Here is a 56,983-nt window from a genome sequence, read left to right on the forward strand (position 1 = left end):
GCCACGCCCTCGGCCTGCCCGCCACCTCCCTCGCCTGGGGCCTCTGGGAGGACGACGGCATGGGCAGCCGACTCGGCACCGCCGACCTCGCCCGGATGGCACGCTCCGGCATCGCCCCGCTGAGCGTGGCGGAGGGGCTGGCCCTGTTCGACGCCGCGCTCACCTCGGACGAGCCCCTCCTCGTCCCCGCCCGGCTCGACCTCGGCGCGCTGCGGGCCGCGGGCGACCGGGAGCGGGTGCCGGCGCTGCTGCGCGGCCTGGTCGGGCCCCCGGCGGCGGCGCGGCCGATCGCCGCCGCCACGGCCGCACCGACCGCGGACGCCACTCCGCCGTGGGTGCGCAAGCTCGCCGAGGCCGCCGGGCCGGAGCGGGCCAGGATCGCGCTGGACCTGGTCGGCGCGGCGGTCGCCGAGGTGCTCGGGCATCCGGCGAACCGGCCGGTCCCGGCCGAGCGCGGCCTGCTGGACCTCGGCCTCGACTCGCTGACGGCGGTCGAACTGCGCAACCGCCTCAGCGCCGAGACCGGCCTGCGGCTGCCCACCACCCTGCTGTTCGACCACCCGACGGCCAGCGCCCTCGCCGCCCACCTGCACGGCGAACTGGCCGTCCGCCTCCCCGGCGGGGCGGGCGCGCTGCTCGGCCACCTCGACGACCTGGAGGCCGCCCTCGCCGCCGCCCCCGACGACGAGGAGACCCGCGAACGGCTGGCCGCCCGGCTGACCGCCGTCCTGGCCCGGCTCGCTCCCGAGGCGCCCACCCGCCTCGACCTCGCGGACGACGACGAGCTGTTCCAGCTGATCGAGGACGAGCTGGGCGGCGCGGAGTGACCGCGGACGGCCGGGCCGCCACGCCCCGCGCAGGGGTGGCGGCCCGGCCGTCGGGCGGGTCCTGGCGGACCGGTGCTACGCCGGGAGCCGGTCGACGTTGAGCTCGACCCAGGTGCGCAGGTGCGCCAGCGGCACGCAGGCGTCCTCCCCGAGGTCGGTGAGGCTGTACTCGACGCGGGGCGGGACTTCGGCGAAGATCTCCCGGTGGACGAGGCCGTGCTCCTCCAGCCGGCGCAGCGTCTGGGTGAGCACCTTCGGGCTCACTCCCTGCAGGCGGCCGCGCAGGGCGCCGAAGCGCTGCGGGCCCTCCTCCAGGGCGCCCAGGGCCAGCGCGCTCCACTTGTTGGCGAGCAGGTCGAGCAGGTCGCGGCAGGGGCAGGCCGCGGCGTAGACGGACTTGGGGTCGGTGGCGTCGGTGGCGGAGCTCGTCATGGCCCAATAGTACCCAACGGGTACCAGTAGCCCTTGCGGGTAACCACTACCTTTCCCATACGGTCGCCGACGTGCCCGGATCTCCCCGGGCCGTCGGCCCGGTTCCCCCGGGCCGGTCGCACCAGCGAGGACACGAGGAACCCGCCGTGAGCACGATCCCCACCACCATGCCCGCCGTCGCCTACCGCCGCAGCCTGCCGATCGACCACCCGGAGAGCCTGGTCGACGTCGAGCTCCCCGTCCCCCGGCCCGGGGCGCGCGACCTGCTGGTCCGGGTCGAGGCCGTCGCCCTCAACCCGGTGGACCACAAGATCCGGCAGAACGTCGACCCGGGCGGCGAGCCCAAGGTGCTGGGCTGGGACGCGGCCGGCACCGTGGTCGCCGTCGGCAGCGAGGTGGAGCTGTTCCGCGTCGGCGACGAGGTCTACTACGCCGGCGCCCTCGACCGGCCCGGCGCCAACTCCCGCTACCACGCGGTGGACGAGCGACTGGTCGGCCACAAGCCGTCCTCGCTCGCCTTCGCCGAGGCCGCCGCCCTTCCGCTGACCGCGCTGACCGCCTGGGAGGGCCTCTTCGAGCGGCTCGGCGTGCGCGGCGGCGCCCCGGAGCAGCCCGGGACCCTGCTGGTCACCGCCGCCGCGGGCGGCGTCGGCTCGATCACGATCCAGCTGGCGCGCGCCCTCACCGGCCTGACCGTCGTCGGCACCGCCTCCCGCCCGGAGAGCGTCTCCTTCGCCCGCCGGATGGGCGCCGACCACGTCATCGACCACCGCGAGCCGCTCGGCCCGCAGCTGGCGGAGGTCGCACCGGGCGGCCTGGACCACGTCTTCAGCACCACGGGCACCGTCGACAACCTGGCCGCCTACGCCGAGGCCCTCAAGCCCTTCGGCGGGATCGTCGCCATCGACGACTTCGACACCCTGCCGGTGGGCCTGCTGAAGCCGAAGAGCATCGCGTTCCACTGGGAGTTCATGTACACCCGCTCGATGTTCCGGACCGCTGACCGGATCGCCCAGCACCACATCCTCGACCGGGTCGCCCGCCTGGTGGACTCCGGCGTCCTCGCCACCACCGCCACCCGGAACCTGGGCCCGCTGACCGCCGCCTCCCTGCGCGAGGCCCACCGCCTCCAGGAGTCGGGCACCGCCATCGGCAAGACCACGCTCACCGGCTGCTGACCGCCGGCCCCGCGGCACCCCGGCCTTCCCCGTCCTCCGGCCGCCGGTCACACTGGCGCGGGCACAGCAGACCGACGACCGGACGGGGGCCGCATGGCACGGGGCAGGAAGAAGCGGAAGAGACCGCTCGCGGAGGGCGCCGGGCGCCCGCCGAAGGCCGCCCGGAGGCGTCGGGGTTCCCGGGCGGACGCCTCCTTCGCACCCCGCACGGTGCGCCGCGCCGCTCTCGCGGTCGCGGTGCCCGCCCCGCTGCTGCTGGTCGGGCTGATGGTGCTGGCCGCCGACCCGGACGTCTCGGCCGTGTGCACGGTCCTCGCCGTGCTGGTGCTGATCTGCGCGCTGGGCGGTCTCATGGTGGTGCGCACCAGCGGCTGGGTGCTCTGGCCCGGCGTGCTGCTGGGCGTGCTGCTGCTCGCCCTGCCCACCGCGACCACCCGGGCCGAGGTGCTCGCCCACCGCGCCGAGCGCACCGAGGTGGTGATCACCTCGGCGCACAGCGCCAGGGACCGCAGCGGCACGGTGCACTGGACGTGCGGGATCCGCCGCGCGGACGGGCGGCCCCTGCCGCACGCCTCCTTCGACGGTCTCGGCTGCGACGGGGCCTCCGACGTGGGCTCCACCACCGGCGTCCTGGTCGACCCGGGCGGCTGGGTGCCGCCCGCCTCGACCGACCTCGACCTGTCGTTCCTGTCGGCCGGCGTCTACGCGGTGGCCGCGCTCGCGCTGCTCTGGGCACTGCTGGTCACCGCGGCCGCCCGCCGCACCCTGCGCACCGCCGGCTCCCGAACGGCCGGGCACCCGCCGGCCCGCCGCCACGGGTGACCGGAGCGGAACCGCACCGCTCCCGCCCTCGTCCTCAGCACGGTGAGCGAGCAGACCCCCACCACCCCCGCCCTGACCTACTTCCGGGCCACGCCCGCGCTGTGGAGCGCCCGGGACATCCCGGGCTGGCGCGAGGACGGCCGGCTGCGCGGGTTCTACACCTGGTTCCTGCACCCGAACGTGGGCATCGACCTCGTCGAGGAGAAGCGCTCGCTGCTCCGGGACCGCGCCTACGCCCGGCGGCTGCGCACCAGCCTGGAGTACCTGCTGGAGCAGCAGCCCGCCACGCTCGGGACCTGGCACGCCATCACCGGCTACGACATCCACTTCTACGGCGAGGGCGAGCTGTACGGCTTCCTGCTCGACCTGCACGCCTTCTTCTTCGGCGACCGGCCCGGGCCCCCGGAGGACCCGGACCCGGACCGGCCGTCGCCCCCGCCACACTGGACGTACTGGGCGCGCTTCACCGGCTGACGCGCCCCGGGGACCCGCCAGGGGCCCCGGGGCGCGGAACGGACGGACCCTACGGCGCGATCGGGAGCCGGCGCTTGTGCTCGGTGGCGCGGTAGCGGTCGACGATGATCTCGAAGACCCGCCCGTCCACCGGCTTGCCCTCCAGGAAGTCGTCGATGTCGTCGTAGGTGACGCCGAGCGCGTCCTCGTCGGCCTTGCCCGGGTCGAGGGTCTCCAGGTCGGCGGTCGGGACCTTCCACACCAGCTCGGCGGGCGCGCCCAGCGCGTCCGCGACGGCGCGCACCCGGCGCTTGGTCAGGCCGGTGAGCGGGACGAGGTCGGCGGCGCCGTCGCCGAACTTGGTGAAGAACCCCGAGACCGCCTCGGCGGCGTGGTCGGTGCCGACGACCAGGCCGGACAGCGCGCCGGCCACCGCGTACTGGGCGATCATGCGCTGGCGGGCCTTGATGTTGCCGTGGACGAAGTCCTGGTGGTGGGCGTCCCGGAAGGTCACCCCGGCCGCCAGCGCCGCATCCAGCGCGGCGTCGCTCGCGGGCTTGACGTCCACGGTCAGCACCTCGTCGGCCCGGATGAAGGAGAGCGCGAGCTTGGCGTCGTGCTCGTCGCCCTGGACGCCGTAGGGCAGCCGCATCGCGTGGAACCGCGCCTCGTGCCCGGCGGCCCGCGCCCGCTCGACGGCGAGCTGGCAGAGCCGGCCGGCCGTCGTGGAGTCCACGCCGCCGCTGATGCCGAGCACCAGCGAACGCAGACCGGTGGTCACCAGTCGCTCGGTCAGGAAGGCCACGCGGCGCTCGATCTCCCGCTCGGCGTCGAAGGTCTCGGCGACCTCGAGTTCGCGGGCGATCTCCTCTTGCAGGGCTATGGACGCCGACTCGCTCACGGCTGCTCCTCGTTCCGGTTCGCTGGGTTGTGCCGGGCCCACCCTATCGGGGGCGCCTGCCGCGGATCGGCGCCGGACACCCGGCCGAATTCCCCGTCGGACGCCGCCGCCGGGCTCCGTGTCGGCACGGCGAATGCCGGAAATCCCCGGTCGCCGCATGCCGTACCATCGATCGCCAGATCGACGTCCGGAATTCCATTCGGAATCGGCACCGCCGATTTCACCGTCGGCGAGGTGAACGAAAGGCGTCCCGGATCCGAATTCCGCGGGGCCACACCACCCGCGCGCCCCGCGCGCCCCCGTCGGCGGCGGGGACGGCGCCCGGCCGTCCACCATCCGGACGTCTCGCCGTCTTCGCAGGTCAGAGCGGTGCAGCGGGCGTCGCGCCAGGGCCGGTGGCCGTACGGCGGCACCCCGGGTCCGGGCCACCACGCCCCGGCCTGTGCGCTGTCACGCGCCGCGGCTCGCTACGGAGCGGAAACCGCGCCCTGGAGTGAATATCCGTCCGGAATACGCGCCTTCACGCCGTTGTAACCTCGCCCTCACAATCCCAATACTTCCGATTGTCACAGCGACGCCGGGCAGCGCCCCGGATCCCGATCGGCCGCCGCCCGCCGGAAGCCGCCCCGTACCGCCGGCCTCCCGCTCCCGGGCCCCAGCGACCGCCGCGTTCCCCCGCATTCCTCCGTGGTGCCGCACGTCCGTCCCCCGAACACCGCCGCACCGCGACCGCTCCACGCACCCCACCCACCCCCGTCCGTGCACTCCCCTGCTCCGAGGAGGGTCCCGTTGGACAACCGGTACGAGGCCTACGCCTTCGCCGATCCGATCTTCTACGACTCGCCCCGTCGCTGGGGCGCCACCGAGGAGTTCGACGCCGTCACCCGGCCGCTGCCCGCCGGGTGGGAGCGCGGCGACCTGGAGATGTGGGCGATGCTGCGCCCGACCGACGTCCGGATCCCCCAGCAGGGCTGGAAGATCCACGTGTCCTCGACCCCCGAGGACGCCGAGCAGGTGCTGGAGGAGGTCCACCGCTTCTGCCTCGCCGAACGCGTCGCGTTCAAGTTCCTGCGCGGGCTGCCGATCCTCCAGGTGCAGAACTCCAAGTACGCACCGCGCGGATCCAGCGGCAAGTTCTGCACCCTCTACCCGCGGGACGACGCGGAACTCGAGCGATGTCTGCACGGCCTCGGTCCGCTGCTCGCCGGCCGCCGGGGCCCCTACATCCTCAGCGACCTGCGCTGGGAGGACGGCCCGCTCTACCTGCGGTACGGCGGGTTCGCCGAGCGCTACACCCGCAACGCGGCGGGCGACAAGGTGCTCGCCCTGGAGGACGGCGAGGGCCGGCTCGTCCCGGACGTCCGGGGCGCCGGGTTCGCGGTGCCGCCCTGGGCGCCGGTGCCCGCCTGCATCGCCGCGGCGGTGGCGGCGCGCGCCGCCCAGCAGGACGACGAACTGCCCTACACCGTCGAACGGGTGCTGCACTTCTCCAACGCGGGCGGCGTCTACCTGGCCCGCGCCGAGGGTCCGGACGCACCGCCCGTCGTCCTCAAGGAGGCCCGGCCGCACGCCGGGCTGGACCAGCGCGGGACCGACGCGGTGACCAGGCTGCAGGCCGAGCACGACACGCTCGCCCGGCTGGCCGGGGTGCCCGGCGTCCCCGTCCTGCACGACCTGCTGACCGTCTGGGAGCACCGCTTCCTGGTCCAGGAGTTCGTCGAGGGCGAATCGCTGAGCCAGTGGCTGACCGGCCACTACCCGCTGATCCACCCGGACGCCGACGAGGAGGCCGTCGCCCGCTACACCCGCGAGGCGCTCGCCATCGTGGCGCGGATCGAACGGACCCTGGACGGCATCCACTCCCGCGGGGTGGTCTTCGGCGACCTCCACCCGCGCAACGTGATTATCCGGCCGGACGGCGAGATCTGCTTCATCGACTTCGAACTCGCCAGCACCGTCGAGGACTTCGTCCGCCCGGCGCTGGGCGCGATGGGATTCACGGCCCCGCCCGGCTACACCGGCGCCCAGATCGACCACTACGGCCTGGCCGGCATCCGGCTCTGGCTCTTCCTCCCGCTGGCCCAGCTGCCGGCCCTGGACCCGGGCAAGGCCGCCGAGTTCGCCGACGACATCGAGGCCCGCTTCCCGGTGCCGGCCGGCTACGCCGACGGGATCCGCCACCTGCTCGGCGCGGCGCCCGGCGACGGGCGCAGCGACCGCCCCGAACTCGGGATCCGCCGCCGGGAGGCGGGTGCGCTGCTCGGGGCCACGGCCCCCGACTGGCCCGCCCTCCGGGACTCGCTGGCCGAGGGGATCCTCGCCACCGCGACCCCGGGGCGCGCGGACCGGCTCTTCCCCGGTGACGTCGCCCAGTTCACCCGCGGCGGTTTCGGCCTGGCCCACGGCGCGGCCGGCGTGCTGTACGCCCTGCACGCCACCGGCGCCCGGATCGAGCCCGACCACGTGCGCTGGCTGGTCGACGCGGCCCGCACCCGTCCACTGGGCCCGGGCCTGTACCACGGCGGGCACGGCGTCGCCCAGGTGCTCGACCTGCTCGGCGAGCACGAGGCGGCCCTGGACCTGCTGGAACGGCTCGGCACCTCGCCCAAGGAGGACGTGGGCGCCGGACTGGCCGAGGGCGGTGCCGGTATCGCCCTCGCCCTGCTGCACTTCGCCGGGGCCACCGGCGACGCCGGCCTCCTCGACGCCGCCCGGGCCTTCGGCACCGCCGCGGCCGACGAGGCGCAGCGGGGCGGCACGGACGGCGGCCGCCGCCGGACGGGCCTGCTGGCGGGCGCCTCCGGAGTGGCGCTCGCGCTGGTCCGGCTCCACGAGCGCACCGGTGACCAGGCCCTGCTCGACCGGGCCGAGGCCCTGCTGGAGCTGGACCTGGAACGCTGCGTGCGGGTCGCGGACGGCACGCTGCAGGTGCTCGACGGCCGCCGGGTGCTGCCGTACGTCGAGACGGGCAGCGCAGGCATCGGCCTCGCCCTGGAGGCCCTGCTGGCACACCGCCCGGACAGCCCCACCGCCGACTGGGCGCCGCTGATCCGCCGGGCCGCCGAACCCGAGTTCGTCATCCAGCCCGGGCTGTTCAACGGGCGGGCCGGACTACTGGGCTACCTGGCCCGGTGCCGCCCGGCCGATGCCGGGGAGGCCGCCCGCGCACGGCGCGCCGTCGAACGCCACCGCCGCCTCCTGAGGCTGCACCAGGTCACCTACCAGGGGTGGCTCGCCTTCCCCGGGGACCAGTTGCTGCGGCTGTCGACGGACCTGGCGACCGGCTCGGCCGGGGTGCTGCTGGCGCTGGGGACGGCCCTGGCGGACACCCCGTTCCTGCCCTTCACCGCCGCCGAGCCCGGCGCCCGGCCCTGCGCCGATCCGGCGACGGACCCGACCGGCGCCCCGGCGTCGGCCCCCTGAGCCGCCGTACCCGCCCCACCGTCCCGGCCGGGAAGCACGCCGGGACACCCATCGGGCGCCGCGAGCACCGCGCGCCCCCACCTGCCCCCGGCCACCAGGCCGGGTGATCCACCCGTCCGAAGAGAAGGAGAAAGTCATGGCGATCCTCGACCTCCAGACCATGGAGCTGCCCGAGACCGAGGCGGCCCCGATCGACGACACCCTCGCCTCCACCAGCTCGCTCAGCGTGCTGAACTGCGGCACCAGCACCGTCAGCACCCTCGTCTGTCTCTGATCTGAGACTCCCCCGGCCGGGGGCGGCACCCCCGCCTCCGGCCGGCCGGTCCGCAGCAGGCTCCCTGCTGCGGACCGGGCCGTCCGGTCCGCCTGGTCAGCGGGCCGGACGGTGACCGTTGTGCCGCGCGGCCCGCCGGGCCGCGCCACCCAGCCCGGAGCAGAGAGGGGTCCCCCGTGGCGGACCAGGTCCCGCCGCCCGCCGCAGGTGCCGCGGGCCCGGTGCGGCTGCGCCGTGAACTCACCCGTGAGCCCGGCCGCCTCGCCCTCGCCCTGCTGCTGGCGCTCGCCGCGACCGCCGCCACGATCGCGCTGCCGCTGATCCTGCGCGAGGTCATCACCGACTTCTCCGACCACCGCCCGCTCGCCGCCGACGCCACGTGGATGTGCCTGGCCGCCGCGGGCAGCGCCCTCGCCCAGGCCGGCTGCGGCTTCCTGCTCGCCCGGATCGGCGAGCGGATGGCCTACCGGCTGCGGATCCGTCTGATGGAGCACGCGCTGCGGCTGCCGCTGGCGGTCGTGCGCACCCAGGGGACGGGCGAGCTCGCCGCCAGGGTCACCTCGGACGCGCTGCTGCTGCGCCAGGTCGTCGACGTGGCCACCCAACTGCCGCTGGCCGCGCTGACCGTCGTCGCGACGCTGGCGGTGATGGCCTGGATCGACTGGCTCCTCACCCTGGTCACGGTGGTGGCGCTGGCCGCCCTCACCCTGGTCGTGGTCCTGGTGCTGCGCCGGATGCGGGCGAACGTGACCGGTCAGCAGGACGCCGTCGGGCACATATCCCAGCGCTTCACCGCCAACCTCCAGGCCCTGACCACCATCAAGGCCTACCGGGCGGAGCCGCTCGCCACCCGGGCGCTGGCGGCCGACGCCGAGCGGTTGCGGGCGGTCTCGCTGGACGGCGCCCGGCTGGGCGCGCTGATCCCGGCCGCGCTCACGCTCGGCAACCAGCTCGCGATGATCGCGGTGATCCTCACCGGCGGCGCCCGGCTGGCCGACGGCTCACTGGCCCCGGCCGCCTTCGCCGCGTTCCTGCTCTACCTGCTGCAGACCATCCCCTCGGTCAACACGCTGGCCAGCGGGATGGGTCGGCTGCAGTCCGGCCTGGCGGCCCGGGACCGCTGCAACGACCTGCTGCGGATGGCGCCCGAAGCCGATCCGGAGGACACCGGCCGCGGGGCGCCGACCCCGCTGCCGCACGCACCGTCCGTGACGTTCACGGGCGTCTCCTACACCCACACCGGGGCCGAGGACCCGGCGCTGCGCGGGGTCTCCTTCAGCACCGCCCGGACCGGGCTGACGGCCCTGGTCGGCCCCTCCGGAGCCGGCAAGAGCACCGCGCTCTGCCTGATCGACCGCTTCATCCGGCCGTCCTCCGGTGCGATCACCGTCCTCGGCCACGACACCCGGCACTGGCCGCTGGCGGCGCTGCGCGCCCGGATCGCCTACGTCGACCAGGCCTTCACCCTGCTGGAGGCCACCGTCCGGGAGAACCTCCAGCTCGGCCGGGCCCAGCCGCTCGGCGAGGCCGAACTCGCGGCCGCACTGGCCTCCGTCGGACTGACGGAGGACGTCGCCCGGCTCCCCCGGGGCCTGGACACCGTCCTGGGCCGGGAGACGGACCTCTCCGGCGGCCAGCGCCAGCGCATGGCGCTGGCCCGCGCGCTGCTCTCGGACGCCGACATCGTCCTGTTGGACGAACCGACCAGCCAGCTCGACGGTCTGAACGAACAGCGGCTGCGCGCGATCGTCGACGACCTCGCGGCGACCCGGGCCGTCATCGTGGTGGCGCACCGGCTGTCGACGGTCCAGCACGCCCACCACGTGATCATGATGAGCGAGGGCGGGGTGGTCGACGCGGGCGACCACCCCGCGCTGCTGGAGCGGTGCCCGCCCTACCGCGAACTGGTCGCCGCCCAGGCCCTCCCCGCGCACTGACGTGCCGTCCGCCGGCCCGCGGAGCGGGCGAGCGGGGGCACGGGGCGCGGCCGCGGGGCTCGGGAGGCCCTCTCGACGCGGGCGGGCCGAGGCGTCATCCTCGACCGGGTGTGCCCGCTGCGCGGCCCGCCGCCCGACCGCGTGCCCTCCCGACCCAAGGAGCCCCATGGACCGTCCGCGCCTCGTCCTGGACCCGACCGGCCGCGCCCGCGAGGCCGAGACCGCCGAGCTGTGCGCCCGCGGTCCCGCGACGCCGGTCGACATCCTCGGTGTCGAGGCCTGGGCGGTGGCGGACCCGCTCCTGCTGGAGGAGCTGCTGAGGGACCCCCGGGTCTCCAAGGACGGGCACCTGCACTGGCCGGCCTTCGACGACGTGGTGCCCAAGTGGCCGCTGGCGCTCTGGGTCGACGCACGGAACATGTTCACCGCGCACGGCGCGGACCACCGCCGGCTGCGCCGCCTGGTGGGCGGCGCGTTCACACCCCGGCAGACCAACGCGCTCGCCGGTCGGGTCGGCGCCCTGACGGACGCCCTGCTGGACGGGATCGCCGCGACGCCGCCGGGCGTCACCGTCGACCTGCGCGAGCGGCTCGCCCACCCGCTGCCGATCCGGGTCATCGGCCACCTCATGGGCCTTCCGGCCTACCTGGAGGAGCGGTTCCGGCAGCACGTCGACCGGGTCTTCGACACCACGCTGACGCCCCAGGAGTCGGCGGCCAACGCGGCCGCCTTCTACGCGATGCTCGACGACCTGATCTCCGCCAAGCGCGAACGGCCCGGCGACGACCTGACCTCCCGGCTGATCGCCGCCCGCGACACCGAGGGCGACGGTTCGGCCGCCGCCGCGCTGACCGAGCAGGAGCTGCGGGACACCCTGCTGCTGGTCGTCTCGGCCGGGTACGAGACCACGGTGAACCTGATCGACAACGGCATCGCGCTGCTGCTCTCCCACCCCGAGCAGCTCGCCCTGGTCCGGGCCGGCGAGGTGCCGTGGAGCGAGGTCGTCGAGGAGGCGCTGCGCCGGGACGCCCCGGTGGCGCACCTGCCGCTGCGCTACGCCGTCGAGGACATCCGGCTGTCGGCGGAGGTGACGATCCGCCGGGGCGAGGCCATCCTCGCCGCCTACGCGGCCGCCGGCCGGCACCCGTGCCGGTTCGGGGCGACCGGTGCGGAGTTCGACGTCACCCGGCCGGTGAAGGAGCACCTTGCCTTCGGCCACGGCCCGCACTTCTGTCTGGGCGCACCGCTGGCCCGGCTGGAGGCCGAGACGGCGCTGAGCCGGCTGTTCGATCGCTTCCCCGGTCTGACCCTCGCGCCGGGCGCCGAGCTGCTGCCGGTCGAGTCCCTGATCTCCAACGGCCACCGGTCGCTGCCGGTGCTGCTCTCCGGCCCGGGGGCGGCGGAGGCGTAGCGCCGCCGCGGACCGGTACGCGCCGCCCTGTGGCGGCCCGTCGCCCGGGCCCGAGGGCGCCGAAAAAATCGCACACTCACTTGTTGTCAGTGTGATCAGATGTGTGGACGCTGTGGCGTCGCACGCCACAGGGGAGGATCGGCCCACCCACGAACCGGGCCCCAGGTCACACGGGAGACGCACCATCAACACCGCCATACGCAGGGCCGCCCGCGGCACCCTGCCCGTCGCCGTCAGCGCCGCCGTCCTCGCCGCGGGCCTCGCCGCCTGCGGCACCGTCGAGCAGCTGACGGCCGCCCAGAAGGTCTCCAAGGCCTTCGGCAAGCTCGGCGACGCCCGGTCCGCCGGGGTCACCGTCTCCGTCGAGGCCACCCCCGAGCAGATCGTCGCCTTCGGCAAGGCCTCCGGGGAGGAGGTCGAGCGGAAGAGCGCGGAGGCCCTGTCCGGCCTGAACGTCACCGTGGCGATGGCCGCCGACAAGCCGCTCAAGGACCTCGACACCTTCAAGAACGCGCAAAGCTCCGGCGGCACGCAGGACCTGACGTTCGACAGGTCGCTGCGCGTCTCGTACGTGCTCGCGGACAAGAAGGGCACCGCCCTCCTGGAGTACCGCCAGGTCGACGCGAAGGGCTACCTGCGCGTCGACGCCAAGGGCCTGGTGAAGCTGGTCGGCGAGGACCCGGCCGAGGTGGACTCCGTCACCCGGGACCTGCCCGCCGACCTCGACGCGGTCAAGCAGGCACTGACCGGCAGCTGGGTCTCGGTCGACCTCCAGGAACTCGCCGACGCGTCCAAGAAGTCCGACAGGGCCAAGCCGAACGCCCCCACCGGCCGGCCCACGCTCGACCCGAACACCGCCCGGCAGCTGACCGACTCGCTGAAGGACGTGTTCTCCCGCACCGTCACCTTCGAGGACAAGGGCAAGAAGGACGGCACCGAGCACCTCCTGATGAGCGCCCCGGCCCGTCAGCTGGTCGACGAGGTGCTGAAGGCCGTCAAGCCGCTGTCCGCGAAGTTCCCCCAGCAGTTCGAGAAGCTCCCCGCGAAGGCCCCGGCCGGCGTCCCGGACCGCAAGGTCGGCGTCGACCTGTACCTGAAGGGCGGCGCGCTCTCCTCGGCCACCTTCGACCTGGCGCAGCTGGAGGAGAAGGCCGGGCCGGACGCCGCCTTCCCGGTGAAGCTCGCGTTCAGCGAGACCGCCCCCGCCGTTCAGGCTCCCGCCGGCGCCCTCAGGATCACCGGGACGGACATCGGCAACGCGGTGCTCGCCTTCGCGGGCGCCGCCGCCGAGAAGGACGGGCCCGGCACCGCGGGCACCGCCGGCACCCCGGGCAAGCCGCTCACCGACGCCCAGGTCAAGGAGCTCGTCGGCCTCGGCATGCCCGAGGAGCAGATCCGGATCTTCAACCAGCTCGGCATGGACTACGAGGAGATCAAGGACCTCGCCAAGAACGGCTGAGCAGCGCGCGTCGCGGGGCGCGGGGGACCGGACCGACCGGCCTCCCGCGCCCCGCGGCCGTTCCCAGGCACGGGCTCACCGGCTCACCGGCGCGGCGGCTTGCCCAGCACAACGGATCGCACACAGACTTCCCCCGGAACTTCCCCTTCCCCCCACCGGAGGACTGCGATGACCAACGCCAAGCGCGGATCGGAAGCCCTGCTCGAGGCCTGGCGCAACGCCGGACGCCCGATCAGCGACGAGTTCGTCGCCGGCCTCGCCGACATCACGTCCGAGCTCGTCCTGGAGCGGATCCACATCCGGGGCATCCCCCGCCCCGACGTCCTGCAGGCCTCGTTCCGGCTGAACGGCGACGGCTCGCAGGTCGGCGCCGTGGTCCAGCAGGTCGCGGACCTGGCCCGGCGCACCGAGCTCACCGACGACACCTCGCTCTTCTACTTCACCCGGGGTCTTCCGCCCGTCTTCGACCAGGTCCTCGAGGTGGCCGTCGGGACCGGCACCCGCGCCCGCTGAACCCCCGACCGGGCACCCCCGATGACGCTCACCGGCCGCCGGTCCGTCCTGCAGGTCCACCCCACCCGGCGCTGCAACCTCCGCTGCCTGCACTGCTACTCCTCCTCGGGCCCGGAGGTCGACGAGACCACCGAGCTCGCCGTCCTGCAGCGGGCGGTCGCCGACGCCGCGGCCCTCGGGTACGACGTGCTGGGGGTGTCCGGCGGCGAACCGACCCTCTACCGGCCGCTCACGGAGCTGCTGCGCACGGCCCGTGCGCACGGCATGCGCACCACCGTCACCAGCAACGGCATGCTGCTCACCGGCCGCCGGCTCTCCGAACTGGCGGGACTGGTCGACGTGCTGGCCATCTCGCTGGACGGCGTGCCGGACAGCCACGTGCGGATGCGCCGGGACCGGCGGGCCTTCACGGCGATGGAACGCCGCCTCCCGCTGGTCCGGGCCTCCGGGATCCCCTTCGGCTTCATCTTCACCCTGACCCAGTTCAACGTCCACGAGCTGGCCTGGGTGGCCGACTTCGCCGTCACCTCCGGCGCGTCGCTGCTCCAGATCCACCCGCTCGAAGCGGAGGGGAACGCGGTGGACGCCCTGCCGGACGCGGTGCCCGACGTGACGGAGATGCTCTTCTCGGTGCTGGAGGCCGCTCGCCTGCGGTCCTCGACGGACCTCGTCGTCCAGCTCGACCTGGTGGAACGCGGGAGTCTGGTGGCCCGGGCCGACCGCTTCCTCCCCTACGGCGACCCGGACGGCGACTCGGACGGCGACCCGGCGGGGCGGATCGGCTCCTGGCTCTCCCCGCTCGTGGTCGAGACGGACGGTGCGGTCGTGCCCCTGGTCCACGGGTTCGACCGCCGGTACGCGCTCGGTGACCTGCACCGGGCGCCGCTGTCCGACCTCGCCCGCACCTGGGACCCGGCGCCCTTCCGGGACCTCTGCCGGCGGGTGCACACCGAGCTGGCCGGCGAGGCCGGGCCGGCCTTCATGAACTGGTACGACGAGGTCACCCGCGCCTCGCGGGCGAGCCTCGTCGGCTGAGCCGCGTCGGGCGGCGGCCGGACGGCGGCCCCGTGTCCCCGGTGGAGTCACCGGGACACGGGGCCGTCCGCTTCCTCGGCATCAGACCCGGATGCTCTCGACGTCCGAGGTCGAGCTGGTGAAGCCGTTGGTCGTGATGATCCTCAGCTGGACCTGCTGGCCGGGCTGGAACTGGCGGCGGTCGATCCGGACCCTCGGGTCCTTGAGGCCCACCCCGATCGTCTGCCACGTGACACCGCCGTCCGTACTGACCTGGGCGGCGAAGGTCTGACCGGGCTCCGGTACCCGGCCGCCGAAGTCCAGGTCGAGCCCGAACGCCCCGTCGGCCGACCCGGCGTGGCGGGCGGCGAGCAGGGGCGGCGGCGGTCCGCCGGGCCGGAAGGTGTCCACCACCTGCCCGCCGACGACCAGCTCGATCGAGGCCGGGCTGGGCCCCACCGGGACGACCGCGTCGACCAGGCCGGTGCGGTCCTCGCCCGGGTCCGGGTCGGATCCCAGCTTGACCGTGACCGGGAAGTCGCGCACCGGGGCGCCGTCGCCCTGTCGGACCCGCAGCACCACCGGGACCTCGCCGTTCGGCGCGGCGCCCTCCGCGGCCTGGTCCGGCTGGGCGGCCGCCGCGGTCACCGGGTTGACGAAGCGGATGCCGCCCTCACGCCGGGTGAGGTCGACCGTGCCGACCACGCTGACCAGCTGTTCGCCGGCCGGTTCCGGGCCGCCCACCGCCTCGCGGTGCATCGCCCGCGCGGCCGGTGCCGGAGCCACCGCCGTCACGGACAGCTGCGGGAAGCGCTCGTCGGGGCGGCCGCCGTACGACCTGGTGACCCTGAGTTCCTCCCTGGCGGGTGGGGCGGCGGGCACCGGAGCCGGCGGGGCGGCGGGCCCCGGGGCCGGCGCGGCGGGGACGGGGGCCGGCTGGGGACCGCCCACCGCCAGGGCCTCCTCGGCCACCAGGCGCCGGCGGATGCCCTCGTAGGTGTAGCTGCTCATCCACTGGCGGTTGCAGTAGGTCATGACGTCGTGCCACACCACGCCGGCCATCGCGGCCATCGGCACGCCCAGCTTCGGGTCGCCCACGTCGAACCCGGCGAAGGTGGCCGGGCCGTCCGCGAGCTGTCCGTTCGGGAACGGGTATCCCAGCAGGTCGTCGGGGGACTCCCCGCAGAACCCGGGGTGGCGGCGGCCGAAGGTGTGGCCGAGCTCGTGCCCGCCGTACCAGTCGCTGTAGACGCCGTCGAAGTCCCAGCCCCAGTCCGCGGCTCCGCACGGTGACGAGGCGACGGTCGCCGGGTCCGGCGCCGCGGGCACGCCGGAGGAACACCCGCGCATGAAGAACCCTCCGTCGGCGACCTGGCCGATGTAGTGGGTGCGGCGGTCGCCGCCCGCGCTGATGTCGAGGGCGCGGATGGCGGCGAGCTGGGCGTTGGTGTCGTTGCACGCGAACGGCGCGGCGGCCGTCACGTCGATGACGGTGTGTGAACTGATCACCTCGGCCACCGGGTAGGCGCGCTTGAGCCAGCTGATCAACGCGGTGTAGTCGAGGTCACGGGGAGTGTGCGTGGTCGGCGGGTCCCCGTCCGCGTAGCGCAGGCCGAAGACCCGCACGCGCAGCGGCGGGGAGCTGTGGAACCACACCGTCGGACCGTTGGCAGGAACGCTGAGCGGGACGGGCGCGCCGGTCAGCGAGTCGCTCAGGGTGAGCGACCTCACGCTGAGTGCCCCTTCGGCCGTCAGGGCGGGCGGCAGCAGGAAGTTGAGGCTCAGGTCGGCGTCGGCACGGCGGGTGGGCAGGTCGAGGGGGGCGTTCGGGTCGAGGGTGAGGGTGTTGACCGAACGGACGGTGGATCCGGGATCGGTGGGGGACCTCAGCACCGTGAGGGTGCCGCTCACCCCGGTGACCGGGCCGATCGTGCCGCTCACGTAGGCGCGGACCACGGTCGTCTTGCCGGCGATCAGGGTGACGCTGTGCTGGAGGTCCTGCACCGCCTGGGTGACCTCCGTCGCGTCGAGGACTGCGGTTGTCGGAGTAGTCATGGCTGACCCCTTGGAGGTACGTTCCGGCCCTTTCAGGCTATGCCCGGCGAGGGCCGCTCGCGCGTCCTGCGGGGCGGCCGGAAAGGGCCCGGAGGCCATGCCCACCAAGGTCCGTACGGACACGCATGATCTGACCGGCAGGGCCCGCACCGGCCGTGGGCCGACGCGGCCGGACCGCCGCCGGCCGAGGTGGCGGGCGGCGGTCCGGGCGGGCGCCGACGGTCGGTCAGCGGTGCGTCCGGAACCGCTTCACCTTGTCGATGAAGCCCACCGAGACCTCCTCGTCCGGGGCGTCCGCCATCGTGACCGCGGTGGACATCGCGGCGGCGCCGAGGACCGGGTCGGCGGCGCGGTCCACGTGCACCGTGACGAGGTTGCGCCCGGCCGGCGGCGCGGGCTCGCGCGGGAAGCTCACCTCGGACTCCACCAGCAGCTCCGCCGGGAAGCGCGGGTCGTCCGTCGGCCCCGGCCGGCGCTCGACCACACCGAGCTTGCCGAAGTCCCGCACCATCGCGTTGATGGCGTCGAGGTAGGGGGTGGGCAGCCAGCGCAGCCAGGTCCGCCGCGTCCCGAACGCGGCCAGCCGCTCGCCCATCGGGCGGGAGGTGTCCACCACCACCTCGTAGTCCTCCTCGGCCAGCACGTGGTTGGGCACCCGGGCCGGCCAGAAGGTGGGCAGGTACGGGTCGTAGGGGCCGAGCCCGAGGGAGCTGCTGTACTCGTAGCCCGACCGGCAGCTCGCGGTGTCGGTCTGCCACGGCACGGCCATCCACCGGGTCAGGTCGCCGGGACCCTGGGCGTGCAGCGGTCCGTCGAGGGAGAGCGCGACGTCCGGGGTGAGCGCCTGGCCGTAGAAGGGCGGCGGCGGGGCGGCCGGGTCCCGGTGCCGGATCCGGAAGGGACTGCCGTACAGCGTGGTGTGCCGCATCGGCCAGGTCAGTTCGCACCCGGGGTGGAAGGCGTCGGCCAGGCAGAACGACAGCGCCGCCCGGTCGAGGGTCTCCGGCCGCTGGGCGAACGGGACCTCGTCCAGGGAGGACGGGGGCTCGGCCGCCGGGTCGTGGTCGTTCACGAAGTCCCCGCGGGCCCAGCGCTGCAACAGCCGGTACTGCAGCGGGGAGAGCGTCATGTGCTGGCGCACCGACGTCGGCGGCAGGTTCATCGCGTCGCCGTAGACCGCCGGCCAGGGCACCGGCGACACGCCGTCGCGGTCGTAGTCGCGCACCGCGAGCCACACCTGACGGCGCAGCTCCCGCTGCACGGGCGAGGGGTCCGCGAGCGCCGCGAGCCGGGCCGGGTCGAGGAGGTGCTCGCGGCCGCCGTGCCCGAACTGGACGGCCAGGCCCTTGTTGACCCACTGCAGGCCGGAGAGCCGGCGCAGCACCGGCAGGACGTCGCGGGTGAACGACACCTGCGGCGGTTCGGGGAGCAGCCCGGCCTCGAAGAAGGAGCCGCGCACCAGGTCGTACATGGTCCGCACCGACATGAGCTCGGGCGCGTAGTTGGGCGGTGCGGTCACCACCCAGCCCGGCTCGACCGGGATCCGCCGTCCGTCGATGCTGACCTCGGCGGTGACCGGGCCGTCGGAGGTGTCGTCGTACCAGCCGTCGTTGTTGGCGAAGGTGTCGGCAGGGGCGTCGGCGGCCGAGGCCGAGACGCCGTGCCCGCCGAGGAAGATCAGCCGGCCGCTGTCGTCGGTGCGCAGCTCGCCGAGGTAGACCCGCCGGTCCATGAAGGTGCCGGTGTCGAAGCGGTACTCGGGCGCACCGGAGCGGTTGCGGCCGCGCACCGAGCGGCTCCCGGGGTCGATGGTCAGCAGGCTGCGCTGGTCCGCCGGGATCTTGGCGTTGCGCAGGTTGCTGGCGTCGGCCTGCCCGGCCTCCGGGATGTCCAGGGCGATCTGGAACTGGTACCAGGCGGCCTTGGAGTTGGCGACGTGCACCGTCCAGCGCAGGTCGGCGTTGTCGGCGGTGAGTTCGGCGACCGGCTCGCCGGCCGCGTTGTAGCCGTAGACCCGGAACCGGACGCCCTGGCGCTTGAGGGCGCCGGTGACGTCCTTGTAGCTCCCGGGGGGAGCCACCGCCGGCTGGTCGACTTCGGGGGCGAGCACGAAGTCGTCCATCATGCTGTCGCCGACCCGGGCCACGCCGATCGCGGGGTGCACGGCGGCCCGGACGATCCGGGTGTCCCGGCCGGGCGGCGGGGTCAGCTGCGGGCGGGCCGGGCCCGGTTCGGCGGCGGGGACGCCGTTGACGTCGCGGCGCTGCTCGGCCGAGGCCCGGTAGACCGTCCGGCGCACCTCGGCGATGCTGCCGACGGGGCGGTGCTCGGCCAGCGAGTGCCACGGGTTGTAGGCGAGGTTCTCGCCGTAGGCTGCCTGGCCCCGGGCCGTGACGTCCTGCTGCTGGAGGGTCAGCCGGGCGACCTTCACGGGGGTGCTCGCGCTCTCCTCCCAGCGCACGGTGGCCGCGTCCAGCGGCATCGTGTCCGGGTCGGTGCGGAACTGGACGAGCAGGTCGAAGGCGGCCGTCCCGGCGGCGAGCCGGTGGGCGAGGTCGGTGCCCAGGTAGGCCGGGTCCTCGTCGGGCGGCGTCGCGGTCGGGTCGCCGGGTTCGCAACCGACCGGCACCAGCTTGTACTTGACGAAGCGGTCGGCCCCGAAGGCGTAGGGCAGCACGCCCCAGTAGGTGGTGGTCAGGACGCTCGGCTCGAAGACCGCCATCGCGTCGAGGATCTCCCGGGTGACCGGGTGCGCGTCCAGGTAGCGGTCGTAACTGCCGTCGACGACACCGGCCTTGGTGAACTCGCACATGTCCTGGGCGGTGTCCACGAAGAAGACGTCGAAGTTCTGCATCAGCAGGTCCTGGGTGCCCGCCTCGGTGTCCCCCTCCAGCAGCTTCGGCCCGGGCACCCCGAACAGCTTCACGCCGATGCCGAGGGTGGTCTTCAGGTCGGGGCTGCCGGGCACGGTGTCGCTGGAGAACCGCACCCAGGCGGTCAGTCCGCCGGGCTGCTCGTGCGCCGCCCGCAGGAAGCCGACGCGCAGCTCGGCGGGCAGGTCGTCGGCGACGGTGAGGACGCCGCGGGCGACGCCGTGCGGTTTGAGGAACACCGGGCGCTTCACCGGGTCCTGGCCGCGGGCCATCCTGGCGCCCTGCGTCATGTCCACGAACATCTGCTTCAACGCGGCGGCGGCGTCCGCCGTGCAGTCCGGCAGGGGCGGCCCCCCTGCCGACTCGTCGAAGGGTTCGGGCTTCCCGATCATGCTGTGCTCCCGTCGGTGCGGCGGCTGGTCCGGTGGCTGCTCCGGTGGTCCGGTGAACGCCGCTTCCGGCTGCCCGGCCCCGGTCCAGCCTGCACAGGACGTCCGCGAACTGCGCGGCGACGTACGCCCGAAACGAGCACTGCCCCGGGCTGCCGCGGGCCCGGTCACTCCAATCGGCCAGCACCGCTCGCCCCGCCCTGGGCGCCGGGGGCAGCGTCGTCAGTGGCCGGTCGTGCCCCGGAGCGCGGGGGCGGCCGGACTCCTCGAGGAAAGGGAAGAGGGATGGCCAAGGAAGGACTGCGCGTCACGGTCCAGGGCGACCTGCCGCACGACGTGCTGGAGCGGATCGGGAACGCGGTGCGGAAGGCGGTGCTCTACGAGGTCGCGGAGCTCGACCTGGTGCCGCCGCTGCGCGAGGTGCCCCTCGCCGGCGGCGCCCGGGACGCGGTCGACGCGGTGATCCACCGGCCGGGTCCCATCGGGATCCAGATGGCCCCGGAGCAGTAGTGGCCGACGCCGGGGGCGGCGGGGCCCGGACCGGGGCCACCTGCCCCAGCAGCACCTGCAGTCCGGGCCACCTGCTGCTGGGCATCGTCCGGCCGGACGGGACGGTCGCCGCGCTGCGCCAACCGATCACGGTGGACGCGGAGTTCGCCGAGCGGGCGGCCGCCCCCGGCCGGCGCCCGGCGGAGTCGCGGTTCCGCTTCGCCGGGCCGTGCGTCGGGGCGGCCTGCCGCCAGTGGGAGGACGAGCGGTGTTCGCTCGGCGACGCGCTGGCGCAGGCGGGGCGCGAGTCGGGCGCGGCCGACACCGACGCCCCGCTCCCGCCGTGCGCGATCCGCCCCACCTGCCGCTGGTGGCTCCAGGGCGGTCCGGCGGCCTGTCACGTCTGCACCCGGGTGGTGCACACCGCCGCGCCCCCGGAGGCGGGGCGGGGTGCCTGATCCGGGCAACCCCGCGCGCCGGCCCCGCCCTGACCCGTGACCCGTCAGGGCGTGAGCCCACCCGTCGGCACGTACGGGTCAGGGCCTGCCGGCCGGTGCCCGGTCCGCCACCGCTCCGCTCTCTCCCCGGGCCCCGGCCGGGCCCGGCGGCGTCGCACCGGCGGGGAGCGGAACGGGCCGGGGCTCGGCGGCCGGGGCCGCCAGGGCCGCGAGGCGGCGGAGGCTGGCACGCCGCTGGAGAGCGCTGAGCCCGGTGGCCGCCGCGCCCAGGGCCAGCCAGCCTGCCGGGCCGGCCGTCATCACCACGCCGGTCAGCAGCAGCGGGCCCAGTGACTTCTGCACCGACTGGGACATTCCCGCCACGCCCAGGTAGGAGGCCCGGGCGCGCGGCGGAGCCAGGCTGACCGCCAGCTCCCAGGACGCCACCGAGCGCAGCAGCTCCGCCAGGGTGACCAGCATCGCCGCGGCCAGCAGGGCGATCGAGGCCCACCAGGGCCCGCCGCCGGTGGCGGCCGCGGTGAGCAGGCAGGCCGCGAGCAGCGTCACCCCGTACCAGCCCACCGCCGCGGCCGCCCCGCGCGGGCCCTCGGCCCGGGTCGAGACGCGCAGCTGCAGGACGACCACCAGCACGGTGTTGACGATCAGGAACGCGGGGACGACGGCGTTCGGAGCGTCGGTGTGGTGCACCAGCCACAGCGGCAGGCCGACGTTGAGGACGGAGTCGTCCAGGTTCAGCGGCATGTCCAGCAGGACGAAGAGCAGGTAGCCGCGGTCGCGCCAGGGGCTGGGGGCGGCGGCCGGGTCTGCGGGGGCGTCCCCGCCGTCGTGCGCCGCCGCCAGACCGCGGCCGGCGGGCTCCCGGGTGCGCCGGACCAGGGCGGCCGCCAGCAGGAAGGACAGCGCGTTGGCGACGATCAGCACCCGGTAGGCGGTGGCGGTGCCGACGGCCAGGCCGATCGCGGCGATGCCGGCGCCCAGCGCGTACCCGGCGTTGGCCACGCTGCGGAACAGCGCCTGGTACGTCCCCCGCCGCTCGCCGGCCACCCGGGTGGCGAAGAGCATCTCCAGGGTCTTGGCGGCCCGTTCGGCCAGGCAGGTCAGCGCCACCACCGGCAGCAGCGCGGCGAAGTCGTGGACGACCAGCAGCAGGCCCATGGTGCCCAGGCGCAGCAGGTGGCAGGCGATCAGCAGGCCGCGCACCGGGAACCGTTCGGCGGCCCGACCGGCCAGCGGCGACCCGGCGATGCCCGCCACGGCGGCCACCCCGAGCAGCAGGCCGAGCCGCCCGGCGTCCAGGCCGACGACGAAGGTGAAGTAGAGCACCGAGGCGGCCGCCCAGACACCCGTCCCGGTGCGGTCCACGCACTGCGCCAGCAACATGGTGCGGGCGTCCGGCCCGCCCGGCGGCCGCCGCAGTTGTGCTGTCAGTCCGTTCCCGTGTCCGGGCATGGCAGGTCCCCCGAGGTGTGATCGGCATCAATCTCGACGTCAAGATACTTCACGTCGAGATGGTTGGGGACCCCCGGGAGGCCCGGAGTCCGGAGCCACGCGGGCCCGGTCGGGCTGCTCGCACATCCGCACCGGAGCCGCGACCCCCGCCGGCCACCGCGCCGAGCCCCGCGGAAGGCCCGCACGGAGCCGGCTGCGAAATATCGCCGCGGCGGACCGCCGCCTGCTACAGTCGATTTAGTTGCAGTAGTGGTTCCCATGAACTTGTGTGCGCCTGCTGATATTGCAGGCGCATTTTTTGTTCCCCGGTTCTACCCGGTGGGCGCTCCATGCGGCGACTCGAAACCCGCACGGTGCGGGTTTCGGATGTCCCCTTGAAGGAGATTCTTTAATGGCTAATGGCACCGTGAAGTGGTTCAACTCGGAGAAGGGCTTCGGCTTCATCGAGCAGGAGGGTGGCGGCCCGGACGTCTTCGCCCACTACTCGAACATCAACGCCAACGGCTTCCGTGAGCTGCTCGAGGGCCAGAAGGTCGAGTTCGACGTCACGCAGGGCCAGAAGGGCCCGCAGGCGGAGAACATTCGCCCGCTGTAGTAGTACCTCTGCCACGGCACCCGCCGGGCAGTGAAGGGCCCGCACCGCGCACACGCCGGTGCGGGCCCTTCTGCGTCCTCCGCAGGGGGCCGTGCCGGGCGCTGGTACCGTGCCGCATGACACCGGACGAACGCGTGACCGTCCTGCACAACGGCAGGCTGAAGGCCGCGGGCATCCGCCGCGGCGACGTCGTCGCCTACGACTGGGGCTTCCGCCACGACGGGACCGATCTGATCCAGCGCACCTTCGTGCTGCTCGACGACCACGTGCAGATCAACCAGCCCGTCGCGTTCCCCCCGCAGCAGCGCGGCTGGTGGTACTGCGACCTCGTGAGCCTGGAGTGGGACGGCCCCGACGGCGACCTGTTGAGGACCCAGGACCTGTGGATCGACGTCATCGTCGGGCCGCCGGACCACCCCTACCGCCTGCTCGACCTGGACGACTACGCCGACGCCCTCGCGGACGGACGCATCGCTCCCGGACAGGCCGCCGACGGGCTGAGGCGGATGCAACGCTTCCTCGACCGCCGCCTCAACCGCCGGCACGAGGTGACGCGGACCTGGCCGGACTTCCCGCCCGCCGAGGTCGAGGAGCTCCTCACGGCCGACCTGCCACGTGACTGGCACCTGTCGGCCCGGCCGGAGTGACCCCGGGGCGGCACCACCGACGCGCCTGGCCCTCGCCGGCGCACGCGCCTGCCGCGGCCCGGTGGCCCGGCGTCCGGCCCCGGCGCAAAAGTTTTTTCCGACGACGTTGAACCGTTCCCGCCGCGGACGCGTGTGGAGGGTACCCGGGCGGCAACCGCCCGGATCGCCAACTGTCGCACCCTCAGGGGGAGTTCGCCATGCCCAAGTCCGTCATGCCCAAGTCCGCCGCGCGCACCTCCGCCGCCCGCCGCCTGCTCGCCGTCTCCGGCCTCGCCGTGCTCGCGCTCGCCGCCACCGCCTGCGGGCCCGACTCGGGCGACGGGTACGGCGGGAGCGGCGCGTCGACCGCCGCCGCCCCGGCCGCCACGACTCCGGCCCCGGCGGGCGGCGACTCCTCCGCGGTCCGGCTCGTCGCCGCCAAGTCGGCCACGCTCGGACCGATCGTCACCGACTCCGCCGGCCGGACCCTGTACCGCTTCGACAAGGACACCGCCAAGCCCTCCGCGAGCACCTGCGTGGACGCCTGCGCCGCGAAGTGGCCGCCGGTGACCTCCTCGGACGCGGTGCAGGTCACCGGTGTCGAGTCCGGCCTGGTCGGCAGCGTGACCAGGCCGGACGGGACGAAGCAGGTCACCCTCAACGGCTGGCCGCTCTACCGCTTCGCCGGGGACACCGCGGCCGGGCAGACCAACGGACAGGGCGTCGGCGGCACCTGGTTCGCCAGCACGCCCGAGGGGAAGAAGGCGCCCGGCACCCCCGCCCAGGCGCCCGCGCAGGGCGCGACGACGACCCCGTCGACGGCTGCGTCCCAGGCCGGCGGCTACACCGGGGGCTACTGACCCACCCGCCGACCCCGCCCGCGGCGGCGGGGCGCCCCGGGCGGCTGGACGGCCGGGGTGGCCCCGCCTTGCCCGCGCGGCGGCCCGTCACCCAGACTGTCGCGGTGCACCAGGACCGCCATCGCCACCGGTTGGGGGGCGCCGCGTTCCCGGTCGGCGTCCTGCTCTGCCTCGCCCTCGGGCTGTCCCTGCTGGTGGTCCGCTTCCGGCCGGGCGGGCCCGGACCGGCGGACGGGTTCGTCGACATCACCGCGGTCACCGCCGCCGCACCCGCACCGCCGGCCACCGGCCCGGACGCCTCCACCGGCTCGTACGCGCAGGACTGCGGACGCAACCGGGAGGGGCACCGCAACGCCGACAACGTGGTGGTCTCCCCCGGCACGGTCGGCGGCGCCCACCACGTGCACGACTACGTCGGCAACCTCTCCACCGACGCGGACTCCACCGACGACAGCCTCGCCGCCGCCGCGACCACCTGCACCGACGGCGACCGCTCCTCGTACTACTGGCCGGTGCTCCGCCGCACCGACCGCGCCGGCACCGCGGTGCCCTCCGACGACCCGCACGGGAACACCGGCGAGATCCTCGCCCCCGAGACCGTCACCGTCGAGTACCTCGGCAACCCCTGGAGCAAGGTCGTCCCGATGCCGCGCTTCCTGCGGCTCCTGGAGGGCGACCCGACCGCCGCCACCGACGGCGGCGCCGAGGCCGGCGCCCGCTGGAGCTGCACGGGCTTCGCCGGCCGCGCCACCACCGACCGCTACCCGCTCTGCCCCGCCGGCAGCCTCCTCACCCGCACCCTGGACTTCCCCAGCTGCTGGGACGGGCGCGGCACGGACAGCCCGGGCCACCGCTCCCACGTACGCTTCCCGTCCGCCTCCGGCGTCTGCCCGCACGACACCTTCCCGATCCCGCATCTGCGCGTGACCGTCGGCTACCGCCCGCCGCCGCCCGGGGCCTTCGCCCTGGACGCCTTCCCCGAACAGCACCACAGCCCGCTCACCGACCACGCGGTGTTCATCGGCCTGATGACCGACCGGCAGGCGGCCGGGGTGGCGGCCTGCCTCAACGAGAACCGCACCTGTCGGGAATCCGGTTGAACCGGACGGCGCCCGCGTACGTGCTGGACGTGGACCCGACGACGGAGGAATGGCGGATGGCGAGGACACGACCAGGCGGGCGGCAGGACGCCGCCGACGAGGCACTGATCCGGACGCTCTACGAGCAGCACGGCGGCGCACTGCTCGCCTACGCCATCCGGCTCACCGGAGACCGTGCGGCGGCCGAGGACGCCGTCCAGGAGACCCTGATCCGGGCCTGGCGCAACCCGGAGGCCCTGACCGAGGCCCGCGGGTCGGTGCGGGGCTGGCTGCTGACCGTGGAGCGCAACCTGATCACCGACCGGTTCCGGGCCCGCGCCGCCCGGCCCGCCGAGGTCGCGGAGGTGTCCGAGGAGACGGCCACCGTGCCGGTCGAGCTCGACCACGCCGACGGCGTGGTGGAGACCCTGGTGATGTCGCAGGCGCTGGAGCGGCTCTCCCCCGAGCACCGCGAGGTGCTGCGGTCGATCTACTTCCAGCGGCTGTCGGTCACCGAGGCCGCGGCGCAGCTGGGGATACCGGCCGGAACGGTCAAGTCCCGCGCGCACTACGCGCTCCGGGCACTCAAACGCTCGTACACCGGCAGGACGGGGACGTGGCAGGAGGTGTCGGTGTGACCACGGACGAAGCGAACACGAACGGCATGGACCCGAACGGCGCGACCGGCGCGACCGGCGCGGGCCGGGACGGCAGCGGCGCGCACGGCACGGGCTCGAACGGCGCGCACGACCGGAGCGCGGAGCTCGTCGGCGCCTACGTCCTGGGCGTGCTCGATCCCGCCGAGACGGCGGCGCTCGAACGACACCTGGCCGACTGCCCGACCTGCCGTCAGGAGGTGACCGAGTTGCGGGAGCTGGAGACCGTCCTGGGCGAGGTGCCGCCCGAACTGCTCGTGGACGGCCCGCCCGAGGGCGGAGACCTGCTGCTGCAGCGCACCCTGCGGCAGGCCAGGACGGAACGCGGCTCGGTGCTGCTCCGGCGGCGGGCCCGGATCGGCGCGGTCGCGGCCGTCGCGGCCGCCGCGGCGCTGGTCCTGGGGATCGCGCTGGGCCGCAGCACCGACACCGCACCACCGGTGGCCGCCGGCCCGGCTCCGAACACCGCCACCGCCACCGCGCCACCCGCGGGGACCCGGACCGGCTCCGTGACGGATCCGGCCACCGGAGCCCGGATGACGCTGACGGTCACTCCGGCGATGGGCTGGGTCCGGGTGAACGCGGCGGTCACCGGCATCCCGGCCGGCCAGCGCTGCCACCTGGTGGTCAACGGCAGGAACGGGGCCACGGCGGACGCGGGCAGCTGGCTGGTCTCCGCCGTGGGGGCCAAGTCCGGCACCACACTGGACGGTTCGGCCATCGTCGCGCCGGAGGAGGTGACCTCGGTGTCGGTCGTGAACGAGTCCGGGCAGACCTTCGTGACCGTCCCGGTGTAGACCCCGCCGTCCCGCACACCGCCGTCGGCCCCGGAGCTCTCCGGGGGCCGGCGGCGGCCGGCGGCGGCCGGGGTCAGGGAAGCAGGACGGCCTTGCCCCGGTTGCGGCGGGCCTCCAGATCGGCGTGCGCCCGGGCGGCCTCGGCAAGCGGGTAGGTGCGCCGGATGGGCAGCGTCAGCCGTCCGGTCGAGGCCAGCTCCACCAGCTGCGGCAGCCCGTCCTCACCCTGCTCGGTGGTACCGGCGCTGAAGCGCACCCCGTGCCGGGCGGCCGCCATGTCGGCGATGGTGATCACCCTGCCCGCGTCGCCGGTCAGGGCGACGGAGTCGGCGAGCACTCCGGCGCCGGAGGCGTCGAACACGAAGTCCACGCCGCCCGGGGCCGCGGCGCGGACCCGCTCCACCCAGCCGTCGCCGTAGCGGACCGCGGTGGCGCCCAGGGCGGTGACCCGCTCGACGTCCCGCTCGGCGACGGTGCCGATGACGGTGATGCCGCGGGCGACGGCCAGCTGCACCGCGATGACACCGACGCTGCCGGCCGCACCGTGGACGAGCAGCGTCCGCCCCTCCGGCACGCCCAGCTGGCCCAGGACGCGGAAGGCGGTCCGGCCGACCGTGACCAGGGACGCGGCGACCTCCCACGACAGCGCGGCGGGCTTGGCCACCGGCCCCTCCAACAGGGCCTGCTCGGCGTAGCCCCCGCCCACGGCGACGCCCAGGACCTCGTCGCCCACCGCCGCGGCGGCTCCTTCCCCGACCGCCTCCACCACGCCGGCCGCGTCCAGGCCGGGGACCACCGGGAAGCGGGCCGGGGCGGCCTCGGCCATCAGGCCGGAGCGGATCTTCAGGTCGAGCGGGTTGACCGAGGCCGCCCGCACCCGGATCCGGACCTGGCCGGGGCCGGGCTCGGGGGCGTCCACCTCGGTGAGGCGGAGCACCTCGGGCGGGCCGTACGCGGAGAAGGTGATCGCAGTGGACATCGGGAGCTCCCGGGTCGCAGGGGTCTTGGGGGGAGGTGGGGGTGCGGGGGTACCAGGCGGTTCGGACCCACTGTGCGGCCACCACGGCGGCCGCGCAGGTGACGGCGCCGCGGAGGGCCGTGCCGGGGCGGCGCCGCAGGTGGCCGCACCGGTCAGGCGTCGAGAGTGGGGTAGTCGGTGTAGCCGCGGTGGTCGCCGCCGTAGAAGGTGGCCGCGTCCGGGGTGTTGAACGGGCCGCCGGCGGCGAGCCGGGCCGGCAGGTCGGGGTTGGCCAGGAACAGCGCGCCGAAGGCGATCATGTCCGCGGTGCCGTCCTCGACCAGTGCCAGCGCGTCCGGGCCGGTCGGGTCCGGGTGGGTGAACGGATTGAGGACGAAGGCGCCGGGGAACCGCTCGCGCAGCTCCCGGGTCAGTTCCCGGTCCGGCCCCTCCAGTACGTGCAGGTAGGCCGGGCCGATCGGTCCGAGCGCCGCCACCAGGGCCCGGTAGGTGGCCCGGTGGTCGTCCTCGGCGATGTCGTTGTACGGGTTCGCCGGGGAGATCCGCAGGCCCACCCGCTCGGGGCCGACGGCGTCGGCGACCGCACGGACCACCTCCACCGCGAAGCGGATCCGGCCCGCGGTGTCGCCGCCCCAGCCGTCGGTGCGCCGGTTGGCGTTCGGGGCGAGGAACTGGTGGATCAGGTAGCCGTTGGCGCCGTGGATCTCCACGCCGTCGAACCCGGCCTCGACGGCGTTGCGGGCCGCGGCGGCGAAGTCGGCGATCGTCCGCCGGATCCCGGCCTCGTCCAGTTCCTCCGGCGTCACGAAGTCCTTCGGGCCCTCGTGGGTGAACACCTGCCCCTCGGCGGCCACGGCCGACGGCCCCACCGGGACCAGGCCGTCGGGCAGCAGGCTCGGGTGGCCGATCCGCCCGGTGTGCATCAGCTGCGCGAAGATCACGCCGCCCTCGCGGTGCACGGCGTCGGTCACCGTCCGCCACGCCCGCACCTGGCCGGGCGTGTGGAGGCCGGGGGTGTTCGGGTAGCCCTGCCCGACCGCCGAGGGCTGGATGCCCTCCGTGACGATCAGGCCTGCGCCGGCGCGCTGCGCGTAGTACTGCGCCATCAGCTCGGTCGGCTCCCCGCCGGGGCCGAACGCGCGACTGCGGGTCATCGGCGCCATCGCGACCCGGCTGGTCAGGCTCCTGCCGCCCAGGACGATCGGATCGAAAGCAGTGGTCATGGTCTCTTCCCTCGCAACCAGTGGTGGGCGGTGTCCCCGTCCCATCCGGCGTCACAGTTACCTGCTCGAACAGGTAAACGCGGGGGAGGCATTCCCGACCCGCGATGTGACCTGCGCCACGTGCTTTGAACAGCCGAAATCGCCGCGCGTAGGTCTGCGGCCCCGCGCTGGCGGCCTCGCGCGATAGCGTTGCCTGACCGATCAGGAAGTGAGGACGAGATGACGCAGTCCACCCCGGAGCCCGGGCCGGTTCCGGCGGGAGCCCGGACGGAACCGAGCGTCCCGGTACCGGCCACGGCCGGCGGCGGGCCCATCAGCCACGCGATCTTCCGCCTCGCCCGCCTCCACCGCATGTTCGCCGGGCAGCTCCTGCGCCGCATCGGCCTGCACCCGGGCCAGGAGCTGGTGATGATGCACCTGTGGGAGCTCGGCGCCCAGCGCCAGACCGACCTGGTGCGGCTCCTGGACTCCGACGCCGCCACCATGACCCGCACCGTCCAGCGCCTGGAACAGGCCGGATTCGTCCGCCGACGCCCCTCGCCCACCGATCGGCGCGCCTCCCTCATCGAGCCCACGGCGGCCAGCCAGGCCCTGCGCCACGAGGTCGAACAGGCCTGGAGCCGGCTGGAGGAGCTCGTGGCGGCCGGCCTGACCACCGACGAACGCACCGAGGCCCGGCTCACCCTGGAACGCCTGGAGCAGAACCTCCTCCAGGCCGCCGCCGAGACCCCGGACCCGGAGGCGGACACGGAGCGGTAGCCCACCGGGACGGCGGGCCCCGTCCGACGCTCCGGGTGCCCGGGGGCGGCTCGGTCAGGCGTGGGCCGCGGCGCACTCCGGGTGGCCCCAGCTGCCGCCGACCTTGGTGATCTTGTCGCCCTTGGCGTACGGACGGGCGCACGGGCAGGTGCCGGGGTAGCGGGCGGCCAGGGTCCGGGAGCCTCCGGAGGAGGACGCCCGCTTCGCGGCCGGGGCTCCGGCCGGGCGGCTCGAGCGCGGTGCGGAGGCCCGGACCGGGTCCGGTTCGGGCAGGTCGGCGGCCGTGCCGCCGGCGGCCTCCTGGGTGCGGGCGGCGTCGCTGGCGGCCTTGTCGGCGATGGCGTTCAGCGGGTCGCCGTCCACCTGGTGGGCGGGCACGTACACGAAGGTGACGTCCCGCCCCGCCAGCAGCTCGTCGATCTGCTGGATCAGCTCGCGGTTGGCCACCGGCTTGCCCGCGGCGGTCTTCCAGCCGTTGCGCTTCCAGCCCACCAGCCACTTGGTGACCGCGTCGCGGGTGTACGTGCTGTCCAGCCGGACCTCCAGCGGCAGCGCGGGATCCGTCGCCGAGAGCAGCTGGAGGAGGGCGGTCAGCTCGCCCACGTTGTTGGTGCTGTGCCCGAGCGGGCCGGCCTGCCAGCGCTGCGGGACCCCGGCGCCGTCGGCCACCACGTAGGCCCAGGCCGCCGGCCCGGGGTTCCCCTTGGCCGCTCCGTCACACGCCGCGATGAGTCGTTCGATCATGCCCCCGATCATGCCAGGGCGCGGGCGGCTCCTTCACCGGTCGCTCCGATCACAGCCTTCTCGGCTCCGGTCGGCCCCGCTCGGCTCCGGTCAGCCCCGGAGCAGCGGCAGCAGCAGGGCTGCGGACCAGCTGAAGCCGGTGGCGTTGCGCCCCTCCCCGGTCAGCGGGTCGTAGTTCTCCCGCACCGGGCCGTCGCCGCCGAGCCCACCGGCCGCCGCCAGCAGCCGCTCCACGGCCCGGCGGGCGTCCTCGTCCCAGCCGTACCGGCGCAGGCCCTCGACGGCGAAGTAGGTCTGGTCGATCCAGGCGAGCCCGCGCCAGTAGCCGGCCGGGTCGAAGGCCGCGGAACTGCGGGCGACCGTCGGGAACGGCAGTGCGGTCCCGAACTCCGCCGGGTCGAGCAGGTGGCCGCGGACGGCGCGGGCCTGGGCGGGCGAGGCGGTGCCGGACCAGAGCGGGATCGCGCCCTCGATGCCGCGGCCCCGGGTGGTGAGCCGGGCGCCGGTGGTCAGGTCGGTGTCGTGGAACCAGCCGGTGGCCTGGTCGAACATGGTGTCGCGGACGGCGCGGTCGATCCGCCCGGCCCGTTCGCACAGCCGCTCGGCGGCGGGCCGGTCCCCCAGCTCGGCGGCGATCAGGGCCAGGTTGCGGTGGTCCGCGGCCAGGTAGGCGTTGAGGTCGACGGAGCGCTGTGCGAGGGACCAGCCCCGCAGGGCGCCGTCGCCGCCGCGGTTGGCGACGACCGTCGCGCCGAGGGCCGCGTCGAAGCGGGGCGCGTTGTCCATGCCGGACTCCCAGGCCGCGGCCTGGCGACAGTCCTCCGGTCCGGCATTGGCCTCGTCCACGGTGGCGCCGTACTCGCACAGGCCTTCGCCGAGGTGGTCGCGGGTGCGGTACCACCAGTCCTGGTAGGCGGTCAGCCGGGGCAGCATCTCGCGCAGGAAGGCCCGGTCCCCGCTCTGCCGGTAGACCCCCCAGACCGCCCAGGAGGCCAGCGGGGGCTTGGAGTTGCGCTCGTTCCAGTTGCCGCCCCCGGTGCTCGGGTCGTTGTAGAAGACGCAGTCCGGGATCATCCCGGCGTCCTGCGGGCGAGTGGTCGAGTCGGCCCGGATCTGGTGGTCGAACATCGCCCGGATCTGGTTCGCGGCGAGGTCGGGCGCGAAGAGGGCGGTGCCGACGGCCTGCTTCCAGGTGTCCCAGGCCCAGACCCCGTTGAACCACTTGTACGAGATCGAGGGGGTGACGGCGTCGTGCCGGATCCGCCCGGCCGGGCTGCGCCAGTTGGTGACCAGGGTCTGCACGCACTTGACGGCCGTGCGGCGGCGCGCGGCCGGAACCCCGGCGGTCGCCCGGGCCAGGTACCCGGCCCAGCGGGCGGCGCCGGCCGCCGCGACCCGCTCCGGCGCCCACAGGGCGGCGTCCGCCTCGGCGGCGGCCCGGTCGTACTCGGCCGCGGTGAAGGTGTAGCTCTCCGCCCAGTCGAGGATCCGGGCCTCCCCGGGTGCCAGCCGGACGGCGTCGACCCGCTCGGTCCGGTGGCCGTCGCCGCCGACGGTGACCCGGACGGGCTCCGCGTGCCGGACCGAGAAGCGCTCGGTGCCGTCGGTCAGGTAGTCCCACGTCCTGCGGACCCGCGCGAACCGGACCTCCACGCCGCGATCGGCGGCCACCAGGCGCGGAGCGTCGCGCTGCGGCGCGTCGGTCGGGCGCAGCAGGGTGCCGGTCCAGGCGACCTGGAGGGTCCGTACGCCGCTGCCGCCGTTGGCCAGCCGGGCCCGGACCAGGGCGGTGCGGTTCCCGGCGAAGCGCAGCTCCAGGGTGAGGGCCAGGCCGGCGCCCAGCGCGTAGGACTGGCGCAGCAGGCCGGGGAGGGAGGTGAGCCGGGGCGCACCGGCGGCGGCGAGGTCCAGCTCCCGGCCCCGTTCGGTCAGCCGGATGCGGCTGAGGCCGTCGCTGAGCCACCAGGGGTACTCCTGGGCGAGGTGGAGCGGCCCGGTGAAGCCGCCGAGCCGGTCCTGCGGGCGCGGCAGGGCGTACGCGTGCCAGGCGCCGAGGTCGGCGAAGACGGTGATCGGGTTGTTGCCGCCGGCGTCCCCGGGGTAGGCCTGCGCGGGCGTGCCGTGCAGGTCGAGGACGTCGGGGTAGCGCTCGAGCGCTCGGGCGGCGGTGTCCTCGGGACCGGGCCCGGCGGGGGCCTCGTCGGCGGCGGCTTCCGAGGGACCGGGGGGACCGGCCAGGGCGAGGGCGGTCCCGCCGGCGGCGGTGGCGGCGGTGGCGAGGAAGTGCCGGCGGGTCAACGGGCTCACGTGGGCTCCTCGGCGGGTCGGGGGCGGCGACGGGAGGTGCGGGGACAGCTTGCCTTCCGAGGAGCGGATGCCCAAGACCGCGTGGGGGCCGCCGACCTGACCGGCGCGGCGAGCGGAGCCCGCGACGGCGCCTCGCCGCCGGGGCCTGCCGGGTCACGCCGTTGCGCCGGCGCCGGCGTCGGCGAGCGGCGACGTCGGCGGACGGCGGACGGCGGACGGCGGACGGCGGACGGCGGACGGCGGACGGCGGACGGGCCGCTGCTACGGGACCAGCACGATCTTGCCTGCGACGGTGCCGGACTCGGCCAGCCGCATGGCTTCCGCGGCCCGGGCCAGCGGGAGTTCGGCGGCGACCCGGGCGGTGACCTCGCCTCGCGCGAGGGCCGCGAAGACCTCGGTGAGGTCGGCGCTCAACCGGGCGCGGAAGCGGTCGCGGCCGAGCGCGCGGCCCGCCCAGACGTTGTAGAAGTAGGCGCTGCGGCGGTTGGGCAGCGCGTTCCAGAGCCACACCCGGCCCAGCAGCCGGAGCACGGGCCACTGCTTGGAGCCCTGGTCGTCGCGGGTGGACGCGCTGCCGTAGGAGACGAGCGTGCCGCCGGGGGCGAGCAGCCGCCAGGAGTCGACGATGCCTTCGCCGCCGACGTGGTCGAAGACGGCGTCGACCCCGCCGGGGGCGAGTTCCCGCACCCGCGCCGGGACGTCCTCGGTGCGGTAGTCGACGGGCAGCACGCCCTGGGCGCGCAGGCTCTGGTGGTGGCGCCGGGAGGCGGTGCCGATCACCGTCGCCCCGGCGGCGAGGGCGAGCTGGACGAGGACGGTGCCGACACCGCCGTTGGCGCCGTGCACCAGCACGGTGTCACCGGCGCGGACCCGGGCCTTGCGGTGCAGCATCTGCCAGGCGGTGATGCCGTTGACGACCACCGTCTCGGCCTCCGCGGCGCCGATCTCCCCGGGCACGGCCACCAGGTCCGCCGCGTCGATGGCCATGTGGCTGGCCCAGCCGCCGACCTTCACCAGCGCGGCGACCCGGGTGCCGACGAGCCGGGCGTCGACGCCGGGGCCGACGGTGAGCACGGTGCCGACCAGGTCGTAGCCGGGCACGAAGGGGAAGGGCGGCTGGTCGTAGTAGCGGCCGCGGCGCATCTGCTGTTCGGCGAAGGAGACCCCGGTGGCCTCCACCCGGACCACGGCCTGGCCGGCCCCGGCGGTCGGGACGGCTCCGTGGCGCAGCTGCAGGCCTTCCGGCTCCACCACGCCCGGGAGCACGACCTCGACCAGCTGCTCGGCGGCGGGCTGGCCGGCGGCGGTGTCCGCGAGGGTCGGGCCGGCGTTCGGGTTCGCGTTCAGGTTCGCGTTCAGGTCGGCGTTCAGGTCGGCGTTCATGTCGGTCTCCACTCGTCGGTCGCGTTATGCGCTCTCTCGTTCGTTAGAAGTTATAACCCCTCGGGAAGGCGAGCGTCAACAACTCCAGTGATAGCCTCTAACCGAACGAGCCGACACAGCCACACCGACGAAAGGCGGCCGGCCATGGCGGAGACAGCGGCGAGCAAGGGCGACGCGGCCACCCCCCGCGAGCGCTACCGCTCCCAGGTCCGCACCGAGATCAAGGAGCGCGCCTGGGAGCAGATCGCGACCGCCGGGGCCTCCGCGCTCTCGCTGAACGCGATCGCCCGGCAGATGGGCATGAGCGGCCCCGCGCTGTACCGCTACTTCGCCGGTCGAGACGACCTGATCACCGAGCTCATCCGGGACGGCTACCGCAGCCTGGCCGACGCCTTCCGGGCCGCGGCCGAGGGCGGCGCCGACCTCGCCGGGCTGGCCGACACCCTGCGCCACTGGGCCCTGGCCGACCCGCAGCGCTACTTCCTGCTCTACGGCACGCCCGTCCCCGGCTACCACGCGCCGCCGGACACCACCGCGATCACCGGCGAGATCATGGCCGTGATCCTGGACGCCTGCGCCGCCCTCCCGGCCGCGACCCCGGATCCGGAGGACGGCCCCGGCGCCGGATTCGACGCCGACCTCGCGACCAACCGGGCCTGGGCCGGCGACCACCCCGCCCCGCCCCGGGCCCTGCGCCGCGCGCTCGGCTTCTGGACCCGGCTGCACGGCGCCCTCTCCCTCGAGCTCGCCGGGCACTTCACCGGCATGCGCTTCGACCCCGCACTGCTCTACGCCGCCGAACTGGACTCCCTGCGGTCCCGCTGAGCCGCGCTCACTTCGACCGGCAACCGCCGGGCACGCGTGCGCACGGGTGCACGCGGCCGGGCCTACGATGGCCGGATGAGCAACGGCGAGGTTCCGGCAGCTGCACACCACTCGCACCAGCGCGGGGGCGAGCGCCTGGAGGTGGCCGCGTCCGTGCTGACGATGCTGGCCGACCGCACCCGGCTGGCACTGCTGGAGCGGCTCGGCCGGGGCGAGGCGGACGTCACCACCCTGACCGAGGCGACCGGCGCGGCCCGGCCGTCCGTCAGCCAGCACCTGGCCAAACTGCGCCTGGCCGGTTTGGTGACCACCCGCAAGGACGGGCGGCGGGTGGTCTACTCGCTGCGCCACGGCCACCTGCGCCGGCTCGTCGACGAGGCGCTCAACGTGGCCGACCACCAGATCGGCCACCTGCCGCCGCACGACTGACCACCACGGTCGGCGGGGCGCGGTCACCGCCAGAGGGGCGCGGACACCGGCCCGGGCGCGGCGGGCGGCCATCCATGCAACAGGTGCACAGGTACGCACGCATTAACTATGATGATGCGGCACTCCCACCGACGAACCGGACGGGGCCGCCATGCTGTCCGTACTGCGCAACCGTGCGTACCGCCGCCTGTTCACCGCCCAGGTCGTCGCCCTGGTCGGCACCGGACTGGCCACCGTCGCGCTGTCGCTGCTGGCCTACGACCTCGCCGGGGCCGACGCCTCCGCCGTACTCGGCACCGCACTGGCGATCAAGATGGTCGCCTACGTCACGGTCGCCCCGGTCGCCGGCGCGCTCGCCGGCCGGATACCCCGGCGGGCCCTCCTGGCCGGGATGGACCTCACCCGGGCGGGCGTCGCGCTCGCCCTGCCGTTCGTCGACAGCGTGTGGCAGGTCTACCTGCTGATCCTCCTGCTGCAGGCCGCCTCCGCCGCGTTCACCCCGACCTTCCAGGCCACCATCCCGGACGTGCTGCCCGCCGAGCGGGACTTCACCCGGGCGCTGTCCATGTCCCGTCTCGCCTACGACCTGGAATCACTGTTCAGCCCGGCGCTCGCCGCGCTGCTGCTCACCGCCGTCAGCTACGACTGGCTCTTCCTCGGCACGACGGCCGGCTTCCTCGCCTCCGCCGCGCTGGTCGTCTCCACCGTGCTGCCCAGGCCCGCGCCAGTCGAGCGGTCCGACGGCGGGCGCCCCGGCGACGGCCGCGCCAGGGCCCGGGCCGGCGGCCGGCTGTTCCGGGCCACCCCGCGGCTACGGGCCCTGCTCGCCCTCGACCTCGCGGTCGCCGCCGCGGGGGCGATCGTCTTCGTCGACACCGTCGTGGTGGTGCGCGACCACTTCCACCGCCCGGCTGGCGCCGTCTCGCTCGCCCTCGGCGCGTACGGCGCGGGCTCGATGCTCACCGCACTGCTGCTGCCCCGCCTGCTGGCCGGGGTCGGCGACCGGGCGGTGATGCTGCCCGCCGCGTTCGCCCTGCCCGCCGTCCTGGGCGCCGTCGGCGCGGTCACCGCCACCGGGCCCGGCGCCTGGTCGTGGGCGGCCCTGCTGGCGGCCTGGGCGCTGGTCGGCGCCGGCAGCTCGGCGATCCTCACCCCCGGCGGCCGGCTCATCCGGCGCTCCGCGACCGACGCCGACCTGCCCGCCGCCTTCGCCGCCCAGTTCTCGCTCTCGCACGGCTGCTGGCTGCTCACCTACCCACTGGCCGGCTGGCTGGCGGCGGGCGCCGGCCTGCCCGCCACCGCCGTCACGCTCGGGCTGCTCGCGCTGGCCGGGGCGGTGGGCGCCGCCGCCCTGTGGCCGGCCCACGACCCGGACGCGCTCGACCACCTGCACACCGATCTGCCCGCCGGGCACCCCCACCTCGCCGACGCCCACCCCGCCCGCACCGGCGGCTGGCAGCACGGCCACCACTACGTCATCGACCAGGACCACCGCAGCTGGCCCCGCCCCGGCCGCACCCACGCCTCGCTCGGCTGAGCCGCGCCGGACCCGGGCGCTCCGCCCCGTCCGTCCGGACACCCCGCGCCCGGGGGTCAGGTAGGCCCGGGGGTCAGGCGCGGCCGGTGCGCCAGGTGTCGATGCCGACCAGGATCGCCTCCAGGCCCTGGGCGTACCCCTCGTCGAAGTCGCCGAACATCACCGGGCCCGCCGCGGCGGCGAGCGGGTGGGCGGCGAGGCGTTCGGCGCGGGCCTCCAGGTCGTACCCGGCCTCGCCGACGAAGGGGTTGGGGCCCATCGCCTGCTGCTCGACGGTGTAGCCGATCGTGTAGCTGTAGCCGGTGTACCAGGCGCGGGCGGCCGCGGTCAGGGTGAAGCCGGCGTCGACGAGCAGGCGCAGCCCGGCGTCCAGCCCGGCGGCGTACGAGGTGTCCGTGAACCGGGCGCCGCTGTAGACCCGGGCGCCGTCGCGGTAACGGAGCAGCTGCGCGCGCAGCCCGTGCATGGCGGCGCGGTAGGCCTTGCGCCAGTCCCCGACGGGCGGCTCCCCGGCGGAGTCCATCCGCCGCATCATCTCGGTCGCCATCTCGTCGAGCAGCGCCTGCTTGTCCTTGAAGTGCCAGTACAGCGCGGGCGCCTTGACGTCCAGTTCGGCGGCGATGGCGCGCAGGGTGAGCCCGTCCAGGCCCACCTCGTCGAGGAGTCTCAGAGCGGTGTCGGCGACCAGTTTCCGGTCGAGCCTGGGGGATTTCTGCGGGGTCACGGTTGACAGTTTAACGCCGTTAAGTGGATGCTTCCGTCACCAACCCACTTAACAACGTTAAGGAGTGGCCATGGCCTCCTCGGAGACGGCTGTGCACACGGACGTCCTGATCGTCGGCGCCGGCCCCACCGGCCTCGCCCTCGCCGTCGACCTCGCCCGGCGCGGCGTGGACGCCCTGCTCGTCGAGCGCGGCACCGCGCTCTTCCCCGGCTCCCGCGGCAAGGGGCTCCAGCCGCGCACGCTGGAGGTGCTGGACGACCTCGGCGTCCTGGCGGAGGTCCGCGCGGCGTCCGGGCACTACCCGCCGAACCAGTTCTGGCAGGACGGCGAGCGCCAGGGCTCGCGCCGGATGTACGACCCGACCGAGCCCTCGGAGGCCGCGCCGTACACCGAGACGCTGATGCTGCCGCAGTCGCGCACCCAGCGGATCCTGCACGACCGGCTCCGCGAACTGGGCGGCGGCGTGGAGTTCGGGCACGAGCTGGTCGGCCTGACCCAGGACGCGGACGGCGTCACCGCCGAGTTCGCGGCCGTCGGCCCCGTCCGGGCGCGCTACGCCGTCGCCGCCGACGGCGGGCGCTCGACCGTCCGGCGGCTGCTCGGCATCGGGATGACCGGCGAGACCGTCGACCCGGATCCGCTCCTCGTCGCCGACGTGCTGCTCACCGGGCTGGACCGCGAGCACTGGCACGTCTTCCCCGCCGACGAGGACTCCGGCGAGGGCCTGCTGGCCGCCTGCCCGCTGCCCGACGCGGAGCCGCTGTTCCAGCTCGTCGCGCAGTTCCGGGCGGGCACCGCCGTCGATCCGTCCCTGGAGGGCCTGCGCCGGGTGGTCGCCACCCGCACGCACCTGACCCCCGACCAGGTCCTGGAGGTCCGGTGGGCCTCGGAGTTCCGGCCGCGGGCCGCGCTGGCGGACCGCTTCCGCGCGGGCCGGGTGTTCCTGGCCGGCGACGCCGCCCACGTGCACTCCCCGGCCGGCGCCCAGGGCCTCAACACCAGCATCCAGGACGCCTACAACCTGGGCTGGAAGCTGGGCGCGGTCCTCGCGGGCGACGCCCCGCCGGCCCTGCTCGACAGCTACCAGGAGGAGCGCCGCGCCAACGCCGCCGACATGCTGGAGCTGTCGACGAAGGTGCACCGCGGCGAGGTCCGCCGGGGCCTGGCGACCCAGCAACTCGGCCTCGGCTACCGGGAGTCGACGCTCAGCACGGAGACCCGGCGTGACCTTCCCGAGGGCGCCCTGCGGGCCGGCGACCGCGCTCCGGACGGGATCCGCGGCGGCACCAGGCTCTTCGACGCCTTCCGCGGGCCGCACTGGACCCTGCTGGTCGTCGGCACCGGGGCCGCGGCTCCGGAGGCCGCCTGCCCCGTCGTCCGCATCCCGGCCTACGAGGCCTACGGCAGCGGACTCTTCCTCGTCCGCCCGGACGGCTACCTCGGCTGGGCCGGAGCGACGGCGGACGGTCTCGCGGCGTACGCGGCCCGGGTCGGGGCACCCGTCGGCTGACGGCGGCCCTCCGGAGGAGCGCCCGGGTCGGCACCCGCCCCGGGCTCCTGGTGCCCGTCCTGGCGGTCATCGCACTCGCCCCGTGGAGCTGGAAGGCGCCGCTGATCGCCTTCGCCTGCGCGGTGATCACCTGCGGCGTCCAGGAGGCCGCCTCCGCGGCGGCGCCGGCCGGCGGCCGGGCCGTCCCGCCCGTGCCGGCCTCCGCCTGACGCGTCCGGGCTCCACGCCCCGCGACGGCTCCCACCGGGCCCCGTCGTGGGGCACGCGCGTGTCGAGCCCCGCTGTCAGGCCAGGTGGAGGCGGACGCCGGAGTCCGTGAACGCCTTCCCCTGCGCCGCCGGCAGCCCGTCGTCCGTCACCAGGTCGTGGACCTCGGAGAGCGGGCAGATCGAGGCGAAGGTGACCCGGCCGACCTTGGTGCTGTCGGCCACGATCACCGAACGCGCGCTGCTGCGCAGGAACGCGCGGTCGGTCTGGGCCTCCATCTCGTCGTGCGTGGTGCAGCCCTCCTGCGGGGTCAGGCCGTCCACGCCGATGAAGGCGATGTCCAGGTGGTACTGCGCGAGCATCCGGTCCGCCGCCGGGCCGACCAGCTCGTAGCTCGCCGACCGCGCCAGCCCGCCGATGACCACCAGGCGGGTCTCCGGGCGGACGATCAGTTCGGCGGCGATGTTGACGGCGTTGGTGACGACCGTCAGACCGCCCCGCTCGGCCAGCACCCGGGCCAGCTCCGTGGTGGTCGTCCCGCCGCTGAGGCCCACCACCGCGCCCTCGGGGACGAGTTCGGCGGCCGCCCGGGCGATCCGCCGCTTCTCCTCCTGCTGCTTCTCGCTGCGGTGGCGCAGCGGCAGTTCGAGGTTGACGGCCCCGGTCACCGCGCCGCCGCGGGTGCGGTGCAGCAGCCCCTGCTCGTGCAGCTCCTGGAGGTCGCGGCGGACCGTCGCGCCGGAGACCCCGAGCAGCTCGGAGAGCGCGTGCACGTCCGCGCTCCCCACCTCACCGATGTGGGACAGGATCCGGGCCGCGCGATCAGCTTTGAGCATGACCGGAGTGTAGCTCTCGGGCCCGACAGGGCACTCCACCAGAGCGGATTCCCGCGTCAGCCCGGAGCGGGACCCGGGGCGGGGCTGCGCAGAACTGACTCAAATGGCATGCACCGATCAATATTGAGCAGCGCCACCGCCACCCCGAATGGCGACGCACCCTCCTCCTTCTCTGCTCAAACTTGCACTGATTCCGCCCGCCGCTCAGCGGCTGAGCAAGAACGCGCAACGGGCAACGGGCCGCCCTCCGTCATGGTCGAGCCGTGTCCACACTGCAACACTTCGGTAACGCGGGTGGCCCGTCGGGCCGCCAGAGATGCACACTCTCCTTCACCCGATGCTCAATCATGACTCGACCCAGCCCCGAGTAATCATCTTCGTGCACGCTTCCCGCTTGCACGACCTCGCCGGGCCTGGAACAACCCGGGACGGCCTCACGCGCAAAGGCGGAATCCATGAAGCGGCGTCTTCTCACCCTGTCGGCGGCCACGGCGAGCGCGGCACTCGCGCTGTCCGCGTGCGGGAGCGGCTCCGACGGCTCCACCTCCGCCGACGGCGTCACCACGATCAGGTTCGTCGCCGCCGACTACGGCTCCAACGGCCAGAACCCCGGCCAGGAGTACTGGCAGGGCGTCATCTCCGCCTTCCAGCAGCAGAACCCGAAGATCCGGGTCGACCTCCAGGTGATCAACTGGAACGACATCGACACCCAGGTCAAGACCATGGTGCAGAACGGCAACCAGCCCGACGTCCTGCAGACCGGCGGGTACGCCGACTTCGCCAAGAACGGACAGCTCTACCCCGCCACGGACGTCCTCTCCCCCGACACCGCCCAGGACTTCATCCCCGCGATGGCCAAGGCCGGCACCCAGGAGGGCACCCAGTACGGCATCCCCTTCGTCTCCAGCGCCCGGATGTTCCTGATCAACAACGCCCTCTTCCGCAAGGCCGGCCTCGACCCGGCCAAACCGCCCACCACCTGGGACGAGGTCACCACCGCCGCCACCGCGCTCAAGGCCGCGGGCGTCGAGGTCCCGCTCGGCCTGCCGCTGGGCCGGGAGGAGGCCCAGGGCGAGTCCTTCATCTGGATGCTGGAGAACAAGGGCGGCTACCAGGACGCCGGCGGCGCCTACACCATCAACTCCCCCGCCAACGTGGAGACCTTCGGCCGGCTGAAGAGCTGGGTCGACGCGGGCCTGACCGAGCAGAGCCCCGCCTCCGTCAACCGCACCGACCTCACCAAGGACTTCGCCTCCAGCAAGGTCGGGATGATGAACGGCTTCCCCGGCCAGCTCGCGGACGTCAAGGCGATGGACGTCAGCTGGGCGGCGATGCCCAGCAAGGACGGCGCCACCAAGTCCACCCTCGGCGTCGGCGACTGGGTGATGGCCTTCAAGAAGCGCGGCCACAAGGACCAGGTCAAGGCCTTCCTCGACTTCGCCTACCGCCAGGAGAACACGGTGCGGTTCGCCAAGGAGTACAACCTGCTGCCGGTCACCCGTTCCGCGCTCACCGCCATGCAGGCCGATCCGGACGGCAAGCCGCTCCAGCCCTTCCTGCAGATCCTGCCGACCGCCACCTTCTACCCGCTGAGCGACCCGACGTGGCCCGGCGTCTCCGCCCAGGTCAAGGTCCAGATCGGCAGCGCCCTCAAGGACCCGAAGAAGGCCCTGGACGCGCTCCAGCAGGCCGCCGAACAAGCCGGGCAGTAGCCGGGCGACGAGCCGAGGGAACCGACACCGTGTCCTCACCCGCCGTCGACGGCACCCGCACCGCCGGCCCCGACCGACCCGACCGCACCGGTCGGCCGGCCCCGCCGGCCCGGCGCCGCCGCGCACTGCCGCGCCTCGGGCCGCTGCCCTGGATCGGCCCCGCCGTCCTGCTGATCCTCGTCGTGGTCGTCTGGCCGGTCGTCGAGATGGTGCGCACCTCGCTGCGCCGCATCGACACCTCCGGCACCGACCACGGCCCGGCCGGACTGGTCAAGTACCGCAAGCTGTTCGCCGATCCGCGACTTCCCGACGTCCTGCTCTGGACGGCCGTCTGGACGGTCGTCGTGGTCGGCCTGACCATGCTGCTCTCGCTCGGCCTGGCCCAGCTGTTCAACCAGCGCTTCCCGGGCCGGCGGATCACCCGCTGGGCGCTGATCGCGCCCTGGGCCGCCTCGGTGCTGATGACCGCGATCGGCTTCCGCTGGATGCTCGACCAGGTCGCCGGCGTGCTCAACCGCCTGCTGCTCGACCTCGGACTGATCGACCACGCCCGCGCCTGGACCGGCGACGCCGCCCAGGCCAAGCCCTGGCTGGTCCTCGTCGCGGTCTTCGTCTCGCTGCCGTTCACCACCTACACCCTGCTGGCCGGCCTGCAGACCGTCCCGAACGAGGTGTACGAGGCGGCCCGGGTCGACGGCGCCTCGCCCTGGCAGACGTACCGCAAGGTCACCCTGCCGCTGCTGCGCCCGGCCTTCCTCGTCGCCCTCGTGGTCAACCTGATCAACGTGTTCAACTCCTTCCCGGTGATCTGGGGCATGACCCAGGGCGGCCCCAACACCGACACCGCGACCACCACGGTGTTCATGTACATGCTGCGCGGCTACGACGTGGCCGAGTCGGCGGCGATGTCCGTCGTCAACTTCGCCGCCGTCGTCGTGCTGGTCCTGCTCTTCCTCAGGACCAGCGGCTGGAACCAGGAGGAGAACCGATGACCGCCCGCCCCCGGACCCCCGCCCGCCCGGCACCGGGCGGGCGCCGACCGCGCGCCCGGACCGTCCTGCTCACCGCCACCGCCTGGGCGCTGGCGGCCCTCTTCCTGCTGCCCTACGTCGACATGGCGGTCACCGCCGGACGACCGGCCGACCAGCTGCGCGACAACGGCTACCTGCCCACCCGCTTCGACTTCTCCTCCTTCACCAGCGTGTGGACGGACACCACCCTCGGCGCCAACCTGCGCACCACCCTGCTGGTCGCCGGCGGCTCCACCCTGCTCGTCCTGCTGGTCGCGCTGCCCGCCGCCTACCACACCGCCCGGGTCCGCTTCCGCGGCCGCCGGGCCTTCCTGCTGCTGGTGCTGGTCACCCAGATGTTCCAGCCCGCCGCGCTCCAGGTCGGCCTCTACCGCGAGTTCCACGCGCTCGGGATGCTGGACACCGTCTGGGTGCTGGTCCTCGCCAACGCCGCGTTCAACCTGGCCTTCGCGATCTGGATCCTCGGCGCCTACATCGGCTCCATCCCGGTCGAGCTGGAGGAGGCCGCGATGATCGACGGCACCGGCCGGATCGGCGCCCTCTTCCGGGTCACCCTCCCGCTCGCACTGCCGGGCGTCGTCACCGCCGTCATCTTCACCTTCATCGCCGCCTGGAACGAGTTCGTGATGGGCCTGACCCTCACCAACACCCCCGAACGGCAGCCGCTCACCGTCGGGATCAACAACATGATCGGCGCCTACAGCGTGCAGTGGAACCAGGTGTTCGCGGCCTCGCTGGTGGCGATCGTGCCGGTGGTGGTCCTCTTCGCCGTCATCGAGCGCCACGTGGTCTCCGGGCTCACGGCCGGCTCCGTCAAGTAGCCGCCCGACGTCGGGCGAGGGGGCGTACCCGTCCACCCCCGCCCGCAAGCCGGACTGCGCCGTCCGGATGACACCGGTGCCACGCGGGCGCATGGTGGAGAAGAGGGGCGGCACCCGTGCGGGGCACCGGTCCCGGTGCCCGCGCCCGCCGCCCGGCCCGACGACCCGACACACACCTGAAGAGTCGGCCCGCCACCACGGCAGTGGCGGACGCCCCTGAGGTCCGGCGAAGGGGAACGCCGATGACGAACCGACGAGCGAACAAGCACGCCCTGGTGGACGGCGGCCCGCCCGCCGACGAGTACGCCGACGTGGTGGTGGTGGGCTCCGGCTTCGGCGGCTCGGTGGCCGCCTACCGGCTGGCCGAGGCCGGCCGGTCCGTCGTGGTCCTGGAACGGGGCAAGCCGTACCCGCCCAACGGCTTCGCCCGCTCGCCCGCCGCGATGGCCCGCAACTTCTGGGACCCGAGCGAGGGCATGCAGGGCCTCTTCGACGTCTGGTCCTTCCGCGGGCTCGAAGGGGTGGTCTCCAGCGGCCTGGGCGGCGGCTCGCTGATCTACGCCAACGTCCTGCTGCGCAAGGACGAGAAGTGGTTCGTCCACGAGTCCCCGCTGCCCGGCGGCGGCTACGAGAACTGGCCGATCAGCCGGGCCGACCTCGACCCGCACTACGACCGGGTCGAACGGATGCTCGGCGCGACACGGTACCCGTACCCCGACACACCGAAGACGGTCGCGCTGCGGGAGGCCGCCGACCGGCTCGGCCTGCCGGTGGAACGGCCGCCGCTCGCCGTCACCTTCGCGCCCCGCCCCGGCGGTCCGCCCGTCCCCGGGGCCCCCGTACCGGAGCCGGAGTACGGCAACCTGCACGGCTTACCCCGCAGCACCTGCCGGCTCTGCGGCGAGTGCGACCTCGGCTGCAACTTCGGCGCCAAGAACACCCTGGACCACACCTACCTGTCGGCCGCCCGGCACCACGGCGCCGACCTCCGCACCCGCTGCGAGGTCCGCGGCTTCGCCCCGCTCCCCGGCGGAGGCCACGAAGTCCGCTACGTGGTGCACGACCCCGCCCGCGAGGGGCACCGCACCGACACCGACCGGCTGCCGGTGCGACGGATCGCCTGCGAGCGCCTGGTGCTCGCGGCCGGCACCTTCGGCTCCAGCTACCTGCTGCTGCGCAACCGCGCCACCCTGCCCGGCATCAGCCCCGCCCTGGGCACCCGGTTCAGCGGCAACGGCGACCTGCTCGGGCTGGTCCTCAAGGCCACCGGCGGCGCGGCCGGGCAGGGCGCCCGCCGGCTGGACGCCAGCACCGGGCCCGTCATCACGACCGCGGTCCGGGTCGGCGACGAACTCGACGGGGACGGCTCCCCGGGCCGCGGCCACTACGTCGAGGACGCCGGCTACCCGGAGTTCGTCGGCTGGCTCGCCGAGGAGGCCCAGCTGCCGGGCGAGGTGCTGCGGACGCTCGGATTCGGTCTGGAACGCCTGCGCTCCCGGTTCGGGCACAGCCGGCAGAGCCACCTCAGCCGGCAGCTCTCGCTGCTGCTCGGCTCGGGCGCGTTCTCCGGCTCCGCGCTGCCGCTGCTCGGCATGGGCCGCGACGTCCCCGACGGCCGGATGAGCCTGGAAGGCGGCTACCTGGAGGTCGACTGGACGGTGCAGACCTCGCTCCGCTACTTCGAGGGCGTCCGGTCCACGATGCGGGAGCTCGCCGAGGCGCTCGGCGGCGAGTTCGCCGACAACCCGCTCTGGTGGACCCACCGGGTGATCACCGTGCACCCGCTGGGCGGCGCCCCGATGGGCCGCCACCCGGGCGAGGGCGTCTGCGACGCCCATGGCGAGGTGTTCGGCGTCCCCGGGATGTACGTCCTCGACGGCTCGGCGCTGCCGGGGCCGGTGGGCGCGAACCCCTCGCTGACGATCGCCGCGTTCGCCGACCGCGCCTGCGACCACCTCCTCGCCGAACGCGCCGCGCCCCGTGCCGCGGCCACCGCCCCGGCCCCGGCCCCGGCCCCGACTGCCGCCGCTGTCCCTGCTGCTGCCGCCGCACCGGCCCCGAACCCGGCGCCGCCCCCGACCCCGGTGCCGTCGGTCGACGGCGGCCGCGGGCCGACCAGCCTGTCCTTCACCGAGGAGATGAAGGGCCACGTCGCGCTCGGCGTCACCGACCCCGGCCAGGGCCGGGCCCTCGGCCGGGCGCAGCACCGGCAGCTGATGTTCCACCTCACCATCACGGCGCACGACGTGGACCGCTTCGTCGCCGACCCGGCCCACCCCGGCACCGCCGTCGGCTACGTCGACTGCGACACCCTCGGCGGCCGGCTGCCCGTCGAACGCGGCTGGTTCAACCTCTTCACCCGCACCGCCGACCCCCGCCGGCGGCTGATGCTCTACCGGCTGCACCTGCGCGACCCCGGCGGCAACCCGCTGACCCTGGTCGGCCACAAGGACGTCCACGACGACCGCGGCCTCGACCTCTGGCACGACACCTCCACGCTCTACTACCGGGTGCTCGCCGGCCACGTGCCCCCCGGCGGCGACGAGGACGTACGGGTGCTCGGTGCGGGCGTCGTCAGCATCCCGGTCCGCGCCTTCGTCCACCAGCTGACCACCTTCCGCACCGAGGGCCCGCACCCCGCACTCGCGCTGGAGCGGTTCGGCCGGCTGTTCCTCGGCCAGCTGTGGGCCGTCTACGGCCCGCGCCTGGCCCGGGCCAGGGAGCCGGCATGAGGACCCACGAACTGCGCGCGCACGCCGAGGAGATCGGCTTCACCCCGCAGGAGCAGACCCGCTGGCTGGCACCGCGCCAGCTCGCCCGCACGGCCGTCAAGGTCGTCCTGGCCACCGTCTTCGCCGACTACGCGGACAAACGGGAGATCCAGGGCGCGCTGTCCGCCAGGATGCTGCGCGCCCCGCTGCACCGGCCCGACGCGCAGGAACTCTGGTTCGACTTCGTCGCCGACCTCGGCGACGGCTTCGACGCCACCGGCTCCGTCGCCTGGGCCCTGGCCGCGCCATCGCTCACCCTCCCCGGCCCCGCAGCGACCGAGCTGCCCCGGGGCGCCCTGCTCGTCCTCGGCGGCGACGAGGTCTACCCGACCGCCTCGGCCCGGGACTACGAGGACAAGACGAAGGGCCCCTACCGGGCCGCCCTCCCCACCGCCGACGACGAACCCCTCATGGTCGCCCTGCCCGGCAACCACGACTGGTACGACGGCCTCACCGCGTTCCTGCGCGTCTTCGCCCAGCAGCGCCCCATCGGCGGCTGGCGGACCCGGCAGACCCGCAGCTACTTCGTGGTGCAGCTGCCCCAGCGCTGGTGGCTGGTCGGCCTGGACAGCCAGCTCGGCGAGTACTTCGACGACCCCCAGCTGCGCTACTTCGAGACCCACCTGTCGGCCAACCTCCAACCCGGGGACGGCGTCATCGTCTGCTCCGCCGAGCCCACCTGGGTGAAGAGCGCCGACAAGGACGTCGACGCCTTCAACGCCCTGCACTGGTTCGACCGCAACTACGTCCGCACCCGGCTCGACCCGCAGACCGGCGAACGCACCCCGACCGACGCCGCCATCCGCCTGTGGCTGACCGGCGACCGGCACCACTACGCCCGCTACGCCGAACGGCTCCCCGACGAACCGGCCGGCACCGGCGACCTGCCCGCCGACCCGCGGCGCCGCCAGCTGGTGACCTGCGGCCTGGGCGGTGCCTACCTCGCGGCGACCCACCGGCTGCCGGCCACTCTGCCGCTGCCGCCCGCCGGCTCCCGCCTGCGGGAGAAGGACGACCCGCCGCCGGTCTTCGACCGCGCCCGCACCACCCACCCCGACGCCGCCGACTCCCGCCGGATCTCCCGGGGCCTCGCCCGCCCCTGGTCCCGGACCTGGCTGCCGCGCCGCAACCCCGGGTTCGCCGAACTCACCGCGGGCGTGCACGCCGTGCTGTTCCTGCTGACGAGCTTCCTGTTCGCGCTGGCGGAGGGCGTGCTCCGGCCCGTGGACGCCGTGCGCACGGCCGACGCCGGGGAACTCGGCGGCTTCGTCGGCGGCCTGTGCGGCGCGGTCGCGGTCCTGTTCGCCTTCCGCTGGGCCTACCGGCTGGTCCGGCCGCACGTCCGCGCCACGCCCTCCACCGGACTGGTCGCCGTCCTGGTGCAGGTCGCCGTCGCGCTCGTGGTCCTCGCCCTGTGCGTCGCCGTACCGTTCCCCGCCGAGTGGTCCGGCTGGGCCGTGCTGGTCTCCTGCCTGGTGCTGGCCGGCCTGGTGGGCGGCGCCCTCGGCTCCGAGGTCTTCGCCCTCTGGGTGCTGTCGGCCCGCCACGGCGCCGCCGCCGAATGGCAGATGTCCGGTCAGTCCGTCGAGGAGTACAAGGGGTTCCTGCGCCTGCACCTCGCACCGGACGGCGACCTCACCCTCTACCCGCTGACACTCGACCGCATCTGCCGCGACTGGCGGCTGCAGGACGACCCGTCGCTCGGCAGGCGGCCGGTGCCCGCCCGGCCGCCGACCGTACGGCTGATCGAGGAACCGGTCGTGGTCGCGCGCACCGCCGGGAAGGCCGGGACACCATGACCACCTCCACCGGGGCCACCCGTTCCGCGGCGACCGGGCCGCACACGCCCAGCAGGCCGACCACCCGCCGCGACCACGTCACCGAGGTGCGGCCGCTGACCGCGCTCGACGGCCGGCCGCTCAGCCTGGTCCGCGTCCACGGCCGCCACCCGCCCACCCGGGGGCCCGTCCTGGTCGCCCACGGCGCCGGGGTGCGCGCCGAGCTGTTCCGCCCGCCGCTGCCGCGCACCTTCGTCGACGCCCTGATCGACGAGGGCTGGGACGTCTGGCTGTTCAACTGGCGCGCCTCCATCGACCTCCCCCCGACACCCTGGACGCTCGACCAGGCGGCCGCCCACGACCACCCCGCAGCCGTCGCCCACGTGCTCGCGGCCACCGGCGCGGACCGGCTCAAGGCCGTCGTGCACTGCCAGGGCTCGACCTCGTTCATGATGGCGCTGGCCGCCGGGCTGCTGCCCGAGGTCGACACCGTGGTCAGCAACGCCGTCTCGCTGCACCCCGTCGTCCCCGGCCTCTCCACCTTCAAGATCGCCCGCCTGGCACCGCTCATCGCCCACGCCCTGCCGGCCATCTCCCCCCGCTGGGGCGACCGGCCGGACGGCGCGCTGTCCCGCCTGCTGGTCACCTTCGTACGCGCCACCCACCCGGAGTGCCGCAACACCGTCTGCCGGATGGTCAGCTTCACCTACGGCACCGGCTGGCCCGCCCTGTGGTCCCACGCCAACCTCGACGAGGCCACCCACGACTGGATCCGCGGCGAGTTCGCCGACGTCCCGATGACCTTCTTCGCCCAGATGAACCGGTGCATCCGGGCCGGCCACCTGGTGTCCGTCGACCGCACCACCGGCCTGCCGCGCTCCTCCGTCGACCGCCCGCCCAGGACCGACGCCCGGATCGTGCTGCTCGCCGGCGAACAGAACCGCTGCTTCCTCCCCGAGAGCCAGCAGCGCACCTTCGACTTCCTGCAACGCCACCGGCACGGCCGGGACAGCCTGCACCTGCTCCCCGGCTACGGCCACCTCGACGTCTTCCTCGGCCGCCGCGCGGCCACCGACACCTACCCGCTCATCCTCAAGGAGCTGGCGACATGAAGCCGGTCCTGCCCCTCGCCCGGCTGGGGCTGTCGCTCGTGCCCTCGCCCTACCCGCGCCGGCAGCGGCGGCTCGCCGGGCGCAACGCACTCGTCGACGGCATCCCCTTCGAGATGCCCGTCAACTCGGCGGACACCCCCTGCATGATGGCCGCGTTCACCGTCGACCGCGCGGCCGCCGCCCGGCTGCTCCCCGGCGGCGAACTGCACCCGGTGGCCCTCCCCGGCCGGCGCGGGCTGCTCGTCGTCACCGTGGTCGACTACGTGCGCACCGACATCGGCCGCTACATCGAGTACTCCATCGCACTCGCCTGCACCCACGGCAGCCGGCCCGCACCGCCGCTGCTCCCCGGGCTCCTGCAGGGCGTCTTCGGCACCGGGCAGTACGTCCTGGACCTGCCGGTCAGCAGCGAGATCTCGGTCAAGGGCGGCAAGGGCATCTGGGGGATGCCCAAGCACCAGGCCAACCTCGACTTCAAGGTCACCGACGCCACCGTGTCCAGCGAGTACCAGGTCGACGGGCGGCTGGGCACCTTCCTCTCGATCGACCGCCCGCCGGCCACCGGCCTGCCCTTGCGCGTCAAGGCCGCCAACTACTGCGCCTTCCGCGGCATGCTGATGAAGTCGTTCGTCTACTTCGAGGGCGAGGCCGACCTCGCGTTCGGCCGGCGCGCCCGGGCCCGCCTCCTGATCGGCGACGCCCCGCAGGTCGCCGCGCTGCACACCCTCGGCATCGCCCCCGACCCGCTGTTCACCTGCTACCTGCCGACCACCCGCGGCGTACTCGACGACCACGTCGAGTGCTGGTTCCTCACCAGCGAGGCCGCCGGCCGCAGCTACGGCGAGCCGCTGGGCAGCGTCGTCGGCCTCGGCCTCTCCCAGCAGTGGCTGGACCCGCCGGGCATCGACGTCGGCGCACGGCCCTGAGGGCGGAGGCACCGTCGTGAGCCTGCTGCCGAGCCGGGTCGCCGGGGATCCGCTGCGGCTGGTGCTGGTGCTGATCGGCGTGGTCACCGTGCTCACCGGGCTCTGCCAACTCGTCGCTCCCGGGCCCCTGCTGGACGTGCTATCGGCGGAGTCGACGCCGACCACCCGGCACCTGTTCGGCACGGTCGGGATGTTCATGGTCGTCATCGGCGGGCTGGTCGTGCAGGGGCTGCTGTCCCCCTCGCCGCCGTCCTACCTGCCGCTGTGGGTGGGCCTGCAGAAGTTCGCCGCCTCCGTGCTGGTGGGCGTCGCCGTCGCCCGCGACCTCTTCGGCCCGCTGGCCCTGCTCGTCGCCGCCTTCGACTTCGCCACGGCCGTGCTCTGCGCGGTGATGTGGCGAAGGCTGGCCCGTCGGCGCGCCGCACCGGCCGAGCCAGGACGGCGACCGGCCGCGAGCGGGGACCGGACATGAGACGCGCCCTGGTCCTGGCCGGCGGCGGGATGCGGGTCGCCTGGCAGACCGGTGTCGTCCGGGCCCTGCACGAGTACGGCCTGGGCTTCGACCACGTCGACGGCACCTCCGGCGGCATCATGACCACCGGCATGCTGCTGTCCGGTCAGGACCCGGCCGAGATGGCCCGGCGGTGGTCCGCCCTCGACGTCCACGACTTCAACGCCGCACTGCCGCTCGCCGACTACCTCCACGGCCCCTGGTCGCTGCCCGCTTTCGGCAGCGCCGACGGGGTGCGGCACAAGGTCCTCCCCGCGCTCGGCATCGACGTCGACGCCGTGCGCGCCGCACCCCTGGAGGGCACCTTCAACCTCGTCGACTTCACCACCAAGGCCTGCGTCGCGGTGCCGCACACGGAGATCGACCTGGACCTGATGACGGCGGGCATGTCGCTGCCGCTGTTCATGCCGCCGCTGCGCCGCGACGGGCACGTCTGGACCGACGCGGTGTGGGCCAAGGACGCCAATCTCGGCGAGGCGCTGCGCCGCGGGGCCGACGAGGTCTGGCTGGTCTGGTGCATCGGCAACTCCCGGTACTGGGGCGACGGCCCGCTGGAACAGTACGTCCACATGATCGAGATGAGCGCGAACGGTGGCCTGTTCGCCGAACTGGCCGCCGCGGAACGTCCGTTCGCCCTGCACGTGGTCAAGCCTGCACACCCGCTGCCGCTCGACCCGGAGTTCTTCACCGGCCGGATCACCGCCGACACCCTGATCGACACGGGCTACCGCGACGCCTGGGACTACCTCGACACCGCCAGGCCCACGGGCGTCGCCAAGGACCCGACCTGCACGGTGATGCGGGACGCACCCCGCGGCGTGCGGGTCCGCGAACGGCTGCGCGGCACCGTCGGCGGCGCCGACCTCGCGCTCGACCTGGTCGTCGAACTCCCGCTCCCCGCCGACGGCGAGCCCTCGCCCGGCGCCCGGCTGGTCGGCCACGTCGACCACCCGCCCTGGGGCGGCCGGCTCCCGCTCGCCGGCGGCCGCGTCGTGGCCGACCCCACCGGGCTCGACTACCTCGCGCGGGCCCGGCCCGCCGGCGACTGGGTCGACGTGCGGGTGCACCGCGACCTCACCGGCGACCGCGCCCTCGACCTCTTCTCCGAGGCCCGCACGGTCACCTTCCGGGCGGCGGACGGCAGCACCGGCGAGCTCCACCTCGGCCTCGCCGACGCGGCCCGCGCCCTGGCCTCCGTCGAGCCGTTCGGCGCCCACGGCCTCCTCGGCCACGCCGACGCCCTCACCGAACTCGCCCGCCCCGGCCTGCGCCGCACCCTGACACCCCCACCGGCCTGACCCCCGGCGGCCGCCGCCAGGGTGACTCAGAGCGCGCTCAGCCAGTCGTCCGGGCGAGTGAAAGCCGGCAGCCCTAGCACGCCCTTGCGCTCCGCGAGATCGGCCAGGTCGGACTTCAGCCGATCACGGTCGTCGGCCGTCACCGCGCGCCGCCGCAGCTCATCCGGCCCGGCGATCCCGGCGGCCAGCAACACTGCCACGACCTCGGGTTGATCGAGATCTCGGTGAACGGCGCCGAGCCGGGCGATCGCCGCGAGGTGGGACACCACGAGCGGAGAAGCATCGAGGTGCACGGCCATGGCATCCCGACCAGAACCATCGGCCACCCGCGCCGAGAACTCCGCGAACCGCGTCGCGCCGACGGCACGGAGCTTGTCGCGGTAGGGGAAGAACGGCGCGAGGTCGAGCATGCCGACCGGCGGTTCGAGTGCGAGTGCCCGCCTGCTCTCCGCGGCCCGGACAGGGTCGCGGAGCAACGTGGCGAAGGACGGATCGGACCAGAGCGACCGTTTCTCGGCCTGAGTGGCGACCGCGAGCATCAGATGGCGCTCCAGTTCACCCATCGGCCCGGGAAGGCGGTCGAACTCCCGGGCCATCGCAGCCACGCACGCGTACTCGTAGGCGAGTTCCGGTGAGGGCGACGCCACCGGCTCCGGCATCCGCACCAGGCTCGCACAGGTGCCGGCCGGACACCTCCCCTCGCGTAGCAGAGCGATCACCAGTCGCATGTTCGCGCTGCTCCGCTTCGTGTCGTCCAGGTACGCCCGTAGCCGATGGTTGTCCTTGCGCCCGGCCAGCTCGTCGCAGGCGGTCTCCAACACATCTGCCCGAGCGAGGGCCGCCCCCAGGACATCACCCTCACGTCTCCGCAGAGCGGCGAGTCTGGCCGGACCTGCCACCTGCTCGGTGAGGTAGCCGTTCACCCGCATGGCGATCTCGCCGTAGAGCGACCGGACGTAGACCGTCTCCCAACCCTGTTTGACCTTCCCGTCGGCCTCCGCCAGGACCCTCACCTGCTCCAGCAACCGCACGAAGCGGAACCGGTTCGCCGTGGTGGGGGGCGCCTCGTCGAACAGCGCGGTCACGTACTCGATTCGGGCCGGCCCGTACTCGGGCTCCAGGTCCACGGCTCGCTTCAGGAGCTTGGTTCGCAGCTCCGGCTCCGGCAGGAGAACGGGCTGGGTGGCGATCACGTGCAGCGCGACGGTCTTGCCGTGCACGGCACCGCACAGGCCGCGCCGGAGGCGAGGGTGGGACTTGCTCAGGCAGACCAGGACATAGGCGGCGGCACCGGTGAGCAGTTGAGCGCGGGCTCGGTCCTTCTCCTGGGTCAACCGAGGTTCGGATCGCTTGGCCGCGATCGGGGGCAGGCCCAGTTCGGGCCGGCTGACGACGGTGCTGAACGCCTGCAGGCTGTTGCGGGTGAGGGTGACCGTGACCCGGTCGTCATCGACCAGGGTGATCCGTGCCCGCCAGGTGAGGCCCGGCCTGATCGCATACATGATCTTGGCTGCGGCCGCCGCGACGTTGCCCGCCGGAATCGCGCTGAGGTCCTCGCTCATGAGCTTGCTGAGCTCCGTGGCACGCGAGACCCCGAAATCGTCGATCGGCACCGTACCGAGGTGCTGCAGGCTGGCGAGCACATAGTCGGTCGCGGCGGCGTCGGCCTCACCCTTGCCGCTCTGGGCCTGGACCTGCAGACGGAGGTTCTGTCCGAGCGCCGTCGACGTGGCGCTGAGACCGAGGAGCGCCAGTCCGAGGTCCGCGACGACCAAACGGTCGGTCTCACCCCAGGAAAGGAAGCAGCTCAGCAGCCCGGCCCAGAGGAGCAACAGCACCGTGGCCGTCGCAGGCGGCATGATGCGAGTGACCCACCACCCGGACCGGTGCAGCCCCGGACGGAAGCCGGACGCGAGCAGGATCAGCAGAACTCCGGGCAGCACCACGGCAAGCGGGAACGCGAAGGTGGCCCACGTGGCATCGTCGAACGGGATGAACATCGGATAGACCGGCAAGAAGACGGCCACCGCCAGCAGGGCGGTCGCACCCACGGCGGTCCAGACCCAGATAGCGCTGTCTCCCCAGGACTCCGCCCGGCGCTCCACCATCAGCCGGGTGAGCAGTCCGGTGACGACGACCAGCACGACCAGTACGATCCCCGCCGCGATCACCACCTGACCTAACGGCTTGATCCAACCGGCATAGAAGTCATCCCACTTCACGGTCTTCAGAGCAGTCATGGCGGGCTGCAGAACGATCGCCGGCGCGGCCAAGAGTGTCATCTCACCACCCTCAAACTCCCTGTTCCCGCCCCTACTTCAACCCTACGCCACCCACGTACTCCGTGCACGATCCAGCGGCATGGGACTCCATGCCCATGCCGGTCCCCGCGCAGGCATCGGGCGCTGTGGGGATGTTCACCGTAGATATCTCACGGTGTTCGCCGCCGGGACCTCAGTTGCGTCCCCGCCCCTGGCTCCTGACCGGAACCGTCCGGGGCCGGTTGCGGCCAGCTGACGGGCCTTCCGCTGCTCCTGCGCAGCGACGAAGCTAGTGATCGCCGCCGGGAAGCAACGACCCGGGCAGCAGGGCGGGGAAGCGTCATCGTGGGACGCGGCCACCGCCCGAACGCGGGCCCCGCCCCGGCCGGCAACCCCTGACCGTTCGGAACGGGCCGCTCGACGGCCCTGCTCCGCCCTGTCGTCGGGGACCGGCACGCTCCATCACCCTCCCTGCCCCGCTCTGACAGGAGTTCATCAGCCATGCCTCGTTTCGCCACCGCCCTGGCCCGCACCGCCGGCCCGCTCGCCCTCGCCGTCGCCTGCCTCGCCAGCGTCGCCCCGCAGTCCGCGCAGGCCGCCTCGGTGAGCACCTGGGACAAGGTCGCCCAGTGCGAGAGCGGCGGCAACTGGGCGATCAACACCGGAAACTCCTACTACGGCGGCCTGCAGTTCTCGCTGAGCACCTGGAAGGGGTACGGCGGCGGCCAGTACGCGGCCTACCCTCACCAGGCCACCAAGCAGCAGCAGATCCTGATCGCCGAGAAGGTCCTCGCCGTGCAGGGCCAGGGCGCCTGGCCGGTCTGCGGGCCGAGGGCCGGCCTCGGGGCCGACCGGGCGAACCCGTACCCGGACGGCTCCGGGCCGGTCACCCCGCCGCAGCCGGAGAGCAAGACGCTGACCTGGTACCTCTCGGACAGCGCCTCCTCCACCACCGCCACCCGCGCGTCCTTCGCCTTCGGCAGCACCCCGCTCGTCCCGCTGGCCGGTGACTTCGACGGGAACGGCACCGACACCCAGGCCGCCTACGACCCGACCACCTCGACGTTCTACCTCGCCAACTCCGGCAGCGCCGCCGAGGCCACGCTGACCTTCGGCAACCCCGGCAACCGGCCGGTCCTCGGCCGCTGGGACGGCACCACCTCCCAGATCGGCGTCTACATGCCCGACAGCGGAAAGTTCTACCTCCGCAACAGCGACGGCAGCGTCAACTCCTTCGCCTTCGGCAACGGCGGCGACTGGCGGCCGGTCTCCGGCGACTGGGACGGCAACGGAACCGTCACCGTCGGCCTCTACGACCCCGCCACCAGCACCTTCTACCTGCGCAACAGCAACACCGCGGGCCCCGCCGACCAGACCATCACCTTCGGCAACCCCAACAGCGTGCCGCTGGCCGGGGACTGGGACCACAACGGTCACACCAACATCGGCGTCTACATGCCGGCCAACCACACCTTCTACCTCCGCCACGACGACGGCACCGTCACCGCCACCTCCTACGGCGACACCGGCGACACCCCGATCGTCGGCGACTGGAACGGCGACGGCTACACCACCCAGGGCATCGTCCAGGCCCGCTGACGCCCGACCGGCGCTCCGGGCCCGACCCCGCGCCCACCGCTGCGCACCCGCCGCCCGAAGCCGGCGGCGACCCTCCGGTCCCACCCTTCCCACCCCGCCACGGCCGCCGGCCGTCCCACCAAGGAGCACCCTTGTCCCGCAACGCCAGCAAGCTCACCCGGCTCGCCCTCGCGACCGCCCTCACCGCCGGCACCGTGCTCGGCTCCGCGGCCCTCGCGACGAGCGCCCACGCCGTGGGCTCGTCCTCGGTCGGCGGCGACATAACGCGCTCCGAGATCCTCGCCCGGGCCCAGTCCTGGATCGACGAACAGGTCCCGTACAGCCAGTACACGTCCAAGACGGACAGCAACGGCACCTACCGGCAGGACTGTTCGGGCCTGGTGTCGATGGCCTGGCACATCAACACCGCCGGGACCAACGACGGCTTCACCACCCAGACCCTGCCCGGCTACGCCACCAAGCTGGGCAGCCTGGACGACCTGCGCCCCGGCGACGCGATCGACAACATCTCGACGCACACCGTGCTGTTCACCGGCTGGGCCGACAGCGGGCACACCCGGGCGAACATCATCGAGGAGGCGAAGCCCGGAACGGTCGCACGGGCCACCACCTATACGCGTGGCTACCTGGTCTCGGGCGGCTACCTGCCGTTCCGCTACAAGCACGCCGTCGAGGACGGCCCGACGGCCCCGCCGGCGCCCGTCCAGAAGACCATGACCTGGTACCTGTC

Annotated in this window: 49 protein-coding genes (1 of these 49 cut by a window edge); 36 read left to right on the top strand and 13 right to left on the bottom strand. The window is 74.3% G+C overall.

The window, feature by feature from the left end; genetic code table 11:
• Positions 1–827, top strand: an 827-nt coding sequence (locus tag ACIRS1_RS36890) for a beta-ketoacyl reductase (protein WP_402846883.1), incomplete at its 5' end; no start/stop codon positions are given.
• Between the two features lie 75 nt (positions 828–902).
• Here the strand turns inward: ACIRS1_RS36890 and ACIRS1_RS36895 are convergent.
• The gene (locus ACIRS1_RS36895) at positions 903–1,259 is read right to left on the bottom strand and encodes a helix-turn-helix domain-containing protein (protein WP_360223096.1); all 357 of its coding nucleotides are present in this window, start codon (positions 1,257–1,259) and stop codon (positions 903–905) included.
• A gap of 167 nt (positions 1,260–1,426) precedes the next feature.
• On the opposite strand from ACIRS1_RS36895, the gene ACIRS1_RS36900 reads away from it, so the two are divergent.
• The 3 genes from ACIRS1_RS36900 to ACIRS1_RS36910 all read left to right on the top strand — a co-directional run bounded on the left by ACIRS1_RS36900 (position 1,427) and on the right by ACIRS1_RS36910 (position 3,733).
• Positions 1,427–2,437 (top strand): zinc-binding alcohol dehydrogenase family protein, encoded by a 1,011-nt coding sequence (locus ACIRS1_RS36900; protein WP_402846967.1) that lies wholly within the window; start codon positions 1,427–1,429, stop codon positions 2,435–2,437.
• Between the two features lie 210 nt (positions 2,438–2,647).
• The gene (locus ACIRS1_RS36905) at positions 2,648–3,259 is read left to right on the top strand and encodes a hypothetical protein (protein WP_402846885.1); all 612 of its coding nucleotides are present in this window, start codon (positions 2,648–2,650) and stop codon (positions 3,257–3,259) included.
• Positions 3,260–3,301: 42 nt separating this feature from the next.
• A complete protein-coding gene (locus ACIRS1_RS36910; RefSeq protein ID WP_402846887.1) occupies positions 3,302–3,733 on the top strand; it encodes a hypothetical protein in 432 nt (143 codons plus the stop codon).
• A gap of 49 nt (positions 3,734–3,782) precedes the next feature.
• On the opposite strand, the gene nadE is transcribed toward ACIRS1_RS36910, so the two are convergent.
• Positions 3,783–4,613, bottom strand: coding sequence for an ammonia-dependent NAD(+) synthetase (gene nadE / locus ACIRS1_RS36915; protein ID WP_402846889.1), 831 nt, complete (start codon positions 4,611–4,613; stop codon positions 3,783–3,785).
• A 789-nt stretch (positions 4,614–5,402) separates the two neighbouring features.
• On the opposite strand from nadE, the gene lanKC reads away from it, so the two are divergent.
• The 7 genes from lanKC (at position 5,403) to ACIRS1_RS36950 (ending at position 14,665) form a co-directional block, all read left to right on the top strand.
• Positions 5,403–8,036, top strand: coding sequence for a class III lanthionine synthetase LanKC (lanKC, locus tag ACIRS1_RS36920; protein ID WP_402846891.1), 2,634 nt, complete (start codon positions 5,403–5,405; stop codon positions 8,034–8,036).
• 136 nt (positions 8,037–8,172) lie between these two features.
• Complete coding sequence (locus ACIRS1_RS36925) at positions 8,173–8,310, top strand: SapB/AmfS family lanthipeptide (RefSeq protein ID WP_350639260.1); 138 nt, start codon at positions 8,173–8,175, stop codon at positions 8,308–8,310.
• A 176-nt stretch (positions 8,311–8,486) separates the two neighbouring features.
• Positions 8,487–10,247, top strand: a complete 1,761-nt coding sequence (locus ACIRS1_RS36930; RefSeq protein ID WP_387907602.1) for an ABC transporter ATP-binding protein — start codon at positions 8,487–8,489, stop codon at positions 10,245–10,247.
• Positions 10,248–10,413: 166 nt separating this feature from the next.
• Positions 10,414–11,658, top strand: a complete 1,245-nt coding sequence (locus tag ACIRS1_RS36935; RefSeq protein WP_402846894.1) for a cytochrome P450 — start codon at positions 10,414–10,416, stop codon at positions 11,656–11,658.
• Between the two features lie 103 nt (positions 11,659–11,761).
• The gene (locus tag ACIRS1_RS36940) at positions 11,762–13,117 is read left to right on the top strand and encodes a hypothetical protein (RefSeq protein ID WP_402846896.1); all 1,356 of its coding nucleotides are present in this window, start codon (positions 11,762–11,764) and stop codon (positions 13,115–13,117) included.
• 168 nt (positions 13,118–13,285) lie between these two features.
• Positions 13,286–13,630: a hypothetical protein gene (locus ACIRS1_RS36945; protein WP_360222429.1), complete on the top strand. Its 345-nt coding sequence runs from the start codon at positions 13,286–13,288 to the stop codon at positions 13,628–13,630.
• Between the two features lie 21 nt (positions 13,631–13,651).
• Positions 13,652–14,665, top strand: a complete 1,014-nt coding sequence (locus ACIRS1_RS36950) for a radical SAM protein (RefSeq protein ID WP_402846898.1) — start codon at positions 13,652–13,654, stop codon at positions 14,663–14,665.
• Positions 14,666–14,746: 81 nt separating this feature from the next.
• Here ACIRS1_RS36950 and ACIRS1_RS36955 read toward each other — a convergent pair whose 3' ends face one another.
• Positions 14,747–16,699, bottom strand: a complete 1,953-nt coding sequence (locus tag ACIRS1_RS36955) for a hypothetical protein (protein WP_402846900.1) — start codon at positions 16,697–16,699, stop codon at positions 14,747–14,749.
• Between the two features lie 226 nt (positions 16,700–16,925).
• Complete coding sequence (locus tag ACIRS1_RS36960) at positions 16,926–19,964, bottom strand: LodA/GoxA family CTQ-dependent oxidase (RefSeq protein WP_402846902.1); 3,039 nt, start codon at positions 19,962–19,964, stop codon at positions 16,926–16,928.
• A gap of 282 nt (positions 19,965–20,246) precedes the next feature.
• Between ACIRS1_RS36960 and ACIRS1_RS36965 the strand changes: the two genes are divergently transcribed.
• Both ACIRS1_RS36965 and ACIRS1_RS36970 read left to right on the top strand, forming a co-directional pair.
• Positions 20,247–20,471, top strand: a complete 225-nt coding sequence (locus ACIRS1_RS36965) for a hypothetical protein (protein WP_360222417.1) — start codon at positions 20,247–20,249, stop codon at positions 20,469–20,471.
• On the top strand, positions 20,471–20,908 hold the full coding sequence (locus ACIRS1_RS36970; RefSeq protein ID WP_402846904.1) for a hypothetical protein: 438 nt from the start codon (positions 20,471–20,473) through the stop codon (positions 20,906–20,908). Before ACIRS1_RS36965 ends, ACIRS1_RS36970 begins: the two co-directional genes overlap by 1 nt.
• Positions 20,909–20,986: 78 nt before the next feature.
• Here ACIRS1_RS36970 and ACIRS1_RS36975 read toward each other — a convergent pair whose 3' ends face one another.
• The gene (locus tag ACIRS1_RS36975) at positions 20,987–22,288 is read right to left on the bottom strand and encodes an MFS transporter (RefSeq protein ID WP_402846906.1); all 1,302 of its coding nucleotides are present in this window, start codon (positions 22,286–22,288) and stop codon (positions 20,987–20,989) included.
• Positions 22,289–22,748: 460 nt separating this feature from the next.
• Between ACIRS1_RS36975 and ACIRS1_RS36980 the strand changes: the two genes are divergently transcribed.
• The 6 genes from ACIRS1_RS36980 (at position 22,749) to ACIRS1_RS37005 (ending at position 26,970) form a co-directional block, all read left to right on the top strand.
• Positions 22,749–22,952 carry a cold-shock protein gene (locus ACIRS1_RS36980; RefSeq protein WP_045694210.1) on the top strand — a complete coding sequence of 68 codons (204 nt, stop codon included), beginning with the start codon at positions 22,749–22,751 and terminating at the stop codon, positions 22,950–22,952.
• A gap of 116 nt (positions 22,953–23,068) precedes the next feature.
• On the top strand, positions 23,069–23,599 hold the full coding sequence (locus ACIRS1_RS36985) for a DUF402 domain-containing protein (RefSeq protein ID WP_402846908.1): 531 nt from the start codon (positions 23,069–23,071) through the stop codon (positions 23,597–23,599).
• Between the two features lie 197 nt (positions 23,600–23,796).
• A complete protein-coding gene (locus ACIRS1_RS36990) occupies positions 23,797–24,438 on the top strand; it encodes a hypothetical protein (RefSeq protein ID WP_402846910.1) in 642 nt (213 codons plus the stop codon).
• 104 nt (positions 24,439–24,542) lie between these two features.
• Positions 24,543–25,538 carry a DUF1996 domain-containing protein gene (locus ACIRS1_RS36995; RefSeq protein WP_402846912.1) on the top strand — a complete coding sequence of 332 codons (996 nt, stop codon included), beginning with the start codon at positions 24,543–24,545 and terminating at the stop codon, positions 25,536–25,538.
• 56 nt (positions 25,539–25,594) lie between these two features.
• Positions 25,595–26,155: a sigma-70 family RNA polymerase sigma factor gene (locus ACIRS1_RS37000; RefSeq protein ID WP_402846914.1), complete on the top strand. Its 561-nt coding sequence runs from the start codon at positions 25,595–25,597 to the stop codon at positions 26,153–26,155.
• Complete coding sequence (locus tag ACIRS1_RS37005; RefSeq protein ID WP_402846917.1) at positions 26,152–26,970, top strand: anti-sigma factor family protein; 819 nt, start codon at positions 26,152–26,154, stop codon at positions 26,968–26,970. The genes ACIRS1_RS37000 and ACIRS1_RS37005 overlap by 4 nt, the downstream gene beginning before the upstream one ends.
• 73 nt (positions 26,971–27,043) lie before the next feature.
• Here the strand turns inward: ACIRS1_RS37005 and ACIRS1_RS37010 are convergent, their stop codons facing one another.
• Both ACIRS1_RS37010 and ACIRS1_RS37015 read right to left on the bottom strand, forming a co-directional pair.
• Positions 27,044–27,949 carry an NADP-dependent oxidoreductase gene (locus tag ACIRS1_RS37010; protein WP_402846918.1) on the bottom strand — a complete coding sequence of 302 codons (906 nt, stop codon included), beginning with the start codon at positions 27,947–27,949 and terminating at the stop codon, positions 27,044–27,046.
• Between the two features lie 152 nt (positions 27,950–28,101).
• Positions 28,102–29,172 (bottom strand): alkene reductase, encoded by a 1,071-nt coding sequence (locus ACIRS1_RS37015; RefSeq protein ID WP_402846920.1) that lies wholly within the window; start codon positions 29,170–29,172, stop codon positions 28,102–28,104.
• Positions 29,173–29,391: 219 nt separating this feature from the next.
• Here ACIRS1_RS37015 and ACIRS1_RS37020 point away from each other — a divergent pair, with 219 nt between their 5' ends.
• Positions 29,392–29,931, top strand: coding sequence for a MarR family winged helix-turn-helix transcriptional regulator (locus tag ACIRS1_RS37020; RefSeq protein ID WP_402846921.1), 540 nt, complete (start codon positions 29,392–29,394; stop codon positions 29,929–29,931).
• A 54-nt stretch (positions 29,932–29,985) separates the two neighbouring features.
• Here ACIRS1_RS37020 and ACIRS1_RS37025 read toward each other — a convergent pair whose 3' ends face one another.
• From ACIRS1_RS37025 to ACIRS1_RS37035, 3 genes are all read right to left on the bottom strand, one after another.
• The gene (locus tag ACIRS1_RS37025; RefSeq protein ID WP_402846923.1) at positions 29,986–30,675 is read right to left on the bottom strand and encodes a ribonuclease H; all 690 of its coding nucleotides are present in this window, start codon (positions 30,673–30,675) and stop codon (positions 29,986–29,988) included.
• 90 nt (positions 30,676–30,765) lie between these two features.
• Positions 30,766–32,982 carry an MGH1-like glycoside hydrolase domain-containing protein gene (locus ACIRS1_RS37030; protein ID WP_402846924.1) on the bottom strand — a complete coding sequence of 739 codons (2,217 nt, stop codon included), beginning with the start codon at positions 32,980–32,982 and terminating at the stop codon, positions 30,766–30,768.
• A 261-nt stretch (positions 32,983–33,243) separates the two neighbouring features.
• Positions 33,244–34,365, bottom strand: coding sequence for a medium chain dehydrogenase/reductase family protein (locus ACIRS1_RS37035; protein WP_402846926.1), 1,122 nt, complete (start codon positions 34,363–34,365; stop codon positions 33,244–33,246).
• 144 nt (positions 34,366–34,509) lie between these two features.
• On the opposite strand from ACIRS1_RS37035, the gene ACIRS1_RS37040 reads away from it, so the two are divergent.
• The 3 genes from ACIRS1_RS37040 (at position 34,510) to ACIRS1_RS37050 (ending at position 37,156) form a co-directional block, all read left to right on the top strand.
• Positions 34,510–35,190, top strand: coding sequence for a TetR/AcrR family transcriptional regulator (locus ACIRS1_RS37040; protein WP_402846927.1), 681 nt, complete (start codon positions 34,510–34,512; stop codon positions 35,188–35,190).
• Between the two features lie 75 nt (positions 35,191–35,265).
• Entirely contained in the window at positions 35,266–35,619 is a 354-nt protein-coding gene (locus tag ACIRS1_RS37045) for a metalloregulator ArsR/SmtB family transcription factor (RefSeq protein WP_360222765.1), read from the top strand.
• A gap of 151 nt (positions 35,620–35,770) precedes the next feature.
• Complete coding sequence (locus ACIRS1_RS37050; protein ID WP_402846929.1) at positions 35,771–37,156, top strand: MFS transporter; 1,386 nt, start codon at positions 35,771–35,773, stop codon at positions 37,154–37,156.
• 73 nt (positions 37,157–37,229) lie between these two features.
• On the opposite strand, the gene ACIRS1_RS37055 is transcribed toward ACIRS1_RS37050, so the two are convergent.
• Positions 37,230–37,880: a TetR/AcrR family transcriptional regulator C-terminal domain-containing protein gene (locus ACIRS1_RS37055; RefSeq protein ID WP_402846930.1), complete on the bottom strand. Its 651-nt coding sequence runs from the start codon at positions 37,878–37,880 to the stop codon at positions 37,230–37,232.
• A gap of 70 nt (positions 37,881–37,950) precedes the next feature.
• Between ACIRS1_RS37055 and ACIRS1_RS37060 the strand changes: the two genes are divergently transcribed.
• Together ACIRS1_RS37060 and ACIRS1_RS37065 are read left to right on the top strand one after the other, a co-directional pair.
• Positions 37,951–39,390, top strand: a complete 1,440-nt coding sequence (locus ACIRS1_RS37060) for an FAD-dependent monooxygenase (protein WP_402846932.1) — start codon at positions 37,951–37,953, stop codon at positions 39,388–39,390.
• A gap of 50 nt (positions 39,391–39,440) precedes the next feature.
• Positions 39,441–39,599: a hypothetical protein gene (locus tag ACIRS1_RS37065; RefSeq protein ID WP_402846933.1), complete on the top strand. Its 159-nt coding sequence runs from the start codon at positions 39,441–39,443 to the stop codon at positions 39,597–39,599.
• Between the two features lie 75 nt (positions 39,600–39,674).
• Here ACIRS1_RS37065 and ACIRS1_RS37070 read toward each other — a convergent pair whose 3' ends face one another.
• Positions 39,675–40,433 carry a DeoR/GlpR family DNA-binding transcription regulator gene (locus ACIRS1_RS37070; RefSeq protein WP_360222751.1) on the bottom strand — a complete coding sequence of 253 codons (759 nt, stop codon included), beginning with the start codon at positions 40,431–40,433 and terminating at the stop codon, positions 39,675–39,677.
• 455 nt (positions 40,434–40,888) lie between these two features.
• Here ACIRS1_RS37070 and ACIRS1_RS37075 point away from each other — a divergent pair, with 455 nt between their 5' ends.
• The 9 genes from ACIRS1_RS37075 (at position 40,889) to ACIRS1_RS37115 (ending at position 52,393) form a co-directional block, all read left to right on the top strand.
• Positions 40,889–42,145: an extracellular solute-binding protein gene (locus ACIRS1_RS37075; RefSeq protein WP_402846935.1), complete on the top strand. Its 1,257-nt coding sequence runs from the start codon at positions 40,889–40,891 to the stop codon at positions 42,143–42,145.
• A gap of 29 nt (positions 42,146–42,174) precedes the next feature.
• Positions 42,175–43,137, top strand: a complete 963-nt coding sequence (locus tag ACIRS1_RS37080; protein ID WP_402846937.1) for a carbohydrate ABC transporter permease — start codon at positions 42,175–42,177, stop codon at positions 43,135–43,137.
• Entirely contained in the window at positions 43,134–43,997 is an 864-nt protein-coding gene (locus ACIRS1_RS37085) for a carbohydrate ABC transporter permease (RefSeq protein ID WP_360222745.1), read from the top strand. The genes ACIRS1_RS37080 and ACIRS1_RS37085 overlap by 4 nt, the downstream gene beginning before the upstream one ends.
• Positions 43,998–44,239: 242 nt before the next feature.
• Positions 44,240–46,729: a GMC family oxidoreductase gene (locus ACIRS1_RS37090; RefSeq protein ID WP_402846939.1), complete on the top strand. Its 2,490-nt coding sequence runs from the start codon at positions 44,240–44,242 to the stop codon at positions 46,727–46,729.
• The gene (locus tag ACIRS1_RS37095; RefSeq protein WP_402846941.1) at positions 46,726–48,567 is read left to right on the top strand and encodes a hypothetical protein; all 1,842 of its coding nucleotides are present in this window, start codon (positions 46,726–46,728) and stop codon (positions 48,565–48,567) included. Before ACIRS1_RS37090 ends, ACIRS1_RS37095 begins: the two co-directional genes overlap by 4 nt.
• Positions 48,564–49,658: an esterase/lipase family protein gene (locus ACIRS1_RS37100; protein ID WP_402846943.1), complete on the top strand. Its 1,095-nt coding sequence runs from the start codon at positions 48,564–48,566 to the stop codon at positions 49,656–49,658. Before ACIRS1_RS37095 ends, ACIRS1_RS37100 begins: the two co-directional genes overlap by 4 nt.
• Positions 49,655–50,584 (top strand): acetoacetate decarboxylase family protein, encoded by a 930-nt coding sequence (locus tag ACIRS1_RS37105; RefSeq protein WP_402846945.1) that lies wholly within the window; start codon positions 49,655–49,657, stop codon positions 50,582–50,584. The genes ACIRS1_RS37100 and ACIRS1_RS37105 overlap by 4 nt, the downstream gene beginning before the upstream one ends.
• A gap of 16 nt (positions 50,585–50,600) precedes the next feature.
• Positions 50,601–51,056 (top strand): hypothetical protein, encoded by a 456-nt coding sequence (locus tag ACIRS1_RS37110; protein ID WP_402846947.1) that lies wholly within the window; start codon positions 50,601–50,603, stop codon positions 51,054–51,056.
• Positions 51,053–52,393, top strand: coding sequence for a patatin-like phospholipase family protein (locus tag ACIRS1_RS37115; protein ID WP_402846949.1), 1,341 nt, complete (start codon positions 51,053–51,055; stop codon positions 52,391–52,393). Before ACIRS1_RS37110 ends, ACIRS1_RS37115 begins: the two co-directional genes overlap by 4 nt.
• A 26-nt stretch (positions 52,394–52,419) precedes the next feature.
• Here ACIRS1_RS37115 and ACIRS1_RS37120 read toward each other — a convergent pair whose 3' ends face one another.
• Positions 52,420–54,675 (bottom strand): hypothetical protein, encoded by a 2,256-nt coding sequence (locus ACIRS1_RS37120; protein ID WP_402846951.1) that lies wholly within the window; start codon positions 54,673–54,675, stop codon positions 52,420–52,422.
• Positions 54,676–55,155: 480 nt separating this feature from the next.
• On the opposite strand from ACIRS1_RS37120, the gene ACIRS1_RS37125 reads away from it, so the two are divergent.
• Positions 55,156–56,253 carry a transglycosylase family protein gene (locus ACIRS1_RS37125; protein WP_402846953.1) on the top strand — a complete coding sequence of 366 codons (1,098 nt, stop codon included), beginning with the start codon at positions 55,156–55,158 and terminating at the stop codon, positions 56,251–56,253.
• A gap of 131 nt (positions 56,254–56,384) precedes the next feature.
• Positions 56,385–56,983, top strand: partial view of a hypothetical protein gene (locus ACIRS1_RS37130; protein WP_402846955.1) — the start only. The gene runs 664 nt beyond the window's last position; only the first 599 of its 1,263 coding nucleotides appear in the window; it begins with the start codon at positions 56,385–56,387; the stop codon falls past the right edge of the window.

Origin of the sequence: Kitasatospora sp. NPDC101176, assembly GCF_044768035.1 — a bacterium.
Taxonomy (GTDB): Bacteria; Actinomycetota; Actinomycetes; order Streptomycetales; family Streptomycetaceae; genus Kitasatospora.

What these genes read in the sequence shown, in the direction of transcription:
- ACIRS1_RS36895 (WP_360223096.1), bottom strand. Translation starts at nt 1,259, where the DNA reads ATGACGAGCTCCGCCACCGACGCCACCGACCCCAAGTCCGTCTACGCC.
- ACIRS1_RS36900 (WP_402846967.1), top strand. Translation starts at nt 1,427, where the DNA reads ATGCCCGCCGTCGCCTACCGCCGCAGCCTGCCGATCGACCACCCGGAG.
- ACIRS1_RS36925 (WP_350639260.1), top strand. Translation starts at nt 8,173, where the DNA reads ATGGCGATCCTCGACCTCCAGACCATGGAGCTGCCCGAGACCGAGGCG.
- ACIRS1_RS36935 (WP_402846894.1), top strand. Translation starts at nt 10,414, where the DNA reads ATGGACCGTCCGCGCCTCGTCCTGGACCCGACCGGCCGCGCCCGCGAG.
- ACIRS1_RS36945 (WP_360222429.1), top strand. Translation starts at nt 13,286, where the DNA reads ATGACCAACGCCAAGCGCGGATCGGAAGCCCTGCTCGAGGCCTGGCGC.
- ACIRS1_RS36950 (WP_402846898.1), top strand. Translation starts at nt 13,652, where the DNA reads ATGACGCTCACCGGCCGCCGGTCCGTCCTGCAGGTCCACCCCACCCGG.
- ACIRS1_RS36955 (WP_402846900.1), bottom strand. Translation starts at nt 16,699, where the DNA reads ATGACTACTCCGACAACCGCAGTCCTCGACGCGACGGAGGTCACCCAG.
- ACIRS1_RS36960 (WP_402846902.1), bottom strand. Translation starts at nt 19,964, where the DNA reads ATGATCGGGAAGCCCGAACCCTTCGACGAGTCGGCAGGGGGGCCGCCC.
- ACIRS1_RS36965 (WP_360222417.1), top strand. Translation starts at nt 20,247, where the DNA reads ATGGCCAAGGAAGGACTGCGCGTCACGGTCCAGGGCGACCTGCCGCAC.
- ACIRS1_RS36975 (WP_402846906.1), bottom strand. Translation starts at nt 22,288, where the DNA reads ATGTTGCTGGCGCAGTGCGTGGACCGCACCGGGACGGGTGTCTGGGCG.
- ACIRS1_RS36980 (WP_045694210.1), top strand. Translation starts at nt 22,749, where the DNA reads ATGGCTAATGGCACCGTGAAGTGGTTCAACTCGGAGAAGGGCTTCGGC.
- ACIRS1_RS36985 (WP_402846908.1), top strand. Translation starts at nt 23,069, where the DNA reads ATGACACCGGACGAACGCGTGACCGTCCTGCACAACGGCAGGCTGAAG.
- ACIRS1_RS36990 (WP_402846910.1), top strand. Translation starts at nt 23,797, where the DNA reads ATGCCCAAGTCCGTCATGCCCAAGTCCGCCGCGCGCACCTCCGCCGCC.
- ACIRS1_RS37000 (WP_402846914.1), top strand. Translation starts at nt 25,595, where the DNA reads ATGGCGAGGACACGACCAGGCGGGCGGCAGGACGCCGCCGACGAGGCA.
- ACIRS1_RS37010 (WP_402846918.1), bottom strand. Translation starts at nt 27,949, where the DNA reads ATGTCCACTGCGATCACCTTCTCCGCGTACGGCCCGCCCGAGGTGCTC.
- ACIRS1_RS37015 (WP_402846920.1), bottom strand. Translation starts at nt 29,172, where the DNA reads ATGACCACTGCTTTCGATCCGATCGTCCTGGGCGGCAGGAGCCTGACC.
- ACIRS1_RS37020 (WP_402846921.1), top strand. Translation starts at nt 29,392, where the DNA reads ATGACGCAGTCCACCCCGGAGCCCGGGCCGGTTCCGGCGGGAGCCCGG.
- ACIRS1_RS37025 (WP_402846923.1), bottom strand. Translation starts at nt 30,675, where the DNA reads ATGATCGAACGACTCATCGCGGCGTGTGACGGAGCGGCCAAGGGGAAC.
- ACIRS1_RS37035 (WP_402846926.1), bottom strand. Translation starts at nt 34,365, where the DNA reads ATGAACGCCGACCTGAACGCCGACCTGAACGCGAACCTGAACGCGAAC.
- ACIRS1_RS37040 (WP_402846927.1), top strand. Translation starts at nt 34,510, where the DNA reads ATGGCGGAGACAGCGGCGAGCAAGGGCGACGCGGCCACCCCCCGCGAG.
- ACIRS1_RS37045 (WP_360222765.1), top strand. Translation starts at nt 35,266, where the DNA reads ATGAGCAACGGCGAGGTTCCGGCAGCTGCACACCACTCGCACCAGCGC.
- ACIRS1_RS37050 (WP_402846929.1), top strand. Translation starts at nt 35,771, where the DNA reads ATGCTGTCCGTACTGCGCAACCGTGCGTACCGCCGCCTGTTCACCGCC.
- ACIRS1_RS37060 (WP_402846932.1), top strand. Translation starts at nt 37,951, where the DNA reads ATGGCCTCCTCGGAGACGGCTGTGCACACGGACGTCCTGATCGTCGGC.
- ACIRS1_RS37070 (WP_360222751.1), bottom strand. Translation starts at nt 40,433, where the DNA reads ATGCTCAAAGCTGATCGCGCGGCCCGGATCCTGTCCCACATCGGTGAG.
- ACIRS1_RS37075 (WP_402846935.1), top strand. Translation starts at nt 40,889, where the DNA reads ATGAAGCGGCGTCTTCTCACCCTGTCGGCGGCCACGGCGAGCGCGGCA.
- ACIRS1_RS37085 (WP_360222745.1), top strand. Translation starts at nt 43,134, where the DNA reads ATGACCGCCCGCCCCCGGACCCCCGCCCGCCCGGCACCGGGCGGGCGC.
- ACIRS1_RS37090 (WP_402846939.1), top strand. Translation starts at nt 44,240, where the DNA reads ATGACGAACCGACGAGCGAACAAGCACGCCCTGGTGGACGGCGGCCCG.
- ACIRS1_RS37095 (WP_402846941.1), top strand. Translation starts at nt 46,726, where the DNA reads ATGAGGACCCACGAACTGCGCGCGCACGCCGAGGAGATCGGCTTCACC.
- ACIRS1_RS37100 (WP_402846943.1), top strand. Translation starts at nt 48,564, where the DNA reads ATGACCACCTCCACCGGGGCCACCCGTTCCGCGGCGACCGGGCCGCAC.
- ACIRS1_RS37105 (WP_402846945.1), top strand. Translation starts at nt 49,655, where the DNA reads ATGAAGCCGGTCCTGCCCCTCGCCCGGCTGGGGCTGTCGCTCGTGCCC.
- ACIRS1_RS37115 (WP_402846949.1), top strand. Translation starts at nt 51,053, where the DNA reads ATGAGACGCGCCCTGGTCCTGGCCGGCGGCGGGATGCGGGTCGCCTGG.
- ACIRS1_RS37120 (WP_402846951.1), bottom strand. Translation starts at nt 54,675, where the DNA reads ATGACACTCTTGGCCGCGCCGGCGATCGTTCTGCAGCCCGCCATGACT.
- ACIRS1_RS37125 (WP_402846953.1), top strand. Translation starts at nt 55,156, where the DNA reads ATGCCTCGTTTCGCCACCGCCCTGGCCCGCACCGCCGGCCCGCTCGCC.